We start from the raw sequence: 57,671 nt of genomic DNA on the forward strand, positions 1-57,671 counted from the left end.
GGAGGCGATCTAATTGGCGCAATTGACTCTATTTGCAGAGTGGGAAGAGAAGGAGAAGGTTCCCAATCTTACCCCGCGAACCATCGTCCAGGCTGAGCTAAAGCCTGTCTGTGACGAGGTTCGAGAGGTGATTGAACGGATCAAAGAGGCTTACCTCGATCCTACGATAAATCGGCCATGGGTCATCGCTTCGTCGATGGGAAAAGATTCGACGTTGCTTTGCTTGTGTATTTGGATTGCATTATCAGAGATACCTTCGGTACAACGGACGCGGCAGGTGTATATTATCAGCAGTGACACGGGCCTCGAAAATCCAGGATTAAAGGCGTTTGTTCATGAATCTATTGAAAAGATGAAATTGAGCGCCGTTGAACAGGGGCTCGATTGTTTGCATGCTCAAATTGTCATGCCAGATCAGAAGAACAGATTCGCTGCGAAAGCAATTGCACATGGTGTACCACTTTCAACACCAGCTTCGCCTTTTAGATGGTGTACGGATTCCTTTAAGATATCTCCTACCGAAGTTTTTATTAAGAGTCTGCTGGCCGAGTATGGGGAAGTCGTAATTTTTACCGGTGTTCGTAATGATGAATCCATAAATAGAGCAGCTTCCATCAAGCGAAATGGTGCGGACAAGTTCATTTTCCAAAAGTATAAACCGACCAAAGGAAAGGATGGAACCCATGAGCGTAAGCCCATGAAGGGAAGATTTGAGTGCCATCCTATCAAGGAGATTTCTGACGATGTATTGTGGGATACCTTGATGAAATGGTCTAAATTCCCTTGGAAAACCCGGTTTCTCCAACTTTACGCATTGTACCGAGATACGGGAGAGTGTCCGATGCAGGTGCGCTTTGTTCTCAGACAATCTGCGTAGAAATACGCAATAAAACTGGGGGAATTGACGGAAAAAGGGAGCAATCCATATTGAATCACTCCCTGCGAAGTCGGCGTATAAGGTCATCATTCAACAGTGAACTATACGTGATTAGATCTTCTTCTGATATTGAATTGAAGAGCACTACCTTATCAGGGTGAGTTCTTCTTGCTTTCAAAACAGATAATACATCATCCAAAAGAATGTTTAAATGAAGGTCACTAAATCCGTTAAGTTCCGTCCGGGGTTCTGATTTATGGCTGTCAGTAAAGCCGAGAACGATAGTCTTGAGATAGTCCACAAAATCAGAAAAACGTTGCTCTATGGTGTCTGGCGCAGACAAGTTATCTTGGATCTGATTAATCGACATGACCATACCTCTTTCCTAGTGGGGTTTCGCACTCATTATAGCATATCAGTTCCAAGACCGTTGATTCTAACTCAACATTCGAATAGGTAGGGGCAGTTCCTACTATGGTTATAAGATCGGATAACTTTCCCTGATACTCCGACATGCATCATATCTTCCAATATGGTGTATGAAGCTCGGTGAAGACGGCGAAAAGCTGACCTGCGAAGTGGTAAGCGAAGTAGTCGGGGGGCCAAAAGGTTGCTATGTCGAGAATGTACCCACGCGGTACTGACGAACCTCCGAAAGTAAACCTCGAAAGGGCAGAAAGAGTTAAACAAGAAGCTCTTCCCCTCCACAGTGAGGATTAGTCGCGGCCGGCGTAGAACTGCATTGCGTGCGGCTGTAGGTATCTCGCAGAAGATACTTGCCTTACGTCCACCGATCACGGACAAAAAGGTGGCTAACGGGGCTAGGAGGCGGCTAAGGCAGTTGTTAAAGGCTAGAATGTTGGGAACAAAGGAAGTTCAGCTGGGAATGCGAACGGTGGAAGGCCGAATGTTCCACTCAGGTAGGAAATGACCTGAAAAGCTGAATGGCAGCAGCCCGTAGTAGTGTTGAAGCAGAGTAATGTCTGTGGAGCGAAGGGGCATAGCCGACATCTGCAAAATTTTTTCTATCATATAGGGAAAACTAGCAGTGCAATTTTGAATGATGTCGGTGGAACGCGGAATGACGGGAAACTGTCACGTTCCGTGTGAAGTGGGGGAAAAGTGGTTCCTAACGGGTAAAGTCGAGGAATGCCCTTACCTATCACTATGTTGGTGAAATGAAACAATCTTGCGGCACATCGAGGAACGGCTGTGTAATTTGCCTCTTTGTCGTGTGCCTTGTTACCGTACAATCCGGGAAAGTTGGTATTAAAGTTGTGTCCTGAACAATAAAGTTTTGTTCTGGATGCAATAAAGTTGTATTCTGAGCAATAAAGTTGTGTTCTGAATGCAATAAAGTTATGTACCCAACAATTAAGTTGTGTACTAGGCATCTAATACCAATGTCCATTCGTAGAAATACACGGTAAAAACGGTGTACCCGACCAAACGGGTATAACTCTACAGTCGAAATGGAAGGGGAAGTACCTTCCCGAGTAGAATGTTGGCTACTCCGCTCTGATACTCCGACATGCAATCATCATTACCGTTGATTGTATGAAGCTCGGTGAAGACGGCGAAAAACAGACCTGCGAAGTGGTTAGTGAAGTAGTCGGGAGGCTATAAAGTCGCTATGCTTATGGGATTGCGAAAAGCAATAGCAAGAACCATCGGAGGTACGGTTCGTAAAGGCAGGAATACTGAAAATGAAGGTATCCACTCCTTAAATGGAGTTCAGCCGCGACTTGGGTAATTACAAATGCTCATGTTGTATCGTTTCACAGAAACGGTGTCCTGCGCCCCCCCAACTACGGGTAAAAGGATGACTGACGGGTCATAGATGGAAGCTAAGGCGACTATGTAAAGCTAGACTGTAGGGAACAAGGGAAGCTCGGAAGGGGATGCCAAGTGCGGTAATGCACGATGACCCGAAGAGGTAGGAAATGACCTCTGAGTCCGAGCGGCAGCTGCCCGTAGTAGCGTTGAAGCAAAGTAATGTTTGTGGAGCGAAGGGGCATAGTCATAAACCAAAATGGGGAAATGATCTAACCTGTCAAGGAAGCCGTTGTGCATACCTGACTAAAGCCAAGCACGGTAATTCCTCGAAAGGAGGGATGCCATTGGTACAAAAATTTGACTATCCAAACTCTGAAACAGAATTCAGAGCCTTACAAGACGAGATGTATCGCGTCTCACATGAGGCTGTCACACGAGGCACAAATGCTTCGTTTAAGGGACTCCTCGAAATCGTCTCGTCGGAGGCCGTCATTATGACTGCTATCCATAAGGTTAAAGCGAACAGCGGAAGTAAGACACCTGGACCGAACGGTAGGAACATCGACGATATCCTCCAGCAACCTTATAAAAAGGTCTGCGAGTGGTTCCGCTCGTACATCCAACACTATTGCCCAGGTCTCATACGCAGACAATTCATCCCCAAAAACGGAAACCCATTAGAGGTTCGCCCTCTTGGTATCCCAGATATTGAGGATAGAATCGTCCAAGATTGCTTGAGATCCGTTCTGGAACCCATTCTCGAACCCCAGTTTTTCCGCCACTCATATGGGTTCCGTCCAATGCGGGACACCAAGATGGCATTAACCAGGGTTAACGGCACGATCCACAGAACCGGCTACCATTGGGTAATCGAGGGGGACATCAGCAAATTCTTCGACCGGGTTAACCATACCACTCTTCTCAAGAAGCTATGGGGCATGGGCATACGTGATCGGAGAGTTCTGATGATGGTCAAATCGATGCTTAAAGCCGGGGTCATGGGAGAATCCACCTCTAATGAAATGGGCACCCCGCAAGGCGGTATCATCTCGCCCCTCCTTGCCAACGTTTATCTAAATGTATTTGATAAATGGGTGGTAAGAGAGTGGGAGGACAAGAAGCTCAAGCAACAACACTCAAGGGACGATTCGCGCTTCCGAGCAATGCGAAAATCCACTAACCTCAAACCAGCCTATCTGGTGCGTTACGCAGACGATTGGGTACTCATTACCGATTCAAAGGCTAACGCAGAGAAGTGGAAACGCAGAATCGCTAAATTCTTGTCGGTGAAGTTAAAGCTGCAGCTCTCTGAGGAGAAGACGAAGATCACCAACGTCACTAACTCTCCAGTAAAGTTTGTCGGCTTCAACATCAAAATGGTAAAAGGGCAGGCAAGGCACGGATACATCACAAGAACCAGACCACCAAAGGAACGGCTTTCCACGAAAGTGGAGGAGGTTCGAAAAGCCATCAGGAGACTGAAATCAATCCCAATATTCGGGAAGGATCGGTTGGTTCACGAGATCAACGTGGTAAACTCCAAAATCCGAGGAATTATCGAATACTACAAAGCCGCCACCTGGGTCAACATTGACCTCAATAAGTACGCTGAGAGCCTACTTTACCTCGGACACCACGTTTTAAGGAAGTTCGGGGGAGAATGGACAAAAGCAAACGAGGTCAATAATCTGGTGAGTGTCCATTCCAAGTACGAGACGAAGATTCCTGCTGTGTCACATGAGGGAATGAAATTTGGCCTAACCAGTTTAGCCTTCGTTAAATACGAAGACCCTCTAACAAAAGACCCGCTGGAATCACCCTACACCCCAGAAGGAAGTAACCGGTACTTCAAACGTACCGAGAAAAAATCCGTCCTCGCGCGTGCGGATGAACTGCTCAGTTTACACCTATCAAGTAAAATTGGGCACGATCAGACGTACGGCAAGAAGTTATATAACTTCGAATACTTCCTGAACAGGGCATACGCCTTTAACAGGGATAGAGGGAAATGTAGGGTGTGTGGAGAACTCGTCTTCGCTTTCAACGTGGATATCCACCATGTCAGCCCGTGGCTGCCTGTTTATCTTGTGAACAAGGTTAAAAACCTTGCCACTTTACATGATACATGCCATGACCTAATTCATTCCGATAAGGATGTCTCATACCTACCTCAAAAAGAACAGGTCAAAATTCAGAGTTTTAGAGAAAAGTTAATCGCTACCCCATGGCGGATATGATGGAACGCCGTATGAAGGGAAACTTTCACGTACGGTGTGAAGCGGGGGAAAAGGGCTCCTAGCGTTTAACCAAAACGTTGCCGCGAGTTGGATTGTTGAACCATAAGCTTGCCGCGAGTTCATTTGTTAAACCATATCATTGCCAAAAATTCAAATCGGCAAAGTTATGCTTTAATACCCGGCAAAGTTATGCTTCAACTCGATGAAAGCTGGTTAGGCGTGGATGACTCTTACCTATCGCTATAAGGAAGACAGCATGTTGAAGTACTTTGTTGAAAAAGGAGAAGAATGGGCCCATCCAATTCTCATTCTTCGATCGATCATGCGAAATATGCTTTACGATGCCAATTTCCGTGAACCGATTAGAAAAAAACGTTTGAAGAAACTGGATTCTACCGATCCACTCACTAAAAAGGATCAATCGGAAGGACAAATCACACTGATGGACTTGGAAACCCGGACATGTGGGCGAGATGGCGACTTACCATACGAGCCTCTTTGTCTTGACGGTAAACCGGCAAACCCTGATCTTGCATGCGCAAGTTTTACTTTGCAGGGGCGGATTTTCCTGCTGAAAACAGTGCTATACTTCCAGAAGCAAGCTGGAATGGAGCTTGTGACCCCGGAGGACATCGAGTACATTAAAAAGGTTTGGAAGCAGGAGATGGGATGGGTTGAAAATGAAAAGGACCTCACACCAGAAGCTGTACCATACTATGGAGCACTTGTCCTCGATAAGGAATACCAGTTAAATGAAGCTGAAACAACCATACCCAATTTAGTTGTTGATCCTAAATACTATGCTCTTGAAGAGACGTTGCAGCTTAAAAACCGGTATAAGGAAGTCAAGGACTTGGTAAAACATGAAAGACTGAGAGTCCTCAATTCAACAAAGGATGCGACTCCGGAAACCTTGAATTTTATTTTCTATGTAACGACCGATTTTGGCGGTGGTGAGGAAGAAATTTACGATGTTTTGAATCGAGCCAAAGTCAAGACCGGGCACAACATACCATTTTATTGGGTGCCAGTTGTGGCAAGAGAGAAAAACAGGAACGTGTTTTGGAATAACGTAACCTTTATAGTCTCAAGGCCAGACATTAAAACATCATCAGATGCAAGATCGTTTGTTAACTCCTTCATTGAAGCGGGGTGCAATCATCAGGAGGAAGTTTACAACTGCGAGAAGCACTTCTGGCAAATGCTCAAGGGGAAATCTACATTTGAAGCCAGAAAGAAGCTATTCATGCTCGGTATGCATCCAAATCAACTTTCGGAGGAACTGAAATTATTTGTAGGCGTAAATGATGAAGAACTCATGGTGGCTTATGCCATTAAGAGTTCCATTGGCGATGGTCTTTCCAGGATGGAAGCTGAAAAGGCGAAGAAATTATGTTGCTCTAGCCAATACTGGGACGAAGTATTCTGGACTCTGCTTTATGAGTTCAAAACTTCTGAATCTGTTAAGCAGTACTTGATCGAGAAAGGATATGTACCTCAAGTGGTTCCGGAGGCAGTTAAGTTTTATGCTGATATCAATAATTTGGAATTGTTCTTCGGGAACAAGGTAAGGGTACACGGAATGAGAGATTGTCTTAATTCTCTATTGTTCTTGCCCGATCAGCATCATAAATTGCCCGATTTCATGAAGAAGGCTTTGGAAAGGTACGTTCATGAACTCCAGGCATCTAGACAGAAAACGCCGCTGTAGGCACTTAATGTATTAACAAAGGAATGGTGCAACCACCTGATAAGGATTGCACCATTTCTTTTGTTTATCCCTACAATTTAATTAGGTAATACTTGTATCCAGACAAGGCGTGATTCTAGCACTTTCAGGAAACCTTGTTTTTTAAGGTATAACTGCCGAAGACGCTTCTATTCACGCCCTCCTTAGCACTCATGTCTATTCCGCAGTTAGGCCCAAATCGTATCTAAAGATCGTTACTCGGCTGCAGTAAACAATAATCAAACCAAAGTGTCTGTTTAACCGAGCCGAATTACAACTTGCGTATCTGAAACAATTTCATTAAAATTAACGTATACCCTTATCCACCTCTTATTTCTAACCTCTGAGCACGCGCTGAAAGAGGAATTCTAAGAAGTTATACAATGCTATTCTTTGGATAGGGAAAATATGTCTTAATACGCCCCTGTGGGTGACAAAAAGCTTTTTAGCTAATTGTCGCTTGCAGGGGTTTTTTGCGCTCCAAAAATACGGAGGTGAAAAGCTAGGGGCGCATTTTTTTCCAACAACCCAATTATCTTTAAGGAGGAGAAAGTTTATGTTCATAATCAAGAGTGATGCCCTTAAGAGTGTCGTTTCAATGCTGGTTAAGTCAGCCCGAAAGGCAGGTATCGGAGACAAAACAATTTACATTCGCACGTTGGATGACGGGTTGGTTTCTTTCTATTATCACGCGATAGAAATATCGGTTGAAAAGAAAGTTTCGGCTGAGATCCATGGGAATTTGGAAGTAGCAACGAGCATCGGAGAACTCGATGTTAAGGTTACTGCTCTTCCGGATGAAATAGAAGTAACAGTTGAAAAAACTTCAGGTGGACCTGTTCAATTCACTTGGGGCGGGAGTGGCAAACGGAGATCATGTCTGAAACTCGATGTTCTCCCAGAAACCTCCCCTATGGTCGAAGTTCCCCCGTTTGAAGAAATTGTGAATTGGAAGCCTGGTGAATTACATAACCTAGTTCGTCATATACCACCGTTTACTCTGGACTCCAAAAGCCCAAAGGCGGATCAATTGTCGAATACTCTAGGCCCGAACTTTTCAAAAGATGATACCGGTCGAGTAATTATTAGAGCAACTGATGGAGTTAAAGGGGTTATTATGTATCCTAAGCAAATGGAATGGTTTGATGATACTATGAGTATTCACATTTCAGCGCTGCAAGGTGTTGCTGATGTTATCCCAAGTGATGCTAGGATCCAGGTCGGACTTAGCGGTGGGACAGTAGTGATTTTTAAAGCGGGTTATACAACAGCAGTCTGCCGAACGTTGGTTGGTAAGTTCCCCCCAATTGCCCAATTATTCAAAACCAAAACTAAAGGGAAAATGAACATCGATCGTCTTGAACTAATCAAATTGTGTGAGCGTGTAAGACGGCTTGCACCGACTTATCCAGTGGTTCAATTTTATGTGGAGGGTAATAAAGTTTCCGCCGTAATCTCTGGTGTTTTGGAACAGGCGCTCCCTGCGTCGGTTGATGGTGAAGTTCCAAGCTTTGCGGTTATGGCCAATCATTTGGAAAAGGCAGCTCAGCTGTTCGAAATGTCGAGATCTGCTGACGAGCTGACTCTTTACGTAAATGCATTCAATGAGGCGGTTTCTATTGCCCACGACGGCAACGAAGATATTCGTTTGTGGGTCTTGCCGTACACCTCGCAATTTATTAAAGGGATAAACAATACATCTTCGAAGCGAATTCCAACGACTGTATAAATACAAGAAGAGAGAGGAGGAACAGCCCCCACATGGGTTTAGGTGTGGGGGCATTTTTATGGCAAAGTTAAAATACTCGAAATTAGGTGTCGTCTTAAATCCAGAATCTATCGCTGAGGCGATGAGTATCAGTGAATGCTTTATTGGAGTAAGGAGCAACCCGAAGAAGTTTTCATGGCATTCGCTGGTCACTCGTAGCGAAAAGCCCTTATCCGAAGTTCCTCCGATTGCCGAAATGGGCTTGTGGGGCATTTCCTTGGACCAAGAGACTCTTGAAAAAACAGAAAGTATCCTCCGTAGCAAGAGGAAAGTATACCGACGCGGGATGTTGCCTCTCTCAGCATGGAAGGATACTCCGGCATATAAGAAGGCACGAGAACGGGTGGAGGCCTTGTTTGGTAAGCCGATGAAGGATGGCCGCGTATTGTTTCCGTATCAATTGGATCTCGCTGCCTATATTGTTTGTGTAAAGCGAATTCTCAATGCTTGGGAGATGGGTCTAGGAAGTGCGCAACGTTAGCCTATAAGCGGAAATTTTGGCACTGGAAAGAAAGTCTGGAACCAGTAAAGAAAGTCCGGAACTAGTTAAAAATCTATGGAACCAGTAAATAATGTCTGGAACCATTTGAAAAGAAATTGTGGAACCGGTACGCGAAGTGGCTGAAGCGTAATACACGCTTTAACTGTAATTCCGATATGTTGAGTGAAACCCTCAACCCGGACAATAACCTCCATTGGGTCCGGACCATGATACTCCTGTGTGCGGCGACGATCTAATGCGTCGACGGTACGAGAGCCAGGCAAAGTCGTATTTGCGAGGAGACCGAAATCCCCCACATAATGCGGTGGTCCTTAAAAGCAACCTATGCTGAACGAAGATGAATCCTCGTCATGCACGCTCCGTCACCCATCCCCGCCTTACTTCGGTTCAAAGGGCGGACTAAGGGGAATCTCAAACCAGGTGCCTATCGGCTTGAGGCGAAATACACCACTTTCCGAATGGTGTATCTTCGAACTGCTCAGTTCGGGTTAATCTCGGGCAGCCAGTACCCTCGGAGTATAGAGGACAGCTAAGGGTTTGCAAATGAAGGGATAGGAATTATGGAACGTTGGATACCTATTTGGCGGAGGGATTAGACCCGTCGATGCCTCATAGGAGTCAGCAGCGTCATACTAGTGATGACGGCAGGCCTGTTGACCGCACCTATAAAACAGCAGAGGTGTTGTGGAAGTGGGCGAGAGGGGAAAAACCGGCCCGAGCGAAGGACGCTAGTCAACTGATGACAATCTGGTAATTTCATCCACATGGACAGTGTGGGAGTAAAACAGTCAATTCACAACGTTACCCTGGTATCCAAGGGGGAATGCGACGTGAAGGTTAAAAGACGTGAAATAGCAAATGAAAGCAGTCTACGAGCAACCTTGGACGAGATGAAATCGACTCTCCAAGGAAAGAAACTAACCATTTTACGACTTGTTGAACTCATGTGGAACAATGAAGAAACCAGCAGTGTAGCGGTTTAGTGGGTAACCGCTAATTTAGCAGCGCGTAATAGCGCCATCAGTTGATGGAACGCCGTGTGCAGGGAAACTTGCATGCACGGTGTGGGGTGGGGGAAAGTCTGGAGATTACTTTCAAAGGATTACCTATCACCATAGACAATTGGTACGCTTGTCGGTCTTGCTTCTGATCCAACAAACAAACTGAGTTTAATTGTTACGATGAGCAGAAACATGAACGACTGGGTTAAGGAACTGAACCTATTAGGGTTTGAAGAGAACAAAGATTTTATCATTTTAAAAAAACCAGGGGATCTCAAAAAAACCGCTGGGGTTCGCTTTCACCTCGTCTCTTACGAAAAATGGAGCACGGATCGTGTGACCTTCCGTAAGAAGAAACATACAACATGTCCGGATTGCCATTCTGGAGCTGGGTTCTTTAACCGGCATCGGCAATATTGTATAGCCTGTAAAAGGAAAGCTGTTCCCATCATGTTGGATGATGATGGCAAACTGCTCGAGGCTCGTTGGTCCGAGAATGATCTCCCAAAACACTGCCCTGCATGTGGCGGTGAGTGGAAAAAGGGTGCGTTGTCCTGCGATCACGAGTGTACTGTTTTGCATAATGGCATTGAGGAAGTAAGAAAATGCACTTATTCATTGATAGAAAAGCGCATCCCCTCTCTTTCGCACTATTACCACAAAGGCTACGACGCGGTGGCCGTTGATGAGGCTCACTACATTAAAAATGCCGAGAGCCAACGTGCAAAGTCGATACTAAGGATTAAGGCGCGGACAAGGGTATTGCTGACAGGCACACCGGCAGAAAATGAAGTAACCGATCTGTATTGGTTGCTCGGCTGGCTGACTGGTTTCTCATCCCGGTATGACGATCCCATTGAGGGATTTGGGGGTAATCCGAAGCCATTTGCTGGGTATGGGAAAGTCGGTCTCGAACATTTCCGAGCTCATTATGGCGGTGGCTCTAAACGGCGCGTCCTTGATGTGGATTCCGTTGAAGCTCGGGTAGGTCATCATGAACAACTTTGGCAGATTCTCGATACTGTTATGGTTCGGAAAAAGAAAACGGATGACGATGTTAAAGATTACATCGCTGTACCAGAGCCAAAGCATATTCGGTACCATCTTGAATTGCTTCCGGCAGAACGCGAACTCTATGATTTACTTGTGGAACGGTTTCGTGAGTGGTATGAGGGCGAAGTCACCAAAAAAGAGGCTGCTGAAATGCGTGGCGAAAAATATCGGATCAATACTATCGAAATCTGCACTTGGATGGATAAGCTTCGAAAAGCAGCGAGCTGCCCATGGACCTTCCCGGAATACGATGTTCTTAAAGGGAGCACGACGGCGAAGCTACAATATATTGAAAGTAAAGTTAAAGACTTTATGCGTCGGGGAAAGAAAGTATTGCTGTTCTCTGGCCATAAGGAAACGATCGAGCAATTGAAACTTGCCTTAGACGAAATTATCCCAGGACGATTTGCTGAATACATTCATGGGGATGTTGCGATGCAATATCGCTGGGATGTCATGAAAAAATTTCAGGACCCTGACGATCCTCTTAGTATTCTTATAATGAGCCACCGTACGGGGGCCGAGAGCTATACATTGACCGAAGCCAAGGGAGTATTCATCGTTGATTTAGATTTCAATGGAAAGGTGCGACCAGAAGTTGCCTAGTGTTAGTGTGAAAGCATGCTCGGAACAAAAAAAGAAGTGTCGAGAGGCACTCCTTTTCAGCCCTGGGATACTAGCAAATAGGTGCCAGTGGCTACGAAAGATAATACTCCGATAACACCAATGTATAACAGAGAGAACTCTTCTTTAAGTACCTTGGTGATTAACCAGAAAAAAAGGATAGAGATCACGAACAACGTAATAAAAATCCAAAGGTAAATCATACATTACACCTCACACATATTTTCTTATCTTTGTTGTACCATCGTTCATGATTCATGTCCATTACTGGAGCATGTCAGTAGCTAGTCCAGTCGTCCGGACTATCCCTATCCGAAACTGCTGTGGAAGTAATTCCGCTGTTGGGTTGCATGAGGAAATGCGTAAGGTGTAGGTGAGCACACACTGAAACCGCGCTAGGGGAAGACGATCATGGTGAACATTTATGTGAATCTACGCAAACGTCGTTATGAAGAACCAACAAAAAGGAAACGTGCTGTGTTGGAAAAGTGATTGGGAAGTCAGGGAGTCTTTCCGCCCTGGCTGTGACGACCCATACGATCACCGGCGTATAGTAGGCACCTAAAATCGTCGTATCTATCCTATGTGGAACTGGGTAAGCCCCATATCGTCCGTCTTCGCACCTGCGAAGCGGTAGGGAGGCCGTAAGGTCGAACGAAAAGGTAGGGGGTAGAGGAGGTTAGAGGAAGCGAAAGCCACTGGAACGAAAGTTCAGAGGAAAAGGGCAAGTCCCTATAACTCGGTGGATAGTGCTCGTTGGCACGACCCGAAAGGGTGCTGACTTCTAACTGGTCTTCATACGGAATGAGAAATTTGTTGAATCTTTTTACGAGAGGAAGGGCTATGTTATGAATACCAACTTCAAATCCGTTGCGTCGGCTAGTCCTTCGCTTACGGATTGGAATATGATCCAATGGATCAAAGCCGAAAAGTATGTTAAGAAGTTGCGGCAAAGAATCTTCCGTGCCAATAAGCTAGGTCAAACTCGAAAGGTACGCAAACTTCAACGATTAATGCTTAAAAGCAAAGCTAATCTGCTACTCTCGATTAGAAGGGTTACCCAACACAATAAGGGTAAGCGTTCTGCTGGGGTCGACGGCTACAAGGTGGTCAAGCCGCAACAACGGGTTGAATTGTACAACACGATGATGCAAAAGAACATTATGCTCCACAGACCCAAACCAGCCAAACGTACCTACATTGAAAAGAAGAACGGAAAACTCCGTCCTCTAGGTATACCTACTATCGTTGATCGGGTTTATCAATCGATGGTCAAGAACGCACTCGAACCGGAGTGGGAAGCCTCTTTCGAAGCTATCTCATACGGATTCAGACCTAAGCGGAGCATCCTTGATGCAGCTGAGGATATCTGGAACAAGATCAATTCTAAAAGTAAGAAGAGATGGGTCTTCGAGGGCGACTTCAAAGGATGCTTTGACAACCTGAACCATGGCTACATCCTGGAACAGGTCAGCAAATTCCCGGCCAAAACAATTATTAGCAGATGGCTTAAAGCTGGTTACGTCGACAATAACGTATTCAACGTTACCGATGCTGGCACACCACAGGGAGGCAGCATCTCGCCCCTTCTCGCTAACATCGCTCTTCACGGAATGGAAGATGCCCTCGGTATCAAATACCGTAGTGGGGTTCTCCATGATAAGGTCGATGGCAGATGCGGTCGTTCAATGGTTAGATACGCAGACGACTTCGTTGTCTTCTGCGAGACCAAGGAAGATGCAGAGAAGGTTTACGCGGATCTTAAACCATACCTGGCCAGTAGAGGACTGGAATTGAGCATGGATAAAACGAAGATCACTCACATTGACGAAGGTTTTGACTTCTTAGGCTTTAACGTCAGAATGTACAAATCTTCGACTACCAGAAATGGAGGAAAACTCTTAATCAAACCGAGCAAGAACTCAGTCATTAAGGCTCGTGTTAGGATCAAAGAGGTCTTCCAAGAGTGCTTCGGACAGCGTGTACTGATTCTTATTGAGCGGTTGAACGAGGTAATTAGGGGATACGGTAATCTTTGGAGATACTCAGTAGCTTCCAAGGAACTGAAATCACTTGATTACTATGTGCGGAAGCTTATCACAAACCACTTAAAGGTTCTTCATCCTAAAAAGTCATCCAAATGGCGAAGCGAGAGATATTTCCGCAAAGCTAAGCACGGTGGCAACGATAGATGGATACTGACATGTCCGGTTACTGAAAAGCAGGTCATCAAGTTCGCCTGGTTCAAAATTAAACGGTTCACGAAAGTCTATTTCAAGAACAGTGTTGACGACTCCACGTTGAATAAGTACTGGATGGAGCGGGACATTAAGGAATTCGATTCCACTAATGTTATGCATCGAATTAAGCTGGCTAAAGTACAGAAATATCTGTGCCCACTCTGTAAGAGAAGCCTACGAGCAGAAGATGAAGCTCTGGAAGTGGACCATAAGCTCGAGAGGAGCAGTGGTGGCAAAGACCAATACAAGAACTTTCAGTTAGTTCATGTATCTTGCCATATCGAACGACACTCGAAGTGATAAATTGGCGTGTGAAGGCTTGAGCCGTATGTTCCGAAAGGGACACGTGCGGTTCTTAGGGGGGAAGGAGTGGTAACACTCCCGACCTACCCGACAAGCTCGAACAATGCTTTAGCCGAGCTGTACGTCTTGGTCAAAAGGATGAAGTTGAGGTTCATTGGACTTTGGGTATCAATACAATCGATGTGAACATGCATGGGGTTGTACTATCCAAGACAAGCGGTGTTAACCTTGCCGTTGACCGTGAACTTTTGGATTTTGCTGCATTGGCAAATGAATTTGAAGGGGATACCAAAGCTCCATCGTCTACCATTGATATGGAGCAGTTCGCAAAGGACATGCTCAAAGGTGGTACGAACCGGAATGCTGTTACCCCTAAATCAACTGCAGTATAGAAGGGAGTTAAAGAATGTACCCCAGATATGACGAATCAACGCGGCATTTTGTCATCGAATGGTATGAGCGAAAGGACAAGAAGGCAACCCCCATTCGCCATTACTTTGAGCAGGAACCTATGAAATTGCAACTTCATCCTAAAGACCCTAAGAAAATTGTTAGGGCCCACTTTTTGGGGAAGATGCCGAGATGGATAAAAGCTTATTGCGAACAGAAAGAACATCGCTTTAAGTGTGAAGAAGTATGTATTGGAGATGAAACGGGTTGGATTCTGCTTGGTTGGTATAATTTTACTAGCGAATTTCAGCCTTTAGTTTCCCCGAGTTTGAAAGGTGCAATCCTAAAGTTAACTGAGATGGTTCCGGAATTCTTTCCAGAACTTAAACAGCAACTCCTCGATCATTCCGAAGTCGCTTGTCGTAACTTGGCTAATTATAACAACATTTTTGAAAACATAGGGGTTTATTATCGACCGGAAGAGTTATTCGGTCAAGAGGGATGCTTGGTGATTGACCGTTGCATTTTTCTTCAACGTGAGAAAGATGAGTCCGATGATGATCTTAAAGCCCGTTATGAGGTTGAAGGAAGGCTAGACCAGGTCATCCGTGAACTAACCACCCCGTTGCCGGTGCCAATTCTCGATAAGAACACAAACGACACTGAAGATTTCGAAGATGCATCGGGTATGAATCCAGATTCCGCCAGCAAGAGTGCCATAGGAGAACTATCCGCGGTTGATGATGATGATGAGCCTCTTGGAAATCTGTCTTCGTGCGATGAGGAAGAGGGGATTATTGCAAAAGTATCACCTGAGATTGAGGATGAAGAAGTTCTTGGCAAGCTAGTTCCTGAAGAGGATGTCTTGGGGGAACTCAAATCCATTGAGGATGAGAAAGATGACAGTAACATCGGAACATTAAAAACTGAAGTTGCAATCGATAATGATCATCCTAAAACTGATGATGAAGCTGACTTAGAGACTACTCCTGCAAGCGTCGGGAATACTTGTACTCAGTCACTGGTTACAACAGGTATGGAGGAAGTTGCGCCTGCCGACGATTCCAAAAAGGATGAATCGGACCTTAAACTTGTTATCCTAGATTATTCTGACAAACGAAGAGGAATAATAGAGGGGCAAATGTCAATCTTCTAGAAAATTGCAGATTTAATGGAGGAGCCGTCGAAATATTCGACGGCTTCATTTCCTTATTGTCGAACGAAATAAAATTTGGTATTATAAAAACATACCATTGTTTATTTATTCTTTCACTTGCCTGAGCCATGAGGCATGCAGGTCATTCTAAGTTTTTAATTTTCGTTACCTTCAACGCTATTTCTATGTCAAAATTCACCCTTATGGATATCATTGTATCTTTGATACTAATGTGTGCTCATGGGGTTTATGTATATTATCCCTAATTCAAAACACCTTTGGTGGAGTATAATCTCTTCGGAGTATACCTACCAAAGGTGTTTTTTATATAGAAAAAATGGATTATCTTGACTTACGGGAACGCATGTTCCTATAATCTTGATATATCCTCAAAAATTATGGAGGTGTCTCTATTGAGAAAATCAACTGCAGTGAAACGTCAACCTATAGGAGTTCTGGGGGAATACAGAAGTGTTTGGGATGGTGCTGGAGACGAACTGGAACAATTTCTCATTGGTCAAGAACTCCGTAAGAACCACCGTCGATCCATCGCGCAAATTCGCCGCGCTGTCACTGTTCGCTATTGGATACAAGTCCTTCGGTGGACCCTTGAGGACATGCGGGTTTACTTTCCGCTTTTTGGAGGCATTTTATTGGCCTTGATTCTCTTATTTATCGCTTTGTATTGAGGTGATAGATTTGAGTCTCGAAACAGTCCTTATTATTATTTTTTTATCGCCTATTGTTCTGGGCCTTCTTGCAGCTCTTTTTGATGGGTCCTCACCAACTCCGATAATAATTGACTATCGGCCCGCTGTACCAGCGACAACTATTTCTCAAGAAAATAGTGATAGCGAGGAAGAGTTTATAAATCATGATCCTAAATTGGACCCAAAACTGGAAGAATCCCCTGAAGCCTTAGAAATCTTACAAGAGATCGTGCAAGAAGGGGATAAGCCGGCGTCCAAGCCACTTGAGTATGAGGCTTATGAGGCTTCCGAATTACCTGATGCCGTAAATAAGTCTCTTGATGAGTTATTTAGGGCAATAGATGGTCCAACAACTCCACCAGAGAGAGAACATAGTCCGGTTGTTGAAAACCTGAATGTTTACAAAGCGCTTCAGTCCCAACCGGAAGTTACACCGATTGTGCAAGTTGGGATTCCTGATGAGACGGCTCAAGTAATATCAAGTGCTGAAGAATTTGAAGCTACCGTTCCGTCGATTGACGACATGCTCGACCAAATAAGTTCCGATTTTGAAGATTCAGGAGCGAAAATATATAATTTTCCTTTTGGAGAAAACCTTCCACTGCCACCAAGAGAATACTGGGCTCTGCAACAGAAATATGGAGCGGAAGTTGTCAGCAAAGTGACGACAACCCCTGGTATTGGTGGAACAGGAGATTATGATTGCATGATTGGGAGAGTGCAACAGAAGGAAGATATGACACTTCTCCAATATGGAAGTCATTTTATCCCGTTAAAAGGGATGGAAAATCTCGAAGGTGTCTTCCTGGTCGAAGGTATGTTTATAAAGCCGGATCTGTTCTTTGTAAGTAATTATACAGATCTAGCTGAAAGTACAAATTACATCGTTCAGGCAGCGGAGAAATAAGGGTTTCTCCGCTTTCTCAGGCAACTAATAGGTCCGATAGGCCTATCGGTTCCTTGAGAAAGCGGAGAACCGTTTCTCTATAAGACAAAATTCCTAAATTGTCAAAAAGGGCTGTCGACATTTTTCCAACTGAGGTGTAAAATGGGGACATTATGATGAAATTTCACGGTATTTGGAGTGTGAAAGTGTGAAAAATAGCCTAATTTCAATTTTTTTCATCTTTTTTTTTCTTCCTTACTTATATAACTTAGTTCGATTGTCACATATATATTCATACTTTATTCAGTGGAGGCGTTGTGAACATGTCAAAACAATATACCAAAGGAAACGGCAGCGGAGACGATCAATCCAAGCCATTAAATAATATCGTGTTAGTAGAACAGATGAAGGCAGCGATTATCCAGCAATGTTTTCCTAAGGAGATGTCTAAGAAAAGAGAAGGACGCCTTGAATTTGCTGTGCGCGGTGGGGAACTTGGCATCAACTATATCTCCGATGACAGGGATTTAAGCCCTGATACTAATGAACTAGTACGGAACGTGGAGATCAAACCTTTGGTCGGTTTGTCGAGATCTGGATTGAAAACGATGCTGATGATTTTGGAGTCCGCATTGATAGAATCCGATTATATTGATCACGCCACTGTCTTTGTTTACTATTCCGCTGGGGATAATGGAGAATTTATCTCAGGTAAGCTCTCGATAAGAAGAGGCATTCACCATCCACGCTACTAAAACTAGCCTTGACAATTCCCCCCCCAATAAGGATAATCATAGTATGTTTACTAATTGAATACTCTTATGAGCGGAAGCACCGCCTACCTTGGGTACAGCCCAACGGTTTGGCGGTGCTTTTTTTTTTGTTTCCCAAAAAAAGGGGGGGTGCCATGTAACCAAATAAAGAGGCTGTTTTCAATCGTTCGGACAAAACTTTAAAAAACCACATATCGAAAGGAGAATTACCTTGCTTAAGAAGCTCTTCTTGACCTTATCTCTTATGTTCTGCTTGGTTTCTGCCACGGGCATTATTGCAACTCCAGCCGCACACGCAGCGAGCAGTTCTTCTGTTATCGATAGCGATATTTCAGGCGGCTCCATTTATGACCCGAACAAAGCAGGGGATCAGGCTGAAAACATTGCGAAAGTGAACAAACCGCTAAAGCTGATCGTTCAGATTCTTGGGGGGGTAGGTGGAACGTGCTTCGTTCTGGCAGTAATGTATTATGCCGTTATGATCATCTTCGGCTCCCTTAACCCACAAAAGGCCGCAAGCTACTGGAAAGCTCTTTTGGGATGCGCCGCTGGTGCGTTTGTATTCTTTGGGGCGGCTACCTTCGCTGACGTAATTGCAAAACTTGCGATTGCAAACTAAGTAAAGCAGCAAGGTGACCACACTGCCAAGAGATGAGGACATTTAACATCTAGGATCATATAGGCAGTGTGGTTATTTTTGTTCAGACTGGAGGATTGCTCATGAACAATGAAATTGTAGTGCCAATCGATATCACACAGGAAGAAAAGTCGATCCTCGCCATCTTATCGATCAGACAATTTCTGATTATCTTCCCTACGTTGGTATTCTGCGGGGTATTCTTCATTTTTGGAAAGATCCCGTTTTTAAGTGAATTGGCTGATTGGATTGGAAAATTGGTCCTCTTTGTTGTTCTGGGTGCCATTGCAAGCTTTTTCGCTTTTTTTAAGTTTGAAAAATATGAACAATTTGCGAGCGAGTTTGTAGTAAGTAAGATCAAATTCATGCGCTCCCAGAAGGCATTCTCTCACAACTAAATACGGAAGGCGGTTCACTAATGCAAATATTTATTTTTTGCATGATGGGGTTCCTTGCACTTATGCTTGGCTTCCTCATGATTGCAAAGAAGAGAATGGATCGAAATGAGCCGGTAATTGGTTGGCAGCGTAAACAACATCTTCAGGAAGTCAACCAGTCTGCAGGTACAAATCTTCCGGTAAACAAACCCAAGAACAAGTACGCTGAAAAGCAACTGAAAAAAGAGCGGCAGAACATGAAAGACCTAATCGGCATCGATGATATTCACCACGGTATTTTTGTGAAGAAAAACAATGAATATTGCGTGGTTGTGGCTACTGATTCTGTAAACTATGACCTCTTAAGCGCTCAGGCTAGGCAAGCTACAATTCTTGGATACAGTTCGTTGTTCCGGGTGATTCGCTTTCCGATTCAAATTCTTGGCCAAGCGGTTCGGCAGGATTTGAGAAAGGAAGAAGCGCGTTGGAACACAAACTTGGATAAATGCAATCCACAGACGAAGGATTACAACTCAAAAGTTATCAAACACATCAAAGACAAGTCGGAGAAGGAGTTCCGGATTTCTCGTAAAGTTTATTACGTAATTACGTACATTCCGATTCCGAGCAAAATGGGAGCCTTGAAACCTGAACAGCGAGAAGAAATGATCCGGAACGAGCTTTACCAACGTGCTGCAACCGTTGTCGGAATGCTGCGTCAGTGTGAAATCTTCTCGTATATGCTGGATAGTCTGTCCGCGATGGAAGTTATGAAAAGAGCGCTTAATCGAGATCGGATGGTTATCAACCCTGTTGATGACTTGATTACGCAGGGGAAGGAAAAGCTCTCGGTTTACATTACGGCGGACGTGACTTCGCTGCCTGGTTTTGATGATCTTGTTTATGACCCGGAGGAGGTGCGAAAGTATGTTCAAGCTTTCGAAGAAGAAGACGCAAACGCAAGAGATCTCCAAAGAGCAGCAAATCAATGATGTGAAGGGAAGCGCGAAGAACGACGCCCCTCTTTCTTTTCCGAATATCGTCGAGAACATGCTAAATGATGGTGCCCATTTTGAAAGTGACTACTTCATTCTAAAAACAGGTCTGGGGACAACCAAATACGGGCGTTCGTTTTTTGTTAAGCCAAGTGGTTATCCACGCTCCGTACGGATCGGGTGGCTTGAAGCCTTGTTCACTGGAGACGATTTGGATTGTTCCGTTCATATTGAGCCCATTGACCGAAATATCGCGATAAAGAGACTACAGGATAAGATTGATGAGTTCGATACGGTCATCTATTCTGCGTCAAATCGTGGAGACCAAGCTAAAATCGATGATGCTCTTCAAAAGAGGGAGGATACAAAGTTCCTCCAAAGACAAATAAAGAACAATACGAACGGGCTATATTACGTTTCTGTGCAAGCCACGGTTTATGCTAATTCACTTGACGAATTGAATGCTAAGTGCGTGGAAGTGGAAAATGAAGTTGCTGGAGAGTCGATAGAGATTTTAAGTGCTTTTAATCGTCAAAAGGAAGCATTTCTCTCTACTCTACCTTTGGGGAAAAATTACCTTCCAAAGTCGGATCGTAATCTCGATCAACTTAGTCTCACGGCGATTTTCCCGCATGCCTCCTCCAAACTTAATCACCAAGGGGGATTTCCAATCGGCCGATTTGGTCGGGATTATGTTTATTACAACAACTTCGACTCCAGTCTTAACAACTATTCGCTTGGTATTTTCGGTGTTTCGGGTTCCGGGAAATCGGTACTGGTGAAGCAGATTATTGCTCGCGGGTACATGGACGGAATCATGAAAAACGTCATTATAGACGTTGAGCCCGAATATCGTGAACTCACTTATGCATTAGGCGGGGTCGTCGTTCCAATACATCCGTCCAAGAATGACGATGTAAGTAGAATTAATCCTCTCGACATTTTCCCGGAAAAAGAAGTCAAGAACAAGGGAACCGAAGATGAGTATATTGAGGAAAAAATCAACCTTAATGAAAAAGTAAAGGAAGCTCTTGAGTTTTTCAAGGTCATGAAGGAGTCGCTGACACCGGATAATCGCGGTCTTAGCCCTGTTGAGATTGGGGTCCTTAACGACATCCTTGAGGAGCTCTATATCTCCCGCGGTATCACCGAAGATCCGGCATCAATTTACGAGCAAATCGAACATATCGATGATTTCGGTACTATTACTTATCGGAAGCAACTCATCCCGATGCCAACCATCTCGGAAGTATACGAAGCACTTTGTAAAGAGATGAAGAATGATTACGGCGAAGAACTCCGCGAAATTTGTAACATCGTCAAGCTTTTCACTCGAAACAAAGCCTTCGGAATGTTTGATGGGCAAACGAAAATAATTTCTGAAAATAATGTTTCGCTCGACGAGGCCCCGGTGGTCACATTCGATATTAGTAAATTGTCAAGCAATGGTATCGAAAGGCCACTCGCTCAGCACGTTCTCATGACATGGGTTTGGAATCGTTTCATTGTTTCTAATCCGAAAGTGAAAAAACGTGTCATCTGTGACGAGGCGTGGATGATGATAAAGTATGCTTCCATGATGGAGTGGTTGAAGCTTCTGAGTGCTCGCGGCCGGAAATGGAACGTATCTCTTACCCTTGTTTCCCAACGTTATGAAATGTTTGAACGTACAGAGGCAGCAAGGGATGTCGTAGCCCAATTCGATACAGTTTGCTTCTTACGTCAAAGTGATCAAGATATTTCACCGATCCTAAACACCTTCCGTTTGAGTGAAGATGTTGGAAACCTCATTAGAACGGCTTCAACGGGGCAGGTGCTGATGAAGGCAGGTAAGCAGATCGTTACCTTCCAATCGGAGCCTACTCCAGAGGAATGGGTGTATCTCAACACCAACCAAAACGTAGAGATGACACCAAAGAAGAAAAAGACAAGATCGAGAGAAGAAATGATCACCTGGTTGGAGGATAAATCCCATATACCGGATGGTGATGTTGCATGATAAAGCGTTCGGGTCTGACTCTGGTCGCCCTTTTGATACTGGTTCTTTTACTGGCAGGGTGCGGTTCGAATGTATCAGGTTATGAAGACCCAAGTAAAAAGACAACAGCTGGCAGTTCTTGGAGCAGCTCGGCTATTGAGACGAGGTACACCTCCAGGACCAGTACCTCTGCAGGGGGCGAAGTCAATTTTTCTTCCGGTGATTTGTCCAGTGCTGGGGACGATTCGGGAGCACTCGTTGGACAGAAAACGCAAGATATGCTGGATAAAGCTGAAAATGATGCGAATCTAATGAACGGGTTTATTATTGGGCAAGCCAATAATCTCTTCAAAATCCCAGGAATAAACAGCATTCAAAATCTCGTATTCGGTAACCCGTATAGTACGTGGGGCTTCGGTAGCAATACGGGCGACAATTTGGTTGACGGCATTTTCTATCAGTCCGAATTGAAGCAGGTAATCAATCCCTTGATCGCCACGTTCTCAGGGGTGTATGCAACGATTTTGATGCTGGCGATTATGCTGTCTAGCCTGAAGGCTGGAATGAAAGCTCACAGCCCTCAGTCCAAAGAAGATTTCTGGAAGGACGTTCACATGTATGTTGCATCAGCCTTTTTTATGGGGCTTTTCTGGATGCTCTTCCACACACTAATGGCAATCAACTGGGGGATCGTTCAAGGTGTAGGATCGACCTTGAAGAGTCTCGGGAAGCCCCTCGATGGAGTTTCCATAATTGCAACTGCTACGAATGATGATACCTATCAGTTTAAAATGGGCGACCTATTTGTTTTCCTTGCGGAATGGGGACTGGCTGCCTATCTCAACTTTATCTACATTGCGAGAAAAATCATTATTGTTCTTCTTTGTGTTATGTCTCCTTTTGCGGCTTACAGCTTGCTGTTTGCAAAAACTAGAGCTTTTTTTGGAACATATATGAAGGAGCTAATCGGTAATATTTTTCTTCCAGCTATCCATTCCACGATTTTGTTCGTATTCGTCCAGATGGCCGGCAACTTGGGGCAAGGTATGGGGCCAACTATCTTTAAACTTGGCATGATTATCATGTTTGTTCCGGTTACAGGCATGGTCAGCAAATGGCTAAACCTCGGGGATTCCAGTACCGCGATGGGACGAACGGCAACTGCCCTTGGACTTGCAGGTATCGGGGGAGCGATGATGCTTTCCAAAGGTGTCATGAACATGTCTGGAAAAGGAAGAGGTTCAGCTAATGGGGTAAACCCAGCTGGTGGTGGCGGTGTCGGAACGGAAACTCCCGGAGGTACTGGTGTGTCGATGGGGAATGACTCCGGAGCATCAGTTTTGAGTAAGGCAGCTGAAGGCGGATCTGTTTGGAATAAAGTGAAGAAGGCTGGTGCAACAGCAGGTGCTGTTGTTGGCGGAACTGTGGGTTCACCATTTGGTGCAGGAGGAGTGGTAGCAGGAGCGGCTATTGGCTCTAAAGCTTTTAATGGGCTTTTGCAAGCAACAAGGAATAGCTTTTCTGGTTTAAAAGGCACTTACTCTACCATTAAGAATGCCGGAAAAGGAATTGGTGAAAATGAAAAACCCAATTGGAGTTTCGGTAATATCGGAAAAAAATGGGGGGATCTTGCAGAACGTCGTGCAATGATGGGTGAACTTGGTGAATCAGTAGGTATGTTCGGAGGAGGAGTTGGAGCAGCTATCGGTACAGCGATGGGTGGACCAATCGGTGCAGCAATCGGTGGAGCGATCGGCGGCAAGCTTGGTACTGGAGGAAAAGCACTGGGTCAAATGTTATCCGGTGTAAGTCGTCAAAGAGCCTTCGAAGCAGGAAGAGGCGAAATACGTCCGGATGGAACAATGAGTGCAAAAGGTTTGACTCCTGAACAAATCGTGGGTGATAACAACAATAATTTCACAAGATTTATGGGTGGGCCTAACGGAATGGGAGAAGTTCGCTGGTCACAAACCGACACTCGCTCTTGGTACGAAGCGAAAAATAAGGATGGTAGCTGGGAACGAATTGGCGCTTATGGTGCTGGTGATGCATCACTTAAAGGTGGGGCACGCCGATTAATTGATTACAATCTTCGTGGTCCTGGGGATCAGTGGACTCGGCAAGAAAATGGCTCCTACACACGTTCCATTCAGCACCCAGAAAGAATAGACGCCAATGGACGAGTCACGGAAAAGGCTAGAACTGAGAGGGAATTGGTCGGTATGTCTGGCTCTACTGCTACTCTGGGAAGAAAGAGTGAGGCGTACATCGCAGATGCGACAGGGAAGAAGCTTCATTCTGACAATAGCTTTGACGTTAGAAGAGTCAATCCTGATGATTATTTCAACCATACCCAAATTGGTAAGGTGAATGCCAAAGGGAAACCGACGGCCCCAGATGACAGAGCTGCAAATATCGTGGCCGGAACTTACAAGGCTACCGGTGCTGCAACAAAAGCCGGCATCAAAACTGTAGCATATGGCCCCAAAAAAGCAACTGGATGGGTTCAGCAAGGATATCAGAACTATAGAGATCGGAAATCGTCTGGGGTTATCTGATGAACTGAACAAGTAAAGATCGTAGGGGGATATCTTGAAAAATAAGGTGTCCTCCTTCGATTGGAGGTGAGTTCTTGAGCGCAACTGAGGTAGGGCAACAAGCAGCGGGACAAGCAGGTGGAGCGGCAAAAAAAGCCGGCTCAAAGGCAATAACAAAGGCAGTAGGTAAAGCAGGCAAATATTTAAAAAAACTCTTAGTGAAATTTCTGAAACAACTCATTATGTCGCTAGGTAAGATGATCGTTGCAGCCATAGGTCCTTGGGGGATACTTATCATTATTGCAGTACTACTGATTCTAGCGCTCCTTTCTGCCATTCCATTTTCGGATTGGTTTCTCGGTGGGAATGCCAGAAGTGCCGAACAAAAGAATGCCGATTTGCAGTATGAACAGGAGTTTAAGGAGACTGCTAATGCAACTGTAGCAGAATTGTGGAAAATTGAAGCAGACAAATCATGGGTTGAAGAAGTAGCAAAAACAGTTAAACCAAGCTGGGGGATTCCTTCTGGACTTGTTCGCTACGAAATTCTCGTTAATGAGAAAAAGGTTGAGTTATCTGATTATAAACCATCAAAACTCATTAAACCATTTACACCGTATTATACTTATACAACTATAAAGGATGACAAGGAACGAATTAAGACTGTCATAAAGTGTCAATCGGGTACAACAACGGACATTTCTGAAACGAAGTTACCCAAACATGATGTTCTTTCAAAAATCACGCTAGATTATGCCTTTATGGATATTCAACCTCTAAAAAGATATTATCCTGGGGGTACTGTTAATAAAACAGACGAATGGGAATACATTGATTCCAGTAGGTTCGCAGGCTGTACTACTACCAGATACAAGCAGTGGGAGCACACGACGGTTGATGATCGTTTTGTCCCAACTTTTAATGTAGATGCTCAGCAATTCCAGAGCATTTTAATCGGACTTGGAATAAATCAGGATGACATGAAATTATTCTACGAATTTATTGCAACAGCTGATCCTGATTGGGATTCTACTCTATATGGTATAAATACTGCCAATAATGGCATATCGGTTGGATGGCTCCCTGGGACCGCGAAAGTTTCTGACTTTGTTCTACGTTATGAACCTCTTGTCAGGAAGTATCTTGAATTATATGGTATGGAAGAACATACACAACTTGTACTGGCAATCATTATGCAAGAATCTGGGGGAAAGCTCTTGGATGTTATGCAATCATCAGAGTCTGCCGGAAAGCCTCGAAACTATTTTACTGATCCTGAAACTTCCATAGCACAAGGTGTTAAGCACTTTTCGCAAGTTTTCAAAGCAGCAAATGGAGATATCAAAATCACACTCCAAGCCTATAACTATGGGATCGGTTATGTGTCATATGCTTTAGAAAGAGGTGGATACTCGAAAGAAAACGCCCTTGAATTCAGCCTTATGATGAGGAAAAAACAGGGATCAGACGGCTATGGTGACCCGGAATATGTAGACCATGTGTTGCGTTATTATAACATTTCAAATAATACTATTGAATATACTCCTGGAGATCAAATCTTTGACGTACAAGAGGTACTAAATATAATGATGCAATTTGATGGAACTAAGTATTTCTTTAGCGGTAAATCTCCAAAAACGGGATTTGACTGTTCAGGTCTCATATCCTATGCCTTTGCTAAAGTCGGGATTGATTTATCCGGAAATGCTGCTTCTCAATACAAAAAAACAGTACCCGTATCAGCGGATGAAGCCAAACCGGGAGATCTCGTTTTCTGGGAAACGTACAGGCCTGGACCTTCACACGTAGGTATGTATTTAGGAAATGGAGAATTTTATAACTCTGGTTCAACTTTAGGGGTAAGTAAGGATACCCTGAACCGATGGAAAAATTATCCCTTTCTTGGGTTCAGACGTATTGTTAAGTAAGTTATGAGAGGGTGGGAGAATGAAGCATTTTAAATTTTATTTGTCTTGTGTGCTAATATTGATTCTCGGTGTGGTGAGCATTGGTTTTTATTCTTACAATAGTGATATCCAAAAGTCAAAAAGAGACGAGCAAGCAGCGCTTTTAGTAAATAACGATTTTGTCAATAAGTTTTTTACGTATAACACAACCGCGGAACGTTACAGAAATGTTGAGCCGCTTATGACTGAGCAGGGATTTAGAGCAACTCACCCATCCGGCGAAGGAATTCCAATGGATAGTGAAATCAAATCCGTTGCAACTGATATTAAAACTTATGTGCAGAAGGACCCGGCATTAAAAGAGGATAACGTAGTAATGCTTAATGAATTCACGGTTTCTACCGAATACAATCAAGTTCAAAGTTCACAAATGGTAATAATGAGGACTATTCTTAAAAAAGATGCGTCGAGTCATTGGAAAATCGACGACATTGAAATGATTATACAAAACATGGAGTAGTTCCTGCTAAAGGAGGTAGAACAATGGTAGACAATTTACTAGACGCAGTTCATCAACTCATTAGGCTTGCCCAAATTGTTGGGATTCCTGTGCTGTCCTGTTTGTTTGCTTTGGGGTTCATCCTCTTGTTGACAGCTGGGAAGAACCCAATACGTAAACGTAGAGGGATGATCTTTATTATCGTATTTGGTATCGGGACCTTTCTTATTGCTTATGTTCCAGCAATTATACATTCATTCGCAGGAGAGGCTCCGGGCCAAACATCAAGCGGCCATTCAGTTGAGCAGCTTGTCGACTCTGCAATGCCGGTAGGCTCCATTATCTTTAGTGCCTTAAAATATATTGCCATTCCAATTACCGGAACAATGTTTTATATTGGCATCTTTGTTCGTCTTATGGCCGGAAAGAATCCAGGTAGAAAGCGCCTAGGGATCGGTCTAACTATGTTCTCCCCACTTACGATGGGGGTAGTATTGCTCATTCCATTATTGCTTCCAAAACTGTAATACCGAAAAAAATACGAGTTGAACTGTAAGAGAAAGCGATGAAGCGAGGGCCTGTACCCTCGCTTTTTTCATATATATCGTATCCTAGTTGCATGGATGGCACTATATACAGGGTTTAAACTTATTTTTCTTATTGTGTTTTTTTGATACATCAACTATTATGAAGTTGAAGAGATGTCACTCTACATATAGGAATGATTTGAATGATTGAAAACTTCTCAAAAGAAGAACTCGAAACCTTATACGACGAGATTATGTTCAAACTCACTGCTCCATTCCCTCCCAATACGGTGGAGTTTAAAAATCCAAGAAAACCGGCGAGCGCATATATTCCATCTCATGCATTTCAACACAGGATTCGTACTGATGCAGGCCCTTACTGGTCTTGGAGAATTACGACAGACAAACCAATTTATCATGAGGAAACGGATGAAATCGAGGTGCGTGGAGTCCTTACTATTCTTCATGCGAGTGCAGAAGGGCAAGGATTTGCTACCTTAGACCGATACTCGGATACAAAAAAGATAAAGTTTTATAAAGAATCAGTTAGGGCCGCAACCAGCGATGCGCTTCGAGATGCAGCTGATTTTTTCGGGATCGGTTGGAGTGATTTGGCGCCGTATAGAGAATGGGCTAAAAATCCAGGAGCGGGCCTCGAAAAATCTGGTGGATCTGACGACCTGAAGGCACTTCACCTGCCAAAACAAAAGGTTGAGGTGAAGCGCTGTAAAAAATGCGGTGCTGTATTGACGCAGGAAGACTTGGACTATCTGATATTAGTTCGGTGGACAAATCAAGTCTGCATGAAGGACGTACCAGACCACCAAAAGAAGAAGTTTGATCCTCATTATGGGAAGGTGAAATAAAATGGCGAAAAACCTTGTCTTAACCTGTTCGCTCTGTGCAAATTACTGTCCGAATACCTCGAAATGCAGGCTCAATGATGAACCTCGGAAAGCTTATGATTCTTCCTTTGCGGAAACATGTAAGGAAAACGGGGGATTCATTCGATATATTCATGTCATTCCGGATGTATATAATTATTATTCCATGAGCGAAGATACTCCTCCGAATTGGACACCTCCAGATCTCAAACGAATCCCGACTGACAGAAATGGCCTTCCGCTTGTTGTGAAAACAAAACGGGGGCTAGAACGTGCGATCCCGGCAGATTCTTCCGTCATCCTTGAAGTGGAGACTACGATTGAAGGAAAAGTCTCTCCGATCACTACATATCAAGGTCAACGTGAAATAATATATGAGATAGGGGTCAAACTTGCTGCTGAAGAGGCTTCTAAAGCTGGAGTACCTCTCACTGTCCTCCCTGATGAAAGAGATTGGGAAGGCATTCCGGAGCACGTTTATGCCTATCTGGGGGCAACAAAAAAATACAATCGAGGTGGTAAGGCATGGTTAACGGACAAACCGGTTCAATGGAATTATTAAGTGACTTGGCGAATGACAAACGCTCAAATATAATCAGCAGATTATCAATCCTTTACAAAAAGTTGAATTCTGGAGCAGGGGAACAGGACTATAAATTTGAGAATTATCACATTGTCTTTCGTAATGGAATTCTTGAAGTACACGGATGCATCGATGATGTGAGGGTAACCGGTCCAAAATATTCGGAAGTTCATTTGGGGCGTATGATTTCAAACTATGGGCAACTACCTTACTATTGGATTGAAGGTATCATTAGTTAAAGCCGTGAAAAGAGACACCTCAATTACGGTGGATGTATTTTACCTTCTCTTGGATGCGGTCAAGACAAATCTCATCCATGAGTATTATCAAAGCATCGCGGACCTAGTTGATAAGGAAACTGAATCTTTTTTATTGTCACCATATCCATTGCCCTACAATCCACAACGAATGTTCATTTCAAAGAAGCAGCAGAAGCTTTGCAATGAACTTTTCCCTCGACACCGAACTGTCATTTGGGTAAATAGCAAAAGGTTTTCTGAGTATAAAACCAACGTTCATAGGCTGTCTATCGAGCAGTATGATTTAAACTCCAATGAAATTAAAGGAGTGACGAATCGTTTTGCAATTGAAGTGTCTATCTGGTCAGCTTTAAAGAAACATAACATCGAACTAGAAAGTCCGTACTTTTCGGATAAGGAATTACTTGAGCTCGTGAATATAGAGAGTTTCATTCTCAAGGCAATAATGGATGTTTACGTGTCTCTTGGTCGGTCCCCAAGCGCTAGAGAATACGAAATGATCCAGAAGAATAATGGGGGCCCGTCACTCAGTTTCATTAAAAGCGAGTATGGTACTTTTAATAATGCGAAGGCAAAATTAAAACTTGAGTTGTGGAAATGGAAAGGGGAAAAGTATATTTAAACAATTGGTTCTGCTATTCACCTCTAATAAGTAATCTGTTATAATTAACCTAATAAATTGAATAAATACAACAGCAGGAAGCACCGCTGATTAGGGTAAAGCCTAATTCGTGGATGCTTCTTTTTTTAATATTATCCATCGGGGGGATATTCAAATGTTGCAGGCACGAATTCCAAGTCGATTTGTGGGCATGGTACCAGGGGCGTATATGGTTGTGGGGTTATCATTCAAACCCGAGGTAACATCTAGTGTCAATACAGGATTTGGTATGTTCGATTTTAAGTTCAAGATTGGGGACGTAGATAGACCGCTTGATATCCTGTCGGCTCTTCAGGTGAGCGAGCAAAAGATTCTTAACTAATTTACTAGGACAGAATTCCCGCTCCAAGAAAGACATCTTCCGGCAGAAGGTAATGTTTGCACAAGTAGTGATCCAGCGCTGGGTCGCCCCTCGTTTTGGAACGCTGTTTCCTTTGCCAAGAGAGATAGTAGATGAGAGCTCATTCATATTATGGAACCCCTGATCTTTAATCAGGTCAGAATCCTGAGAAAGGCCTAGTGGAACAAAGTGATTAAGAATTCCCTTGGTATGCATAGAGTAATTCAAATACAGGCTCACCCAAACGGTGATTGGTGATGTTTTTGTTAGGCATTAAACAAGAAAAGGTGTGGTCATGCTGAAGAATCGTCTGGAATATGAAAAATTGAAAATTTCAACTTCATTTGTTAAAGGTCGGGAATTCTTGGACATAACAGGCAGTGTAATCTTAACCGATGAAAGAACGGGGTTCAGCAAGGAAGGAGGCTATATTCGTGCAATAGTTATTTCTTCGAAGTGGACCCGTCAATCCTTTATTGAGCTCACTGCTGGAATAGACGAGAAGTTATTTAACTGTGCATGTTGTTTGGATGCGCATAATCTTAGTGCCGGAACAGTCGCATTTCTTATGGAAAGTGAATTTGTCGGATCAGAAAGATCGCATGAGGACCGGGCTTTCGTTGACCTTTTCTCATTTTTACAGGAGGTTCTGAGTAGCGACATCATCGTGACGTTCCTACCTTTTAGTCTTGAAGTGAAAAAACAGCAGGGCTTTATTCGAGTTTGGGGGCCGGATAAAAGATCGTATTCGATCAGTTACAATGCCGTTAGTAATGAAATGTTAACATTAGATTCCGTTGAAGGACAGATCGGTGCTGACGAAGCGGCAGCAACTCCCAACTGGTCTGTTGCTCCAGTTCTTAATCGGTTGCGCTCAGTATCTTTGGCAGAAGGAGTATCCTGGCATAGTGAAGGGGCAAAAAAGGTCGTCGAACTCTTTAAAGAAAATGAGAATGCCCCCTTAACCAAACAACAAATTCTGAACGCTGTTGTGTTAAATGAGGACGACTTGAGTATGGCCATGATGGAATTGTTGGACCTCGATTTACTAGAGGAATGGGAGTTAAAGGAGGAAGAAGAGAAGGAGACTCAGGATGAAATAAAGCCGATATTCGAAAGAAAGGATTTCCTGCAGGCAGTTTATGATAGGGAACATAGCAAGGTACAAGAACTTCTGCGGCAACCGGGTGTACAGGTAAATGATATCGACGCTGACGGACGAAATGCTATGTTTATTGCCCTTGAGAATAAGGACCTCGATATGGTTAGACTTCTTCTTGAAGCCGGGATAGATCCCAACTATGAAAATGAGGATGGGATGACGGCAATTAAAATATGCTGGTTAACTCGAAACCACTCAGCGGAATCTCTATTAAGGGAATACGGTGCAGAATTGGATATCTGACACTCCACCCGGCTAAAGCCGTGGGATTCTTGGATAGTTAGCGCACTCACTTCATTTCTGCTTCATGCAACCCCCAAGTATAGGGCTGTGCCATCAGCCCATCCTAAGACAGTGCAAATAGCATCTTAGCCTGACAGACTGTTACCATATGCCACAGATGGGTGTTTAGATGTTTTTACGTCTTGTGTTTTACGGACTCATAGATTTTACGCTCGGAAAGTCTTCTTTAAGTCCGAGCAACCTCATTCCATACCTAAAGACAAGGGCTTTCTCGGCTAAATATCTGTAACGAGAAGGTCCTATATTGCATAGGAAAAGACGGGTGTTATGAAGCCCCGTCTTTTTTGTTTCTCATTTGCGAATACAATTTGTAAGGCAACGCAATACCGGCTAAGAATAAGGATGCGGACATCATATAGTAAAGTACGGGACTTGTCGTTATAAGCTTTGGCAAACTTGTTGATATCCAGATGAGTGCGATCAAGTAAAAGGATGAAGCTCCGGCTATTATGTTGTAGCGTACCAAGTAATTGAGAACCCCACCTGTATCATCCGCTTTCTTTTTTGCGATCACGAAGCCAATACACTGAAGTACTAACACAATGGCGACAATCCAAGGAATAATCACATTCTACCTCTTCTCCCCCTGTTTGTCTTCAAGGATTTGCTCCATAATGAAGATATCGAGAGCACTTTCGATCCCTTGAGCAAATAAGGCGGCCTTTTCCGGACTGTCAAAGGTGAATTTCATGCGGGATGAATACTCTTGTGTGTACTTGCTTGGAGAATTGGTTCTGAAGACTCGCGCCGATTTAATTCTGTCTTTTAACCAATATTTCTTAAACTCGAAGGCAAAGTACACATTTGTTGTTTTTTTCATTTTTTCACGGAGTTTGTTGTCTTGGAAACTTACCTTTACCTCCACGATGTGTTGATTAGGAGTCAGGGTTGATTCGCTGACCTTTACGTTCCAAGGATGGACGGCTTTATTTTTATATCTCACGATCATTCACCTTCGCTAGTATATTTATACTTATTTTACACCATCATATTGACTCCTGCACTTCCGGAACACCGATCCTAATTTACATTGCCGGCTCATCATAATATAATAAGAACATACCTTTTATTTATCTCTCTTAGTGGAGGCACGCGCCAGGCCACTTATTCTAAGCTTGTTAATTCGTTCTTGGAGAACTTCTTTGTCTATTGGACATAAATTGCTCACTGGCATTAATTATATTGGAATAACGCTTGATCAAAGCGGCTAATTGATGAATTAGACGTTTTGGTCAGGCGTTTTTTCTTTGCCTGAAAACTAAAAAAACGTAGAAAAGGAGCTTAAAGAGTATGGGGAAATACTGGAAGATACCGGTCATACACTCGATGCTGGAAGTATCGACTGCTCACCTGTCCAAAGAAACACTGAAATGGCTGGGGGAACACGCGGATTCTATAGAGCCCAGTGGCTTCATCGTCTATGCTAAATCAGAGTACGGATACTTTATTCCGATTATCGACTCTGATGATTCCTTGTCTGAAGACAGAAGCATACCCGACGACTTAAGGAAAGTCATCGAATTTGCGGAAAGTCAGCAATGTACTTGGATCATGATTGAACGTGACGGATTCGTAATCGACCAGCTTCCATTGCTTGAATAGCAATGGTATGCGAAGCGGTCCTTGTTTTTCTGGGATTCTTTTGCGAATCTCTTTTTTAATTCCAATTTTGAGGAGAGGTGGACATGGTGAAACGAATAGCATTGATCACTGAATCACAAGCAAGACAAGAAGTACCTACCGTTGCCTATGAATTTTACAAAAGCCCCAAAAGCCGCTGGGTCAACGCAATTATGGAGTATATGGAGACCAGGGAGTTCCCAAGGAGTGACATGTTTTTCGTCAGCCTTGTTAACAAACGGATTTACGGATATGACGAAATGATTAGTCCTTATCCCAAGAGGGTTTATCATCCAAGAAAACAGGATAGCGCCATGTTTGCTCAGGACATTTTGAAATTCATCCAATCTTATGGAGAACCGGTATTTGTTGAACTCCATATGAGCCAGACGCTGGCCAATGAATTGAAGTCTTTGTTCCATACCCATGGAATTGACTACAAGTTTTACGGGGAGGGCCAATCGCTTGCAGCGAAACCGATATATTATCAGCGGCTGATCCTTGAAGAGATGGATGTCCGTAAGGTAAGGGACATACACCGAGAGAAATGGGGGTTAGCAGCCGGCATTATTAAGAGGTCTCCGACTGAAGCTCAACGAATCTTGGACGAGTACGGACACAAACAGTATTTGTTTAAACCCGAGGTGGAAACTATCCTTGAGAGCCTGAAGCAGGTAATGAAAAAGCATTATGAACGGCGTAAGGATGAAAGGGAAGCCTTCGATGAATTTCTCCAGGAACTCGCGGCGGAAGAAGGTTCTCAGGACTTCGAGGCATTTTTCCAAAACGTCAATTGTATTTATGAGCTTTGTGCGCAGTCACAGAAGTACGAGCAACTGAAGACACGGTTCGGTCGCCCAATGTCCAAGTTTGAGCGGTATCTCATCAAGCGGGAATACGCTCTTGAAATTGAAAACAAGATCAGTGCGACCTTACTGAAGTTACAAATCAATCTGTTATAAAAATAAATGACATGGTGGTGAATATGAAGCGTAACCGAGAAAAAATTCCGATTGTTACTCGTTAGTTTAGGCGTGATGAAGGAGCAAGAAAGCAGGAGAGGAAGGGGATGATCCTGAGTTCCTTTCTTGTTTAGAGCCCATTGTGGCCACCTTCGGCTCATATCCCTACCGGGAAAAGTAGCGGCCGCGCAGCCCCTTACTGTACGCGCGGTAGGAAAACTGTTAGATTCCTGCCTTCTCCGAACCTTTCAAAAGTTTCGGAAAAGGAGAGTAACAATTCATGAATCAATTGTCAAATAAAAAATCTACCCTTCGTTATTTTGGTGGCAAAGGGTGGCTTGCAAAGCATCTTATTTCCCTATTCCCAGAAGATCATACCTATTCAACGTTTGTCGATCTTTTCGGGGGTGGCGGTCACGTCATCACGCAGAAGGCTCGAACGTCGCAGGTGGAGGTCTTTAACGACAAGGATGCTGATTTGGTAAACTTCCTTCTTGTATTGGCTGGTCCGCAGCGACAAGAGCTCAAACGCAAATTGCATTCCCTGCCTACCAGCCGGTATCTCTTTGAGAAATGGCAAGATGAATGGTTTCAAGGGATACGGCCGGATAGTGAACTAGAACGTGCAATTCGGTATTATTACATTCAACGAATGAAGATTGTTCCCAGTCCGAATGAAAAGAGTGGTTTTCGGTCGAGTAAGACGAAGAACACTGCTACTGACTTTCAGCATTCAATTGAAAATCTTGATGATTTTGCTGAACGATTCAGAAACGTTATGATCGAACAAAGAGATTTTCGTGATATCATCGAAATTTACGATTCCCCAAACACCTTCTTTTTCTGTGACGCACCCTATGTGAATAGGGAGCGTCGATACAAAGGAGGCTTCAGTAAGGGAGATCATATTGATCTGGCAAATCTTTTGTCAAAGATACAGGGGAAAGCGATGGTCACCTATTACGGACACCCGTTGATTCTGGAACTTTACTCCTCCTGGCGTTTAGAGACTGTTGATGCTGCAGTAGGAGGGGTAACGAAAGGAGAGTTAGGCGAGTCAAGAAATCGGAAAACTGAGCATATTTTTATGAATTATCAATATGAGCGGCAAATGACGCTCTGGGACTAAAAATCATCATCAGCAGGAGCGTAACCCGCTCCTGTTTTGCTTTTGAAAGCGAGGTATAGAATATGAAAGTCGCATTTATTATTGAATCCTCCAACCGGATTCTCTCCGGCCCTGCCAAGGAGTTTTATTACGGGAAGGGTAGCCGGTGGATATCCGCCGTTTTAGATTATTTAAAGGAATGTCAGTTCCCTCAGGAAGACATTTACTTTCTAAGCTTCTACAACAACCGAATTATTGGATTTGATGAAGTTGTTGAACACTACCCGCTTCAGCCTTCTCCATCAAAGGCACAACAAAAGGAGTTCGCTGGAAAGATTTTTAATTTTTTAGAGGATAAATACCCAGGGGCCGAAGTTGATCTACACGTAAGTAAAAATATATCCGACCATCTGATCCCTTTATTGAAACAGGCTGGGATACGTTTTCATCTGTTTGCCGATGGTGTGCAGCTTGGAATGAAGCCGAATGTCTATAAGGATTTAATCCTCCAGGCAAGGTCAATGAAGAAGATGAAAGAATTGCAGAAGGAAAAAGAGCGATTGATCGCAGTTCCTGAGCATTTTACCCCTCATGAGGCAGAGAGGATTCTAGAACAATTTGGTCATCTTGGGTCTCAGAACGGCTTTAAAACATTGTTTTCGGAGTTAAAGCAACATCTAAAAGCTTATAAGCAGCAGGTACGCCAATCATTAGCTGCCAAGGACGAGTTCTATCGTACATTTTTTAAACAGGAAGCAGGGGAGGAACTGCAATCCTTTTTTGAACAGATTGGCAGTATTACGGAGATGTTTAGGCGACATGAACAATTGGATACTCTTAAAGCCAAACATGGAAAACTAGTTGCAAAGTTTACTAAATGCCTGATCAAACAGGGATACGTTAAAAACACCGAGAACCAAATCAGCGAATTACTATTTCTCTTACAAATTGCTCTATTAAAAGGGTGATGAATATGGTAAAAGTTCAAGGTTTATGGGGCTTTCTCCACTAAAGGTGCAAGAGGGTAACTGATTTGTTCAGTTTGTAAGTCCAATGTGGCTCGCTCTCACGCTGGTAACCCGATCGGGGAAGAGTAGCATCTGCGCCCCTTGTGGAGCAGATGGGGCAACAATAGAGTCCCGCCTTATCCAAATCTGAATTTCTGATTTGGAAGGGGAACTCCCTATGAATACCATCGAACTAATGGATTGTTTAATTGGCATGCAGCACTTGCAAGAAGAAAGTGTAGATCTGATCATTACTTCTCCACCGTATAACGTAGGGAAATCTTACGAAACCAAGACGGATTTGGACTGCTACTTATCCTGGCAGAGGGAAGTTATCTATGCATGCGAAAGAGTGCTTCGTGTAGGAGGCAGTATCGTTTACCAAGTTGGTAATTATATCAACAAGGGGGCCGTATATCCCCTTGATTGTATGATGTTCCATTACTTTTTGGAATGCGGATTGATTCCAAGGAATCGGATCGTTTGGCATTTTGAACATGGTCTGCACTGCAGAAATCGCTTTTCGGGCCGCCACGAGACTGCCCTATGGTTTTCCAAGGGGGAGGAGTATACCTTCAATTTGGATTCTGTACGTGTTCCTCAGAAGTATCCAGGCAAAAAACACTATAAAGGACCGAAGAAAGGGCAGTTATCGGGAAATCCTCTTGGCAAGAATCCTGGTGATGTTTGGATTATTCCAAACGTGAAGCATAATCATCCAGAGAAAACGGAACACGAATGCCAATTTCCGCTCGATTTGATTCGCCCCTTGATAAAGGCCTTAAGTAATCCGCACGAGCTCGTATTAGACCCTTTTATGGGATCGGGAACGGTTGCGGTTGCCGCTTCGGAATTATCAAGGTGTTACATTGGTTTCGAGTTATTGGGCAAAAATATTCAGATTGCACAGCAACGATTGACAGCCTTAAATGTTGAGTGAATAGAGACAAGGGGCCTTATAGATCGGCCCCTTGTTTTTTTACTAATTTTCTTCAAAAACAACCTGGTGCTCGTTCATAATGAAGTATCGGAAAGATGCTAATTTAACAAAGATGCAGGAAGATATGAAAAATGGGTTTCCGTGAAGTCTTCGATCAATGAGAAACTTGAAATTCATTTGAATCATGGTATGATTAAGTGCATACCTTGTATTATTTTTTCTAACTCTCAGCCTGGGCATAGAGAGTATTCTATCGTAACCGAAGCACCTGAGAAAGGTGATTAAGTTTAATTCACACTATTCGTGTGTCTTTTTGCTTAATCCCTTTAATTCAGGTGCTTTTTTGCGTTTAGCCAAAAGTTCAATCAACCAACTTCAAAAATCACCTGACAAGGGAGCAAGAGACACACTTTGTTTTATTGTCAGGTGATTTTTGCGCACCTACAACCCAATCATAATTCTTTAGGAGGAGATTCAAATGGAAAAAGTTCGTGTAGACTATTTGCTTAAGGGTTCATTAGAGCTGGAGGCAGCGGATATTTCGACTCATAAGGTTCTCGAAAACCTTAAGTATGATGTACCGATTAAAGAGTTGGTGAACGGCGTTCTTACCGAACATCAAGGTATTGATCCAGAGCACATCTTCCTCGCCTCGATTTATCGGGCAGGCGGCAGCCGCGACGGTGAAGCTATTTTTGATGGGATCACCAGTCAAGATGTTGAAAAGCTTGCCACAATTGCTGCCACAAACAACCATCGGGCCTTTCGGGTTTGGACAAAGCTAACGATGGCGCTTAAGGATGTTATTCTTGGTCAGCGGGACATCGAGATGGCGTTTAATCAGATTGACATCCGAGACTGCCTGAAGCAACATACGGTCCTTGCTACGACATGGCACATTGACGATATTCGTGATCGATATCCTTTCGGAACCACCGATGAGGAGCTATTTGATAAACTGAAAAGTCTTGAAAGTGCCCTGAGCAATGTCGCAAACATTTCCGGGAATGAAGTAATCGCAGACAACTGCCCAAAAAGGGAGACCGACCACGAGGTGATCGTCCGGACTGCTTGGGCAACCCGCAATGGCGAAACGAGCTACGGTGACATTTATACCGATGAAGGCGTTGCCCTCACTGATCACCCTGCAGATGATATCGTGAAGGGATACATTATTACGGGAGGCTCTTCCATAGAACAATTCATCAAAAAGAATTTCTTAGAGTTCTACGAGGACAAACGGGAATTGATGGCGACGATTCTACGTTTTCCTGATATGGTGGATCTTATCAAAGATCTATCGTTTCACGACGATCATACTTTACTAATCAATCCAGAGTCGACTTCCAACCAGCAGGTTGTAGAAGTCAAATATGTAGTGGCGATGGATGACTGCGGTTTTTTCAACTATCGTGTCGATCTTGGGGACTCCAAAAAAACCTACACCAGTGACCTTGATCGAGCTACAAAGTATGATTGTGAAGCAGACTACCTTGGCTATCTTGGAGCAAATGAACTGATTTGGCCCGTTATTTTCCTAAAAGGACAGTGGGCCTGTAAGTAGTAAGTAAATCATCAGTGTAAGGAGTGGGTTTCTTTAACGGACCCGCTCCTTTGCTTTTAGTGATTATGTTCTGGAGGGATAAATATATGAACTCATTGTCTTTGCCTGAAGACTCGGTATTGGAGTATCGATTTGAAGATGGGCCCAACAAAATTAACCCACAAGGGGATTTGAAACGGCATAATTCTATAACCAAAGTGGTATGGGCGATGTTGCAGAAATACGAATACTCTTTCTGGGGTGTGCTCCGAAATTGGAGTGCTGTATTTCAGTTTGAAAAATTACATATGGTGGTTCACCACTTTATTAATGACATTCCGGATGAGCGTTTGATCGAGCGGAGTTGCGGCCTTCGATGGGATCTTTTCTTAGTCAAAGAAGGAATCATAGAGGAACTCTTTGATTATTTTGAAAAAAAAGGGTTCACGGTTGAAGTCCCAAATCAGGATTTTGTGGATGCCTACCTCACGGAAGCTTTTGGGATGGACGATTGGCACCTTCATTCTCCCAAGCATAAATTCATGATTTGGGTTAGGCGTTCAGATATGGCTTTCCTGATCGAATTATTCTTCGACAAGCCTTATGCCCCTTACGGCGTAAAGAAGAGGCTTGAATGGCCTGATTTTCAGTCTGGTCAACTTTCGCTCTGGGATGACCTGCCGGACGTTCAAAAACGTCGTAAGCAGTCAACTGCATCGATTACCATCAAAGGGGAAGATCTTACGATTGAAGAGAAGGTTCCGGAAGAAGTTGACTCGATCACGGATATGGCCATTGAGAGAATCTTTAATGAGAACTCTACAGTGATCGCTAACTATTCCGGGGGGAAGGACTCGACGGTCATTGTTCAGAAATGCATTAAATTTAAGCTGGAGCATCCTGAAAATAAGACCCGGTTGGTCATCCTCAGTGCGGATACCGGTGGTGCTGACAATCCCCTGATTCGACAGCATATCCGAAAAACCAAGCAAGCTGTCGAAGATTTGAACCTCAACATCGAATTCATTATCGTTGAGCCGGACGTCGAAAACTCCTATTTTACGTGCGTATTTGGTAAGGGCTATCAACCGCCTTCATCTCAATTTAAGTGGTGTGTTGATCGGCTCAAAATCACTCCTGGACGCATCGCTTTGTGGGATTATGTCCAAACTGGGGAGAAAGTTTGCCAGATCTTGGGGTCAAGGAGTTCCGAATCGACGACACGGGCATTAAGCGTAGAAAAGGAATACGGCGATGAGTTCTATGGTTCTCACATTGCCTTTGATGGGAAACTGAGAACGGCAGCTCCGATTCGCCACTGGACAGCCCGAAATGTAGTAACGTATCTTGTTCGGAACGCAGCTCCCTACGACTACTCCAACTACGTCCTACTGAATCTGTATGGTTCAGCAGCGGGGGGAATGGACGAGTGTCCCATTGGAGCAGCAATTCAGTCAGAATCGCAAGCGGTGTCGGCATGTACAGGGAAAAGCAGCCGGTTCGGGTGTGCCTTTTGCACGGTTATCAACGAAGATTCATCGCTTTACAATCTGTCGCTTGATTACCCTGAAGAACTAGAGAACTTCTATCTGTTTCGAACTGCACTCAAAAGAACTCAGGACATCCGGTATGGAGGATTTACTGCATTCCAGCGCAAAGGTAAGTATCGGTTTGAACCTGGCTTCGGAGATATGACGATTGGGATACGTACAATCCTTCTTCGACTGATGAGGGAATATGAAATTCCGATCTTGGAAGAAGAGGTCTACACGATTTATCGAATGGTTGAAGAACGAGAGTGCAGGGAAGGGTTTGCGGTATCTGAACGCTTCCGAAAAGCCCTCTTTGGATTGCTCGATACTTCACCGATTTTCTATCCGCATGCGGACCCGATCATGAATCCAACCGGTATGATTGATGTTTGTACGAGCAATGACAAAGATGCCATCGAACGAGTTATCGCGATGATTGAAGCGGGAGAAATTGAAGTGGCGGAATAGAACTACCTTTGGTCTGCCGTGGAGGGGAAAATCATGGGAAAATGGTATCACGGTACTTCGGAGAGAAATATGAAGTTGATTCTGCAATCATGGTTTAGGCCCAAAAAAGGGGTATGGGGGAAAGGAGTTTATTTTTCATCTTCGAAGGATGGAGCCTCCATATTCGGTTCATGTATATTGGCCACACAGATTGTGGACGAAAGAATCATTCCAGTTGATTATGAAGAATGGGTAAGCAGGCATCCGGATCGGTCGACATGGCCGAAGGAAATTCAAAAATTGGGGGGCAAGGGTATATCAGTGCATTATCACCATTCCAATGAAACGGAACTGTGTGTGTTTGATCCTAGTATTATCAATCAGATCTTTTACTGATCAAAGAGAGGATTGAGAATGGCAAGTTAAAGAGAAGAGGATATATACCCGTGTTGGGCTGTATCCTCTTTTTTTACTCACTTGTGCGCAAAAAGAAATGGTCAAAGAAACGTCGGCTGCTTGCGTCCTTATCGAATTGAAAGGGGATTCCTTCATTACTTCGGACCAGAACATTGTGATCACTTTCGGAAACAGCAGCATATTCTTGATCACGATCATAGGTTGCGCCGCTAATTACAATGGATTTCGTACAGGTGACAAAAGGACGCTTATCGACGATACCCTTTCCCCAAGCTGCGAGGCGGGCTCGAGTAATATTACCCTCTTTTTTGATACGATTTCGCGAGCCAGTCACGATGAGGTAACGTGCATTGTCTGACTCCATTTGTCCGGGGTACAACACATATTGGGGACCGAGATCCAAAACTTCTCGCTCCTCGTAAAAACGCCCTTCCTTGCCGTTATGAATGATAACTCCTTTTTGGATTTCCTCTTTTTTCATGCCATAGCACCAACCTTTAATTTATGCCGAGTACATCTGCTTTATCAACACTTATTTAGTCTCCTATTTAATCTTCAAATTTAATCACCAACTATACGAAGACCGTTTTTCTAGCCCCTCAATAATCTCTTCTCTACTCATTTCTTTTCGCCCATTAATTCCTGACATACATCTTTCCCAAGTAGTGACTTAGCATAAGACAAGCTCTCCTCAACATTCCCAGCTTTTTCTCCTGCCAGCACTTTCTCAAATTGATCCACAACCCATCCTAGAGCATCCTTATACTCTCCAGCACTTACAACACGCTTTTCTTTTCCCTGGATGGCATCGTACTCATCTTGAGTTAAATAATCTTCTGGTTTTGCCGTCCCTTCTCCCCACCAGAAAACTGTATGTAAACGACCAGCATATTTTCCAGTAAGCACCTTAAACTTAATAAGATCGACATCACAGCCCAATACCTCCAATGAAGTATATTGAGTTAATTGACCATCTGGATTGGGCGAGTCAGATTCATCATCCCAAAAGTTTTCTCCCTTTGCCGTGTATAGAATCAATCCTTTTTTAATCTCTTCATAATCTTTCAACGATCAACCCTCATCTTTCTAATTTTAAGTGTATAGTGTCTTGCAGGTCGTCCAATGTGTTTAATATATCCTTTTTTAAATAAATCGCTTTTGTCCAGTGCCGATAAAACCCGATTATTAATTTTTAAAGGATGGTGATCACCTGGTTTATCATACATACCAGCACGCTTGGCACATTCATGGATTTCATCTAAATCTCCGTACCAAACTGAATCGCGACCATTTTCGATTAGTATGTCATACATGTGTTCTGCGATAGTTTTCTTCATGCTTCCTCCATATCAGCATAAAAGAAAGATTTATGTACTAGTTTTAAGTATTGCTGCAACCTTTTTACCGAGAGATGTAATTACCCATCTTGTTGAGTAATTGTACATTTCTCCAGTATCTTTAACCAGTCCCTTATTAGCGAGAAATCTTCCTGTTCGTAGGCCTCTTCCGATATTTAAAGACTTGCTCCAATCGTCCATAGCAAGCAAGTCCCTGCGTTGTGGCTCTGATAATTTATTTATAATGGATTCAATGCCGACATCCACAAAGCTTCCTCCATTTCTTAATTAAAAGGAAATTTCATTCAAGCATTCCTAAATGTCTTTTGACAAGCGAACGCAGTATATTCCTTATTTCCCCATAGGTCTCTTTATTAAAAGGATTCTCAAAGTACTCTCGTTCTAAATCAAGAGCATTCTTCTCGTTCAAATCAGCAATCTTTCTGAATTCTTCAAGTGAATATCCTCCGTGCTTTATACCTAGCATATATTCTCTACTAGCACCCTCATATGTAATTGCACTCTTAAAATCCTTAAATCCTAGACTATAAAATTTTATTAGGAATGATAAGAAATGAAGCGACATCATAGCCTTCTTTGTATTATATCCATGCTTAGCAATTAAATTTCTCTGTATTTCAGAGTTCGGCTTCGTGAGATCTTTCATCTGCCCTCTGTACATACCAAAGCAACTATTAAATAAACTTCTAAGATTGATTGTTGCAATATCATCTCTCATTTCGAGCAACCGTTCAGTTTCAGGGTAACCGAATGTTTCAATTTCTATTGAATATAACAGCTCCAGAAAAGTAAGATTTGAGTTAGACAGTAATTTTTCTAGCTTCCTTACATCATGGATTTCAATATCTTCTGCATCTGATGTTTGAAAGTTTTTATATAATATTCCTGAATACAAATCATTAAATGTTGGTAGAACAAAATACTTAATATCTCTATCAGAAGTTCCTTCATTTAAATTTCTATTAATGCTACCAGACAATGCTTTGAATACTACTTCTCTACTATGTATTTTCAATTTTATTGCCCTCCTTCCTTCTGGATAAAAGGAAAATTTGATCAGCTAAAACCCGCCGCTTTCAGTTTTTTCCCAATCCTCATATGAGGTCTCAATTTTGATCATATTATTTTCCATTCCTCCCCAGGAAATCAACACATGTTTTCTGACTTTAATCGATTCACATCGGTCTCTTTATAGTACCAAGTGGTTGTCCCATCCATCGAGAGGAGCTTTGCATCAATTTCGTTCCTTTTGGCGAGGTTTCGAAGTTTGACGATATTCACTCCCCGCCGTGTATAGTAATGGGCAGAGAGCCATCCCTCCTTTTTCAGCCGCTTTTTTAGCGTTTCGGACTCGCTACGATTAACGGTTATTTCTTCGATCATAACACCGACTCCTCTTAATTAGGATTTAGTTCCCTGATTCAAAGGTTCTTCGACTTCGACAATATGGTCTAAGAGAAATTTTCTAAAACGAGTCAACGATTTTCTCTTGATTGTATAGTAAATATGTAGTTCGAGGTACCCTAGATCGGGTAACTTCGTGCCATCAGGTTGATAGGTTGTAGCTTCATTGAAAAATAGACCTAGAACACCAACGGTTTTTTTACTTAGGCTATCAATATCTTTCTGCAAACGATCATTAAAGATTTCGAGTCGGTTAGCTCTGACATAGCCAATATCCTTAATGAAGGGGGAGCATGACAGACCGGCCGCTTCACAAGCTTTAGTGAACTCTTCAACAAAAGCTTCAAGGTTTTCCCTTTTGATAACCCCAAGGACATTGCGACGACTATCACGATTCCAAGCCATTGCAGACAAATGACGTGGCTCGATGCCTATCAATTTGGCTTTGTTCACGCTGATTCCTCCCGTGTCAGTTTGGTGATTTCATTATAGCATGCTGTGCATTGGCCGGCATTTTTATGAAGTTTACACAAGGAACGAAATTTCATATAATTAATACATACCTTATTTTTTCTTTTTCTGCGGGGTCACGAGACAAACCGTCATTCTAACGTAAGTGCGCTCTGTCATGAGTGATTAAAGACTGCCTATTTCAGGCTGATTTCTTTGATCTCATGACAAAGCGCATTTTTTTGTTCTTAAAAAAAATCAAATCCTTTAAAAAGGTGGTGTCCATTGAATGAACGAGGACGGGGAAATTTTGATTCCAAAAGAGTGGGTTTATGTTGGTCAACGTGTCGTTGACGGGAAGAGGGTTTATGCGTGGAAGGTTCTCGGGGAGAACGATAGTATCGGATATTACAAAAAACCCCTTGCTGCAGCTAGTGTGGGTGGTGTTTATCGGTTTTTCGAGAGTGATGATGGGAAGACAATCAAAGTCAGCGGGACCTATTCTCCGGTCTATTTGCGGAAACATGACAACATTGAAGAAGTCCGGATTTGGGCTTTCAAAGATGAGGCAGCTAAGCAGGAATTATCGGTAAAGTCCATGAATACGAAGGCTTCGAAAGTTGATCCACTGGAAGACCTACTTAGTTCATTGAGGAGAATCAGCAAAAAACTTAGCAGCACGGAACGAAGAGCTCTTCTTTCAAGGATAGCCGATGAAATATTCACTGAGAACTGAGTGCTCTTTGGTAATATAATTTTCCAAAGGTGACGACTCTAACCCCGAGCTATTGATGGTCGAAGGAAATCCCTCTCACAGGATTTCCTTCTGTCCCTATTAGTTTTCCCCTCTCAGGCACCAATTCCATGAATGATAAGGAGAAATCAACAAGTATTATCATGTAGTATCCAAAAAAATCATCGATATAAAAAAAGGACACGGGTTCTAAGAACTTTGTGTCCTCATAATTCTTAAAAGATAGAGAGTTGAAGCTCTTCGATTAAGACTTTAAACCATGATTGGTTTTTGAACCATCTGTCTTCATAAAGGAGGCGTGATACTTCACCCATCTCAAATTCGATCGTAATAAGAGGGGTATCATCATTTTTGATGCTTCTTCCATTCACACTCACAGGCTGAGTTACGAAAAAAGAAATGCAATCGCCATTTATTATTGCTTTGTCAAACTGCCCATGGTAATGATAGTTTTTATTCCCGGAGCGAGGTTTTGCATTCCATGAATACGTACCAGCAAGACCAGGCATCATTTCTACCTTTCCAATGTCGATAAGCATTCCTTTCGCTTCATCAGATTCTCTCCAAATTGAATGTTTTAAGACTTTCCCTTTATATGAGCGTTTTTTTATCATAAGAAGGCTCCTTTACAACGGTTTTCCTATTAACATTTTAGCAGCCAAGGGGGCGTTTCACATTTTTTAAAAGGAGAAGTTCTCAGGCTACTTCTTTACATGGTTACCAAATATACTCGCGGTTTGATTTGCGGGAGAAAGGAAGATTAGATCATCTTCAAAGTGAGGAAACTATGCAGGAACTACATCAATGAAGCAAGGGTTTAAATTATTGCAACAGGTACCCCTTTGAATTATAATTTAGGTATACCTTAAAGATTCCATTTTTTTATTATCGATCGGAAGGTCGTGCGACGAATCCGCATTCTAAAACCCCTTTGGGTTCATTGACATCTGGAACTTTTGTTTCAGTGTGTATAATGTTGAATCGGAGTCGAATGCATGACTTTTTTAATTTTATGGGATCTTAATTTCCCTCCCCAAATAGCACTCGGATTTGAGTGATGTAAAAGGACTTGTTCCTGCAGCATCATTCAGACCGGGTGCTTTTTTTATTTCAAATTCTCGAAAAGGTGGGTAGCTATAGTTCCAAGTTCAAGGACAACATCACATTTTAATTTGGAGGTAGAGAGTAAATGGCAATTAAATTTATTATCGGACGAGCCGGCAGTGGAAAGACGGAGAAATGTTTGAATGAATTCCGTCAAAAATTACTTGAAAGCCCCAGTGGTGACCCACTCATTCTGTTGGTTCCTGAACAGGCAACATTCCAAGCAGAACATGCTTTAGTTACCACTCCAGGATTACGTGGGTTACTTAGGGGGCAGGTCTTGTCCTTTCGTCGTTTGGCCTGGCGTGTGATGCAGGAAACAGGGAATACCATAGGAAACCCCATTGATGACACCGGCAAAAAGATGCTCCTAATGTGGATTCTCCAACAGAAACAAGAAGAGCTTCGGCTGTTTCATGCATCTGCAGAAAAAATGGGGTTCATCGACAACTTGAATTCTCTTATGAGTGAGCTTGGACGGTACTGTCTTACGCCTGACATGCTCAAAACACAGTTGGAGAATATGGTTTCTGATACCGCCGATGAGGTTGTTTTGGAACATAAGCTTCATGATCTCCATCTTGTCTATCGGGAGTTCGAGACACAACTAGCCACAAAGTATCTTGATGCAGAGGCATATCTTTCTCATCTAGCCAATCAGCTTCAATTTTCATCCTTAGCGAAAGGTGCGGAGCTATGGATCGACGGTTTTTATGGGTTCACACCGCAAGAGCTTGAAGTTGTTCTTCAAGCAATGCTTCATTTCAAGAACGTAACCATTACACTTTGCCTGAATCGTCCGTACGAATCCGATGAAGAGCCAAACGAGCTTGATTTGTTTTATCCTACAGCGATGACAATGATTCGGATTCAGAAAAAAATTGAACAACTGGGGTTATCCCCCGCCATCTACGAGCTGCTTACAGATCACCCACGGTTTACTGACCGTCCAATGCTTGCTCACCTTGAACAGATGTATGAACAACGGTTGAGTGGACGCAGGGTGGCATATGACCAACCAGGTGACGAAATCACGATCTACTCTGCTGCAAATCGAAGAGCAGAAGTAGAAGGAGCGGCACGGGAAATCATTAAGATGGTAAGACTCGACGGGCTTCGGTATCGCGATATCGCGGTTCGGGTTCGGAATATCGAGGAATATGGTGACTTGATCGCCACGACCTTCAAGGATTATGACATTCCATTTTTCCTTGACCAAAAGCGGACAGTCCTACATCATCCATTGGTCGAATTTATTCGGTCGGCCCTTGAAGTAATATTGAACAATTGGCGCTTTGACTCGGTTTTCCGGTGTATCAAAACCGATCTTCTCTTGCCGCTCGTCGATGGGAAACTTCCTCGGAAGAACAGCCGGAGAATAGCTAGGAATGAAATGGATGAGCTGGAGAATCTGGTGCTTGCCTACGGGATTCAAGGTACCCGATGGAACGATACAAAAAACTGGAGCTTTACTAGGTATCGATCCATTGACGATGCGGTACCGGATGAGGCAGACCCGGTATTTTCAAAACGTATGGATCACTGCAGAAGAACCGTTGCACGTCCCTTGAAGGCTCTTCAGAAGCGAATGAAAGATGCCGTATGTGTCCGCGACATGATAGAGGCTCTATATCTCTTACTGGAAGAAGCCCAAGTTGCTGAACGGCTTCAACGGTGGAGTGAAGTGGCACTTCTTAACGGTAGGCCGGAAAAGTCAAAGGAGCACGCTCAAATCTTCGATAACATCATCGATATGTTTGATCAGATGGTGGATATCTTAGGAGACGAGAATGCTACTCCAGAACTTTTCCGCAAGTTAGTTGAGACGGGTCTCGAAAGTATCAGACAAGGGCTTGTTCCTCCTGCTCTTGATCAAGTACTTATCGGCAGCATAGACAGAACCCGCTCCGCCCAAGTTGCGGTTGCGATGGTTCTTGGTGTTAATGATGGGGTCCTACCACAAGCAATGAGCGAATCCGGCATCATTACTGAAGCTGAAAGAGAAGCGTTAACCAACCGCGGCCTACAGCTTGCTGATGGGGCACGTCGAAAGCTTATGGACGAACAATTCCTCATTTACACGGTGCTTTGCTCACCATCGAAGCGACTTTGGTTGAGTTACCCGCTGGCGGATGAAGAAGGCATGACGTTGCTCTCATCAGAGGTGATCAAGCATACGAAAATGCTTTTTCCGTACGCTAAATCCAGTCAGCTTCATTCCGAACCCGAGTCGACGATGAGTGAAAGCGAGCAAGCCAGTTACATCTCCACACCTTCTAAGACAATCTCCTATCTTCTTGTTCAACTGAAGCAATGGATGCGAGGCGAGTCTTTGTCGGATATATGGTTCGATGTTTACAACTGGTACCTAAAGCATCCCGAGTGGAATAAAAAGCTGGCAATCCTGACAGGGGCGCTTGCGTACACGAACGAAGAAAAGCCTCTCCCGGCTTTCACAAGCCGACTTCTCTACGGAGATCAGCTTGTTTCAAGCGTCTCGCGCATGGAACTCTTTGTTGCATGTCCTTTCAGTCATTTTGCGCTTAACGGATTGAAGTTGAAAGAAAGAAAGGTATTCCGTCTGGAGGCACCCGACATAGGAGAACTCTATCACGCGGCATTGAGTAATCTCTTCAAGGAACTCCAGGAGAAGAAAATAACCTTGGGTAGCCTAAATCGAGAAGAATTGCTAAGTAAGACATCTGAGATTGTGGAGCGATTAACACCACGTCTTCAGAACGAAATTCTTACAAGCTCACATCGTCATCGCCACATTGCAAGGAAACTTACGAATGTGCTCCAATCATCTGCTCTTGCGCTGCATGAGCATGACAAGAGAGGGGTTTTCCATCCGGTTGGCCTTGAACTTGCATTCGGCCCGAACGAACAACTTCCTGCACTTCAAATCGACCTGCAAGACGGACGTATCATGGAGGTTATCGGACGTATTGATCGAATTGATGTCGCGCAACTGGAGAACGACTCGCTCCTTCGGATTATCGATTATAAATCGAGTGCAAAAAGCTTGGAGCTCGACGAAGTTTTCCATGGCTTGTCCCTTCAAACGCTAACCTACCTTGATGTAGCCATTAGCAATTCGGAGAAATGGCTGGGTATGAAAACTTCGCCGGCCGGTGTACTGTACTTTCATGTACATAATCCGATGATTTCAAACTCGAACCCTTTGACTGAGGATTCCGTGGTGAAAGAGAAGCGTAAAAGCTTCAAAATGAGCGGACTTGTCCTTGCAGACCATGAGGTGGTTCGCATGATGGACAGTGAGGTACAAACTGGTCATTCCGAGCTTATTCCTGTGGGATTGAAGAAAGACGGTGGATTCTATAGCAATTCGTCCATCGCATCGGCTCCACAATGGGACAAGCTTTCGCAACACGTCCGGGAGACCATTGGAAAAATCGGAATGGAAATTGTGAACGGTAAAGTGGATATTTCTCCGTGTCGGACCAGCAAGAAGACAGCTTGCGACTATTGCCCCATTAAACCAGTCTGCAAGTTTGATTCGCAATTCGAAGGGAATAACCACAATGTCCTGAAGGGTATGTCGAACGATGAAGTTTGGCAGGCGCTTTACTCTAAGAGAACGGAAGAAACGGATTGACGAAATTTAATCGGGAAGGGAAGAGACAAATGTCTATAACGGCTCCTACACCAAGCAAGTGGACCGAGGACCAATTGAAAGCGATCAATGAGAAGGGGAAAGATATTCTTGTCGCTGCAGCTGCCGGCTCCGGGAAAACAGCGGTGCTTGTGGAACGGATCATCAAAAAAATCAGCAACCCGATCAGTCCAGTGAATGTTGATGAGCTTTTGGTTGCCACTTTTACCAAAGCTGCAGCTGCCGAAATGAGGGAACGGATTAGGGAAGCTCTTGAAAAAGAGATTTTCCAAGATCCTGACAATGCACATGTTCGCCGACAATTGGCATTGATCAACCGTGCTTCGATTACGACCTTGCATTCATTTTGCAAAGACGTAATCAAGCGCTACTACCAAACCATCGAACTTGACCCAGGCTTCAGGGTTGCAAATGAGATCGAGTCATCTATGATCCGCCAAGACGTTCTGGACTCCTTGATGGAAGAAAAGTATGAAATGATGGCAACTGGAGATTCGTTCTGGTCCCTAGTGGAATGGTTTGGTGGTGAGCGAGATGATACTGCATTGTTCCGACTGGTTCAGCAACTATATGATGCTTCTCGTAGCCATCTGAAACCTGATGAATGGCTTCGTCAAATGGCGTTTCAATTTGATGGACCAGAAGCGGGTGAGAGCTGGTTTGCCAGTCTGATGCTTGATGTTCGTCTTGAACTTCAAAGCATTCTCGCAACGCTTAACGAAGCGCTTCATGTTGCGACCTCTCCCAGTGGTCCGCTTCCGTATGTCGACAATCTTCAAAGTGAACTGACTTCGGTTAATTCCTTAATAGCTGCATCAGAAACGACTTGGGAGAGACTTTATCAAAGTCTTCAGTTGAACGTCTTTGATCGACTGAAGCCTTGCAAGAAGGATGCCTTTGATGAAGGGATGATCCAACAGGTCAAGGATTATCGTGATGCTGCCAAGAAAGGCCTAGAAAAGATTAAAGAGGACCTGTTTAAGCGTTCTCTCGAACAGTACCGTTTCGAATTTGTTTCGATGGCTCCTATCATGCGCGAATTGGTTGAGCTTGTTATTTTGTTCGCTGCTCGCTACCAATTGGCCAAGAATGAGAAGAACCTCGTGGATTTCTCAGACCTTGAACATTTTTGCTTAAAGGTTTTGAGTGAGGAGAAAGAAGAAGGCGTTTTGACTCCTTCAGCTGCGGCCTTATCCTACAAGAAGCAATTTCAAGAAGTGCTTTTGGATGAGTATCAGGACACAAACCGGGTGCAAGAGGCAATCGTTACTCTAATCAGCCGACAAGAGCCCGGGAATCGGTTCATGGTAGGCGATGTTAAACAGTCGGTGTATCGTTTCCGCCTTGCAGAACCTGGCTTGTTTTTAGAAAAATATAATCGGTTCCGTAAGGATGGGAGTGGTGATGGACTAAGGATTGATCTTGCTCAAAACTTCCGAAGCCGCCGCGAGGTAATCCACGCTGCCAACTTCATCTTCCGCCAGATAATGAGTGAGCGAGTCGGTGAAGTTCCTTATGACAAGGATGCAGAACTCATATATGGTGCTAATTATCCTGAAGATCTGTCGCCGGAAATGAGTTATAATACGGAGCTCTTGCTCATTAATCGAAATAAAGGGGGCGGTTCTGAACCATCTATCTTTGATCAACCTGGTTCAGAGGATGCCGGTGAGTTCCTACAGGATGAGGCTGAAGACCTTGAGCCCGCCCGCATGGAAGCAAAAGTGGTTGCCCAAGAAATCAAAAAGCTGATGGGGCTTTACGATGGGGAAAGGTTCCGTGTATTTGATAAGAAGCTCGGTGATCTTCGGCCGATAACTTACCGTGACATCGTGGTTTTAATGCGGTCACCCCAAGCTTCCTCGCCCTTGTTTATTGACGAGCTGAAGCTTCAAGGAATACCCGCATATGCAGAGATAAACACAGGATACTTTACGGCTAGCGAGGTTGAAACAATGCTCTCGCTCCTGCAGGTCATCGACAACCCATATCAGGACATACCTCTTGCTGCAGTGCTGCGTTCTCCCTTGGCCGGCTTAACCGCAGACGATTTGGCTAAGGTTCGATCGACACATCGCAGAGGTGATTTCTACGAGGCCGTCGTAAAGTATGTGGGAGAAGAGCTTCCATCCGACCAGTTCCCAGAAGACATGCAACTGTCCATTTTGGAAGCCGCGGCGGAAGGCGAAGTACCTTCGGTATCCACTGCCCCAACCGTTAGCGACGAGCTTGCATCAAAGCTTTCTTCCTTCCTAAGACAGCTGGAGGCGTGGAGAACTGAAGCAAGAGAGGGCTCCCTTGCCGATCTCATTTGGCGGATTTATCGGGATACCAATTTCTACGATTTCGTTGGAGGACTTCCTGGTGGTGTACAGCGGCAGGCAAATTTAAAAGGCCTTTACGATCGAGCCCGGCAGTACGAAGCGACCTCCTTCCGTGGACTCTTTCGTTTCTTGCGTTTTATTTCACGGATGAAAGAAGCAGGAAACGATCTCGGTACTGCTAAGTCAATAGGTGAGCAGGAAGATGTCGTACGCCTCATGTCGATCCACAAAAGTAAGGGCTTGGAGTTTCCAGTAGTGTTTGTGGCTGGCATGGCGAAGCAATTCAACCAACAGGACCTGAACGGCCATTTCCTCATTCATAAGGAACTTGGATTTGGTCCTAAATTCGTAGATACGGATCTTCGAGTAAGTTATCCGTCACTTTCTTCCTTGGCAATTAAGAGGAAAATGAGAATGGAGATGCTGGCCGAAGAAATGCGAGTTCTATATGTTGCACTTACGCGACCACGCGAGAAAATGTACCTTGTCGGAGCAGTTCGTAATCTGGAAAAGCAGATTCAAGCATGGTCGAAACATATTCTCCATAAAGGAATACTTCTACCGGACCATGACCTTGCCAGAGCGACCTGTTACCTCGATTGGATTGGGCCTGCACTCGTGCGTCATCCAGATGCATCCATCTTCCGAAATATGACGGGATTTGGTTACGCCGAAGCTCTCGAAGATGAAGAGTCAAAATGGACCATCCGGATTATCGAACCATCTTCATTAGTAAACGCTGATGTATCTTCGCTCATTTCGGAAGTTGACGAAGTTGTCAGAAATCAACTAATCGACGAGGTGATGAACCATCGACCAATTGTTGGGGTAACGACAGCTTTCAAAGCGGATATTGAATCTCGCCTAAATTGGGATTATCCGCTTGCTGTTGGATCTACCGTCTTTTCCAAGACTTCTGTCACTGAACTCAAGCGGATTGGTGAGATAAATCCGATGATGAGGGACTCTTTGACTGAAGATGGATGGAATGCATCAACGTTTACAGCGGGTAAAAAGGAATCGAACATTGCATCTGTTGCTTCTCGCCGGCCGCGCTTTATGGAAGAAAGAAAGATGACGCCTGTAGAACGGGGAACAGTTTATCACACCGTCATGCAAAATCTTCCTCTAAATAAAGGGAGCATGACCGTAGAAGATATCCGTGGAGCACTGGATACGATGGTCAATAAGAGACTGTTTACAGCAGACCAGGCAAACGCCGTTGAGATCGAACAAATCGAACAATTCTTCAAACAGGATATTGGATCGCGCATCCTTCAAGCAAAAAATGTCATGAGGGAGATCCCATTCAGCTACGGGTTGTCTGCAGCGGATATTTACCCTGATGTGGACGGACAAGTTGCTGACGAGATTATCCTCACTCAAGGGGTTATTGACTGCTTGTTCGAAGAGGAAGAGGGCTTAATCCTCCTAGATTATAAGACCGACTCCACAAGGGGGAAGACGTTGAACCAACTCATTGATAAATACCGCCTGCAGATCAATCTGTACGAAAGAGCAATCGAAGACACCTGGAAGCGTCCAGTCATTGAGAAGTACTTGTACTTCTTTGACGGAGGACAGTTAATTGAATTGAAATAAAAAGAAAGAGGCTTTCCTTTTTGGAGGCCTCTTGAGTCTGTAAAATAGTTTGTGTAAACTCCAAAACCTATTAAAATGGAACTAATAGAAAGGTTGGGAGAATACATGGGACTTTGGACGAAACAACAGTTGCGCGACTTCATTAAAGAGAATAATCTGGTAACGGCACAGGATGCTCAAAACGCATTAAAGAACCTGTTTGCAGAAACAATCCAGGAGATGCTCGAAGCGGAGATGGAAACACATCTGGGCTATGCCAAGCACGACATCACGGCGAAAGCGACGTCAAACAGCCGTAATGGCAAAAGCAAGAAAACTGTCGTCAGTGAGTATGGTGAGCAAGAAATAATCGTACCCCGTGATCGCTTGGGCGAGTTTGAACCGCTTGTGGTGAAGAAGCATCAGTCCAATGTCACAGGCATTGAGGAACAGATCATTGCGCTTTACGCGAAGGGCGTCAGCACGCGTGAAATTCAAGATCATCTACAGCAGTTGTATGGCATCGAAGTCTCCCCGACACTGATCTCGAACGTGACGAACAAGGTTATCCCTATGGTTAAGGAATGGCAAAATCGGCCGCTACAGAGCGTATATGCCGTTGTTTTTCTCGACGCCATTCATTTCAAAGTGAAGCAAGACGGAGCTATTGTCAACAAGGCGGCTTACATGGTCATCGGCATCGATCTGGACGGGAATAAAGACGTCCTAGGCATGTGGATTGGCGAAAACGAGTCGGCCAAGTTCTGGCTCAATGTCTTGAACGAGTTAAAAAACCGCGGCGTACAAGACATTCTCATTACGTGTGTCGATAATCTAACCGGTTTCTCGCAAGCGATAAGCGCTTGTTATCCCGCTACAGAGATTCAGAAGTGCATCATCCATCAAATCCGTAATTCAACGCGCTACGTGTCCTACAAGGACTTGAAGAAGGTGACGGCCGATCTGAAGCCGATCTACAAAGCAGCAACCGAAGAAGCGGCGCTTGTGGAGCTAGATCGCTTTGAGGAGGAGTGGGGCAAAAAGTATCCACTGATCGTCCGTTCTTGGCGCAACAACTGGAGCGAGCTCGCTACATTCTTCAAGTACCCGCCGGAAATTCGCAAGTTGATCTACACCACGAACATGATCGAGAGTTATCACCGTCAACTGCGCAAAGTGACGAAAGGCAAAAGCATCTTTCCGAGCGACGAGGCTCTCCTTAAAATGCTGTATTTATCCACAATGGACGTTGTACGGAAATGGACGGGCCGTGTTCAGAACTGGGGACAAATGCTGCTACAGTTTTCGGTTTTCTTCCCTGATCGCGTGGGTCAGCACTTGAGGTAGGGGGGCGGAGTCCCCCTCTAAGCATCACCCTCTACATTCGTTTACACAAAATTCTTGACAGACCCGGCCTCTTTTTGATTTGGTGTCAGCTTAGATTTTGTGCAATTGATGCTTAGTCACAATCGACAAGTTATTCCATGTCTTTATATAGATAGATCACATTGGAGCTTTCCTTGTTTATTTCTCTCACGAGTTCTGTGAATTTCTCAATAGTAACATTCATTTCATTGATTTCTTTCTCAGTGTACTTTCCTAACAATTCAATTATTGGGATTTTATTTTCTGGAATAGGTATATCTTCATGATATTCTAACTTAATCGAGACCCACCCTTGTTTTGCTTCCAATACATTCTTTAATGCTTCCTGAATTGTTATACCATCGCTCTTGCAACCTTTTAGCATCGGTATATTTGCAATGTAGTATCTTTCAACCCCATCATCAAACACTTTTAAAGTAATAGGGTGCGGCATTGCTACATAAGTTTGTTCTTCTCTCATGGTTTGATATTCCTTATCCTTTCCTCTGTTTCTCGTTGTATGTTATCGTTACGTTTTGCTCGCTCAGCGTCCTGATGTAGCTAATCTTTTTTTCGAAGAAAAGCAAGGCGCTTCTGCACGCCGCGCGTGGGTCGATTAAGGGCTTTGCCAATATCCTTTTGAAAGATTCCCTTAGCGGTTAATCTAAGCAGCTCACGGTCCTCCTCGGGGGTCCATATCTGCTGATGCCGAGTAGGAATTATTTCGCGATCTTTTTTTCTTTCAACATCGACCCATTCGGGTTCGGGTGGTAAGGCGTGCTTAGGTATTTTGGAAAAGTTTATACGATGTTTATTTCTTTCTGCCCACATCCAAAATCGTTCTGGCTTGATAAATAAATTTTGTTTTTTAAATTTGGTGATACGTCTTTTATAAGGTAGCCCATATTTATCTATCCACAACAATACGGTGTGCGAATCGACATTTAACAAGGAAGCCAGAGAATATGCTGTGACATCATCCGTGGAATTTCTTGTACTGATTCCAAGCTTTTCAAGCTTTCTTTCAATTCCCCCTTCATTGCGACCAAGCTTGGTGGCGATAACCGGTATGGTATAAAATCCTACCATCTCTTTTAATCGGTTTTCTTCGGGAGTCTTCCATTTTTGAAATTTGTTTTGCATTTAATCCTCCGCCTGGTATGTTCTTACTATTTCTATATTATATCGAGTAAAGGGGAGGTTGCCCTTTTCGGTTAGAGTAAAGTAAAGAAATAATACAGCCTCTCATAATGGGAGAGGCTGTTCTTAGTTTGATGAAATAAAAAGTTTTGTTGAAGCTTACCGCGCAAGAATATGTACTTATACTTAACTTAAAGTAATCGCATTCTTAGGAAGGAGCTGCTAACCTTTCTTATTCACGGTTTGCTGCACATATGATGTTAAATTGGATATAAATTTGGGATCTAGATAATCGAAGGATAAAATCGTTTTCGAAACTGCTTCATAGACAATACTTTTACATTCTGTGAAATAGGGACACTTTCTTGTTCCGAGTTTGTCAGCATAAAGGTTTCACCGTCATATTTAATATAGTTTCCGTTGTTATCCTTAAGATCTCCCTCAAAAATATATTTTAACATCCATTTAAAATCATCTTTCTGCATAGGAGTTAAATACGACATTGTTTTTGAATAATCTGGAGAGGAATAAACATCGCTTGCTTCATAAAGCATATCACGAACAGCTTCTGGCACACTTAAGTATATACAAAAAATATTATCTGAAAAGTCTTTATCAGAAATAGTCAACCCTAACTTCATTTTTATAAAAAGTATCTTTGATTTTAGTACGATACTATCAACTTTAATGTGCTTCTTACAAAACTCTCTGAATTCTTCCACATCTTTCGGAAAAGGATCTGGACTCCTTAATGCTTTAAGTCTTGCTTCACGCTTCCGTTCCTCAGAAATTTGATCTATTACTTCAAGATGTGACTTCATTATAGAACTTTTGTTATTGATATATATGGTGAATTTCAATAAGAAGACATTGAATACAGATAGGGCCACAAAAATAACTTTTAATATATCCGATTCTACATGTATAGCTGAGAAAATACACAGAACAGCAGCCAATAGTTGAATACAAATTCTTCCTACAAAACTAAACATTGTTCTACTCCTTTAGTGTGTTAATCTGAGCACTTATTATCATATCAAATTAACTAGTAGAATTGCACCGAATTAAACAGATTACTTTTGCCCCTCACTCATTTATCGGCTGAATCTATTTATAATATAATACGAAGATTCCTGAAAAAGTTATCAATAAACTGAATACAAAAGTATTGAATAAAATGAATACTTTTCTTCCTATTAACCATAATACTTTTGTATTATCATAAATAATATATTTGTGCGTATAAAAGTATTTAGTTTTCTTAATCTGGAGATCACCATGTCCTTATTCCAAAATAAAGAGA

53 protein-coding genes (1 of these 53 cut by a window edge) are annotated in these 57,671 nt (G+C 43.5%); 40 read left to right on the forward strand and 13 right to left on the reverse strand.

The annotated features are described in order from the left end of the window. Together EHV15_RS34245 and EHV15_RS34250 are read left to right on the forward strand one after the other, a co-directional pair. Positions 1–13, forward strand: the end of a protein-coding gene (locus EHV15_RS34245) for a hypothetical protein (RefSeq protein WP_128635751.1). Its footprint begins 254 nt before the window's first position; the window shows 13 of its 267 coding nt (coding positions 255–267); its start codon lies off the left edge, out of view; its stop codon occupies positions 11–13. After that, positions 14–877 (forward strand): phosphoadenosine phosphosulfate reductase domain-containing protein, encoded by an 864-nt coding sequence (locus tag EHV15_RS34250; RefSeq protein WP_128635752.1) that lies wholly within the window; start codon positions 14–16, stop codon positions 875–877. Between the two features lie 55 nt (positions 878–932). Here EHV15_RS34250 and EHV15_RS34255 read toward each other — a convergent pair whose 3' ends face one another. After that, the gene (locus EHV15_RS34255; RefSeq protein ID WP_128635753.1) at positions 933–1,247 is read right to left on the reverse strand and encodes a hypothetical protein; all 315 of its coding nucleotides are present in this window, start codon (positions 1,245–1,247) and stop codon (positions 933–935) included. Positions 1,248–2,997: 1,750 nt separating this feature from the next. Here EHV15_RS34255 and ltrA (EHV15_RS34260) point away from each other — a divergent pair. The 26 genes from ltrA (EHV15_RS34260) (at position 2,998) to EHV15_RS34380 (ending at position 31,615) form a co-directional block, all read left to right on the forward strand. Next, on the forward strand, positions 2,998–4,890 hold the full coding sequence (gene ltrA, locus EHV15_RS34260; protein WP_128635754.1) for a group II intron reverse transcriptase/maturase: 1,893 nt from the start codon (positions 2,998–3,000) through the stop codon (positions 4,888–4,890). A gap of 256 nt (positions 4,891–5,146) precedes the next feature. Next, positions 5,147–6,601: a hypothetical protein gene (locus EHV15_RS34265; protein WP_128635755.1), complete on the forward strand. Its 1,455-nt coding sequence runs from the start codon at positions 5,147–5,149 to the stop codon at positions 6,599–6,601. A 574-nt stretch (positions 6,602–7,175) separates the two neighbouring features. Continuing rightward, entirely contained in the window at positions 7,176–8,348 is a 1,173-nt protein-coding gene (locus tag EHV15_RS36835; protein WP_178076106.1) for a hypothetical protein, read from the forward strand. A gap of 58 nt (positions 8,349–8,406) precedes the next feature. Then, positions 8,407–8,868: a hypothetical protein gene (locus EHV15_RS34275; protein WP_128635757.1), complete on the forward strand. Its 462-nt coding sequence runs from the start codon at positions 8,407–8,409 to the stop codon at positions 8,866–8,868. An 851-nt stretch (positions 8,869–9,719) separates the two neighbouring features. Further along, positions 9,720–9,872, forward strand: coding sequence for a hypothetical protein (locus EHV15_RS36840; protein WP_178076107.1), 153 nt, complete (start codon positions 9,720–9,722; stop codon positions 9,870–9,872). A 210-nt stretch (positions 9,873–10,082) separates the two neighbouring features. After that, positions 10,083–11,549, forward strand: coding sequence for an SNF2-related protein (locus tag EHV15_RS34280; RefSeq protein WP_178076108.1), 1,467 nt, complete (start codon positions 10,083–10,085; stop codon positions 11,547–11,549). An 866-nt stretch (positions 11,550–12,415) separates the two neighbouring features. Then, positions 12,416–14,107, forward strand: a complete 1,692-nt coding sequence (ltrA, locus tag EHV15_RS34285) for a group II intron reverse transcriptase/maturase (protein WP_128635759.1) — start codon at positions 12,416–12,418, stop codon at positions 14,105–14,107. Positions 14,108–14,271: 164 nt separating this feature from the next. Further along, positions 14,272–14,502 carry a hypothetical protein gene (locus EHV15_RS34290; RefSeq protein ID WP_128635760.1) on the forward strand — a complete coding sequence of 77 codons (231 nt, stop codon included), beginning with the start codon at positions 14,272–14,274 and terminating at the stop codon, positions 14,500–14,502. Between the two features lie 14 nt (positions 14,503–14,516). Beyond that, on the forward strand, positions 14,517–15,656 hold the full coding sequence (locus EHV15_RS34295) for a hypothetical protein (protein ID WP_128635761.1): 1,140 nt from the start codon (positions 14,517–14,519) through the stop codon (positions 15,654–15,656). 413 nt (positions 15,657–16,069) lie between these two features. Beyond that, entirely contained in the window at positions 16,070–16,345 is a 276-nt protein-coding gene (locus tag EHV15_RS34300) for a hypothetical protein (protein ID WP_128635762.1), read from the forward strand. Positions 16,346–16,355: 10 nt separating this feature from the next. Next, positions 16,356–17,273 carry a hypothetical protein gene (locus EHV15_RS34305; RefSeq protein WP_128635763.1) on the forward strand — a complete coding sequence of 306 codons (918 nt, stop codon included), beginning with the start codon at positions 16,356–16,358 and terminating at the stop codon, positions 17,271–17,273. Between the two features lie 302 nt (positions 17,274–17,575). Beyond that, on the forward strand, positions 17,576–18,007 hold the full coding sequence (locus EHV15_RS34310; RefSeq protein ID WP_128635764.1) for a hypothetical protein: 432 nt from the start codon (positions 17,576–17,578) through the stop codon (positions 18,005–18,007). A 229-nt stretch (positions 18,008–18,236) separates the two neighbouring features. Next, a complete protein-coding gene (locus tag EHV15_RS34315; protein ID WP_128635765.1) occupies positions 18,237–18,644 on the forward strand; it encodes a TrbC/VirB2 family protein in 408 nt (135 codons plus the stop codon). Positions 18,645–18,745: 101 nt separating this feature from the next. Beyond that, complete coding sequence (locus EHV15_RS34320) at positions 18,746–19,060, forward strand: PrgI family mobile element protein (protein ID WP_128635766.1); 315 nt, start codon at positions 18,746–18,748, stop codon at positions 19,058–19,060. A 20-nt stretch (positions 19,061–19,080) separates the two neighbouring features. Next, positions 19,081–20,031 carry a hypothetical protein gene (locus EHV15_RS34325; protein WP_128635767.1) on the forward strand — a complete coding sequence of 317 codons (951 nt, stop codon included), beginning with the start codon at positions 19,081–19,083 and terminating at the stop codon, positions 20,029–20,031. Continuing rightward, positions 19,967–22,033, forward strand: coding sequence for a VirB4 family type IV secretion system protein (locus EHV15_RS34330; protein WP_128635768.1), 2,067 nt, complete (start codon positions 19,967–19,969; stop codon positions 22,031–22,033). Before EHV15_RS34325 ends, EHV15_RS34330 begins: the two co-directional genes overlap by 65 nt. Then, complete coding sequence (locus EHV15_RS34335; RefSeq protein ID WP_128635769.1) at positions 22,030–24,570, forward strand: hypothetical protein; 2,541 nt, start codon at positions 22,030–22,032, stop codon at positions 24,568–24,570. The genes EHV15_RS34330 and EHV15_RS34335 overlap by 4 nt, the downstream gene beginning before the upstream one ends. A gap of 74 nt (positions 24,571–24,644) precedes the next feature. Continuing rightward, positions 24,645–26,477 carry a bifunctional lytic transglycosylase/C40 family peptidase gene (locus tag EHV15_RS34340; protein ID WP_128635770.1) on the forward strand — a complete coding sequence of 611 codons (1,833 nt, stop codon included), beginning with the start codon at positions 24,645–24,647 and terminating at the stop codon, positions 26,475–26,477. A 19-nt stretch (positions 26,478–26,496) separates the two neighbouring features. Continuing rightward, a complete protein-coding gene (locus EHV15_RS34345; RefSeq protein WP_128635771.1) occupies positions 26,497–26,976 on the forward strand; it encodes a hypothetical protein in 480 nt (159 codons plus the stop codon). A gap of 23 nt (positions 26,977–26,999) precedes the next feature. After that, entirely contained in the window at positions 27,000–27,482 is a 483-nt protein-coding gene (locus EHV15_RS34350; RefSeq protein ID WP_128635772.1) for a hypothetical protein, read from the forward strand. 203 nt (positions 27,483–27,685) lie between these two features. Continuing rightward, positions 27,686–28,348, forward strand: coding sequence for a hypothetical protein (locus EHV15_RS34355; RefSeq protein WP_128635773.1), 663 nt, complete (start codon positions 27,686–27,688; stop codon positions 28,346–28,348). A 1-nt stretch (position 28,349) separates the two neighbouring features. After that, entirely contained in the window at positions 28,350–28,928 is a 579-nt protein-coding gene (locus EHV15_RS34360) for a hypothetical protein (protein ID WP_128635774.1), read from the forward strand. Beyond that, positions 28,892–29,188, forward strand: a complete 297-nt coding sequence (locus tag EHV15_RS34365; protein ID WP_128635775.1) for a hypothetical protein — start codon at positions 28,892–28,894, stop codon at positions 29,186–29,188. Before EHV15_RS34360 ends, EHV15_RS34365 begins: the two co-directional genes overlap by 37 nt. 28 nt (positions 29,189–29,216) lie before the next feature. Continuing rightward, the gene (locus EHV15_RS34370) at positions 29,217–29,831 is read left to right on the forward strand and encodes a homing endonuclease associated repeat-containing protein (protein ID WP_128635776.1); all 615 of its coding nucleotides are present in this window, start codon (positions 29,217–29,219) and stop codon (positions 29,829–29,831) included. Between the two features lie 154 nt (positions 29,832–29,985). Continuing rightward, on the forward strand, positions 29,986–30,192 hold the full coding sequence (locus EHV15_RS34375) for a hypothetical protein (protein WP_128635777.1): 207 nt from the start codon (positions 29,986–29,988) through the stop codon (positions 30,190–30,192). A 313-nt stretch (positions 30,193–30,505) separates the two neighbouring features. Continuing rightward, positions 30,506–31,615 (forward strand): ankyrin repeat domain-containing protein, encoded by a 1,110-nt coding sequence (locus EHV15_RS34380; protein ID WP_128635778.1) that lies wholly within the window; start codon positions 30,506–30,508, stop codon positions 31,613–31,615. Between the two features lie 631 nt (positions 31,616–32,246). Here the strand turns inward: EHV15_RS34380 and EHV15_RS34385 are convergent. After that, positions 32,247–32,618 carry a hypothetical protein gene (locus EHV15_RS34385; RefSeq protein WP_128635779.1) on the reverse strand — a complete coding sequence of 124 codons (372 nt, stop codon included), beginning with the start codon at positions 32,616–32,618 and terminating at the stop codon, positions 32,247–32,249. A gap of 347 nt (positions 32,619–32,965) precedes the next feature. On the opposite strand from EHV15_RS34385, the gene EHV15_RS34390 reads away from it, so the two are divergent. From EHV15_RS34390 to EHV15_RS34425, 8 genes are all read left to right on the forward strand, one after another. Next, positions 32,966–33,277, forward strand: a complete 312-nt coding sequence (locus tag EHV15_RS34390) for a DUF5983 family protein (protein WP_128635780.1) — start codon at positions 32,966–32,968, stop codon at positions 33,275–33,277. Between the two features lie 83 nt (positions 33,278–33,360). Then, positions 33,361–34,257, forward strand: coding sequence for a hypothetical protein (locus tag EHV15_RS34395; RefSeq protein WP_128635781.1), 897 nt, complete (start codon positions 33,361–33,363; stop codon positions 34,255–34,257). Between the two features lie 280 nt (positions 34,258–34,537). Next, positions 34,538–35,386: a DNA adenine methylase gene (locus tag EHV15_RS34400; RefSeq protein ID WP_128635782.1), complete on the forward strand. Its 849-nt coding sequence runs from the start codon at positions 34,538–34,540 to the stop codon at positions 35,384–35,386. A 62-nt stretch (positions 35,387–35,448) separates the two neighbouring features. Next, a complete protein-coding gene (locus EHV15_RS34405) occupies positions 35,449–36,333 on the forward strand; it encodes a hypothetical protein (protein WP_128635783.1) in 885 nt (294 codons plus the stop codon). A gap of 217 nt (positions 36,334–36,550) precedes the next feature. Beyond that, positions 36,551–37,312, forward strand: coding sequence for a DNA-methyltransferase (locus EHV15_RS34410; RefSeq protein WP_128635784.1), 762 nt, complete (start codon positions 36,551–36,553; stop codon positions 37,310–37,312). A 478-nt stretch (positions 37,313–37,790) separates the two neighbouring features. Beyond that, positions 37,791–38,876 (forward strand): hypothetical protein, encoded by a 1,086-nt coding sequence (locus EHV15_RS34415; protein WP_128635785.1) that lies wholly within the window; start codon positions 37,791–37,793, stop codon positions 38,874–38,876. Positions 38,877–38,962: 86 nt separating this feature from the next. Then, on the forward strand, positions 38,963–40,855 hold the full coding sequence (locus EHV15_RS34420; RefSeq protein WP_178076109.1) for a phosphoadenosine phosphosulfate reductase domain-containing protein: 1,893 nt from the start codon (positions 38,963–38,965) through the stop codon (positions 40,853–40,855). A 33-nt stretch (positions 40,856–40,888) separates the two neighbouring features. Then, the gene (locus EHV15_RS34425; protein ID WP_128635787.1) at positions 40,889–41,230 is read left to right on the forward strand and encodes a poly(ADP-ribose) polymerase family protein; all 342 of its coding nucleotides are present in this window, start codon (positions 40,889–40,891) and stop codon (positions 41,228–41,230) included. A 73-nt stretch (positions 41,231–41,303) separates the two neighbouring features. Here EHV15_RS34425 and EHV15_RS34430 read toward each other — a convergent pair whose 3' ends face one another. From EHV15_RS34430 to EHV15_RS34460, 7 genes are all read right to left on the reverse strand, one after another. Further along, a complete protein-coding gene (locus EHV15_RS34430) occupies positions 41,304–41,732 on the reverse strand; it encodes a hypothetical protein (protein ID WP_128635788.1) in 429 nt (142 codons plus the stop codon). 137 nt (positions 41,733–41,869) lie between these two features. Then, positions 41,870–42,319, reverse strand: a complete 450-nt coding sequence (locus EHV15_RS37785; RefSeq protein ID WP_246062085.1) for a hypothetical protein — start codon at positions 42,317–42,319, stop codon at positions 41,870–41,872. Continuing rightward, on the reverse strand, positions 42,316–42,588 hold the full coding sequence (locus tag EHV15_RS34440) for a hypothetical protein (RefSeq protein WP_128635789.1): 273 nt from the start codon (positions 42,586–42,588) through the stop codon (positions 42,316–42,318). Before EHV15_RS34440 ends, EHV15_RS37785 begins: the two co-directional genes overlap by 4 nt. A 30-nt stretch (positions 42,589–42,618) precedes the next feature. Next, positions 42,619–42,855 carry a hypothetical protein gene (locus EHV15_RS34445; protein ID WP_128635790.1) on the reverse strand — a complete coding sequence of 79 codons (237 nt, stop codon included), beginning with the start codon at positions 42,853–42,855 and terminating at the stop codon, positions 42,619–42,621. Positions 42,856–42,889: 34 nt separating this feature from the next. Beyond that, positions 42,890–43,624, reverse strand: coding sequence for a DNA polymerase beta superfamily protein (locus EHV15_RS34450; RefSeq protein WP_178076110.1), 735 nt, complete (start codon positions 43,622–43,624; stop codon positions 42,890–42,892). Positions 43,625–43,755: 131 nt separating this feature from the next. Beyond that, entirely contained in the window at positions 43,756–43,992 is a 237-nt protein-coding gene (locus tag EHV15_RS34455; RefSeq protein WP_128635792.1) for a hypothetical protein, read from the reverse strand. Between the two features lie 18 nt (positions 43,993–44,010). Then, positions 44,011–44,466 carry a hypothetical protein gene (locus EHV15_RS34460; protein ID WP_128635793.1) on the reverse strand — a complete coding sequence of 152 codons (456 nt, stop codon included), beginning with the start codon at positions 44,464–44,466 and terminating at the stop codon, positions 44,011–44,013. Positions 44,467–44,752: 286 nt separating this feature from the next. Between EHV15_RS34460 and EHV15_RS34465 the strand changes: the two genes are divergently transcribed. After that, positions 44,753–45,199, forward strand: a complete 447-nt coding sequence (locus EHV15_RS34465) for a hypothetical protein (RefSeq protein WP_128635794.1) — start codon at positions 44,753–44,755, stop codon at positions 45,197–45,199. 233 nt (positions 45,200–45,432) lie between these two features. Here the strand turns inward: EHV15_RS34465 and EHV15_RS34470 are convergent, their stop codons facing one another. After that, the gene (locus EHV15_RS34470) at positions 45,433–45,831 is read right to left on the reverse strand and encodes a hypothetical protein (RefSeq protein WP_128635795.1); all 399 of its coding nucleotides are present in this window, start codon (positions 45,829–45,831) and stop codon (positions 45,433–45,435) included. A 575-nt stretch (positions 45,832–46,406) separates the two neighbouring features. Between EHV15_RS34470 and addB the strand changes: the two genes are divergently transcribed. The 3 genes from addB to EHV15_RS34485 all read left to right on the forward strand — a co-directional run bounded on the left by addB (position 46,407) and on the right by EHV15_RS34485 (position 55,210). Further along, the gene (addB, locus tag EHV15_RS34475; protein WP_128635796.1) at positions 46,407–49,940 is read left to right on the forward strand and encodes a helicase-exonuclease AddAB subunit AddB; all 3,534 of its coding nucleotides are present in this window, start codon (positions 46,407–46,409) and stop codon (positions 49,938–49,940) included. A 29-nt stretch (positions 49,941–49,969) separates the two neighbouring features. Beyond that, on the forward strand, positions 49,970–53,884 hold the full coding sequence (gene addA / locus EHV15_RS34480) for a helicase-exonuclease AddAB subunit AddA (RefSeq protein ID WP_128635797.1): 3,915 nt from the start codon (positions 49,970–49,972) through the stop codon (positions 53,882–53,884). A 105-nt stretch (positions 53,885–53,989) separates the two neighbouring features. Continuing rightward, the gene (locus EHV15_RS34485; RefSeq protein WP_125081887.1) at positions 53,990–55,210 is read left to right on the forward strand and encodes an IS256 family transposase; all 1,221 of its coding nucleotides are present in this window, start codon (positions 53,990–53,992) and stop codon (positions 55,208–55,210) included. A gap of 130 nt (positions 55,211–55,340) precedes the next feature. Here EHV15_RS34485 and EHV15_RS34490 read toward each other — a convergent pair whose 3' ends face one another. From EHV15_RS34490 to EHV15_RS34500, 3 genes are all read right to left on the reverse strand, one after another. Next, complete coding sequence (locus EHV15_RS34490; protein WP_128635798.1) at positions 55,341–55,709, reverse strand: type II toxin-antitoxin system HicB family antitoxin; 369 nt, start codon at positions 55,707–55,709, stop codon at positions 55,341–55,343. Between the two features lie 80 nt (positions 55,710–55,789). Then, positions 55,790–56,371 (reverse strand): DNA-binding protein, encoded by a 582-nt coding sequence (locus EHV15_RS34495; protein ID WP_128635799.1) that lies wholly within the window; start codon positions 56,369–56,371, stop codon positions 55,790–55,792. A gap of 281 nt (positions 56,372–56,652) precedes the next feature. After that, a complete protein-coding gene (locus tag EHV15_RS34500; protein WP_128635800.1) occupies positions 56,653–57,360 on the reverse strand; it encodes a hypothetical protein in 708 nt (235 codons plus the stop codon). Between the last annotated feature and the right edge of the window lie 311 nt (positions 57,361–57,671).

This window comes from Paenibacillus oralis (assembly GCF_003863965.1).
Taxonomy (GTDB): Bacteria; Bacillota; Bacilli; order Paenibacillales; family Paenibacillaceae; genus Fontibacillus; species Fontibacillus oralis.

What these genes read in the sequence shown, in the direction of transcription:
- EHV15_RS34255 (WP_128635753.1), bottom strand. Translation starts at nt 1,247, where the DNA reads ATGTCGATTAATCAGATCCAAGATAACTTGTCTGCGCCAGACACCATA.
- EHV15_RS34265 (WP_128635755.1), top strand. Translation starts at nt 5,147, where the DNA reads ATGTTGAAGTACTTTGTTGAAAAAGGAGAAGAATGGGCCCATCCAATT.
- EHV15_RS36835 (WP_178076106.1), top strand. Translation starts at nt 7,176, where the DNA reads ATGTTCATAATCAAGAGTGATGCCCTTAAGAGTGTCGTTTCAATGCTG.
- EHV15_RS34275 (WP_128635757.1), top strand. Translation starts at nt 8,407, where the DNA reads ATGGCAAAGTTAAAATACTCGAAATTAGGTGTCGTCTTAAATCCAGAA.
- EHV15_RS34280 (WP_178076108.1), top strand. Translation starts at nt 10,083, where the DNA reads ATGAACGACTGGGTTAAGGAACTGAACCTATTAGGGTTTGAAGAGAAC.
- ltrA (WP_128635759.1), top strand. Translation starts at nt 12,416, where the DNA reads ATGAATACCAACTTCAAATCCGTTGCGTCGGCTAGTCCTTCGCTTACG.
- EHV15_RS34295 (WP_128635761.1), top strand. Translation starts at nt 14,517, where the DNA reads ATGTACCCCAGATATGACGAATCAACGCGGCATTTTGTCATCGAATGG.
- EHV15_RS34310 (WP_128635764.1), top strand. Translation starts at nt 17,576, where the DNA reads ATGTCAAAACAATATACCAAAGGAAACGGCAGCGGAGACGATCAATCC.
- EHV15_RS34320 (WP_128635766.1), top strand. Translation starts at nt 18,746, where the DNA reads ATGAACAATGAAATTGTAGTGCCAATCGATATCACACAGGAAGAAAAG.
- EHV15_RS34325 (WP_128635767.1), top strand. Translation starts at nt 19,081, where the DNA reads ATGCAAATATTTATTTTTTGCATGATGGGGTTCCTTGCACTTATGCTT.
- EHV15_RS34330 (WP_128635768.1), top strand. Translation starts at nt 19,967, where the DNA reads ATGTTCAAGCTTTCGAAGAAGAAGACGCAAACGCAAGAGATCTCCAAA.
- EHV15_RS34335 (WP_128635769.1), top strand. Translation starts at nt 22,030, where the DNA reads ATGATAAAGCGTTCGGGTCTGACTCTGGTCGCCCTTTTGATACTGGTT.
- EHV15_RS34345 (WP_128635771.1), top strand. Translation starts at nt 26,497, where the DNA reads ATGAAGCATTTTAAATTTTATTTGTCTTGTGTGCTAATATTGATTCTC.
- EHV15_RS34350 (WP_128635772.1), top strand. Translation starts at nt 27,000, where the DNA reads ATGGTAGACAATTTACTAGACGCAGTTCATCAACTCATTAGGCTTGCC.
- EHV15_RS34355 (WP_128635773.1), top strand. Translation starts at nt 27,686, where the DNA reads ATGATTGAAAACTTCTCAAAAGAAGAACTCGAAACCTTATACGACGAG.
- EHV15_RS34360 (WP_128635774.1), top strand. Translation starts at nt 28,350, where the DNA reads ATGGCGAAAAACCTTGTCTTAACCTGTTCGCTCTGTGCAAATTACTGT.
- EHV15_RS34365 (WP_128635775.1), top strand. Translation starts at nt 28,892, where the DNA reads ATGGTTAACGGACAAACCGGTTCAATGGAATTATTAAGTGACTTGGCG.
- EHV15_RS34375 (WP_128635777.1), top strand. Translation starts at nt 29,986, where the DNA reads ATGTTGCAGGCACGAATTCCAAGTCGATTTGTGGGCATGGTACCAGGG.
- EHV15_RS34380 (WP_128635778.1), top strand. Translation starts at nt 30,506, where the DNA reads ATGCTGAAGAATCGTCTGGAATATGAAAAATTGAAAATTTCAACTTCA.
- EHV15_RS34390 (WP_128635780.1), top strand. Translation starts at nt 32,966, where the DNA reads ATGGGGAAATACTGGAAGATACCGGTCATACACTCGATGCTGGAAGTA.
- EHV15_RS34395 (WP_128635781.1), top strand. Translation starts at nt 33,361, where the DNA reads ATGGTGAAACGAATAGCATTGATCACTGAATCACAAGCAAGACAAGAA.
- EHV15_RS34400 (WP_128635782.1), top strand. Translation starts at nt 34,538, where the DNA reads ATGAATCAATTGTCAAATAAAAAATCTACCCTTCGTTATTTTGGTGGC.
- EHV15_RS34405 (WP_128635783.1), top strand. Translation starts at nt 35,449, where the DNA reads ATGAAAGTCGCATTTATTATTGAATCCTCCAACCGGATTCTCTCCGGC.
- EHV15_RS34410 (WP_128635784.1), top strand. Translation starts at nt 36,551, where the DNA reads ATGAATACCATCGAACTAATGGATTGTTTAATTGGCATGCAGCACTTG.
- EHV15_RS34415 (WP_128635785.1), top strand. Translation starts at nt 37,791, where the DNA reads ATGGAAAAAGTTCGTGTAGACTATTTGCTTAAGGGTTCATTAGAGCTG.
- EHV15_RS34420 (WP_178076109.1), top strand. Translation starts at nt 38,963, where the DNA reads ATGAACTCATTGTCTTTGCCTGAAGACTCGGTATTGGAGTATCGATTT.
- EHV15_RS34425 (WP_128635787.1), top strand. Translation starts at nt 40,889, where the DNA reads ATGGGAAAATGGTATCACGGTACTTCGGAGAGAAATATGAAGTTGATT.
- EHV15_RS34430 (WP_128635788.1), bottom strand. Translation starts at nt 41,732, where the DNA reads ATGAAAAAAGAGGAAATCCAAAAAGGAGTTATCATTCATAACGGCAAG.
- EHV15_RS34440 (WP_128635789.1), bottom strand. Translation starts at nt 42,588, where the DNA reads ATGAAGAAAACTATCGCAGAACACATGTATGACATACTAATCGAAAAT.
- EHV15_RS34455 (WP_128635792.1), bottom strand. Translation starts at nt 43,992, where the DNA reads ATGATCGAAGAAATAACCGTTAATCGTAGCGAGTCCGAAACGCTAAAA.
- EHV15_RS34465 (WP_128635794.1), top strand. Translation starts at nt 44,753, where the DNA reads ATGAACGAGGACGGGGAAATTTTGATTCCAAAAGAGTGGGTTTATGTT.
- EHV15_RS34470 (WP_128635795.1), bottom strand. Translation starts at nt 45,831, where the DNA reads ATGATAAAAAAACGCTCATATAAAGGGAAAGTCTTAAAACATTCAATT.
- addB (WP_128635796.1), top strand. Translation starts at nt 46,407, where the DNA reads ATGGCAATTAAATTTATTATCGGACGAGCCGGCAGTGGAAAGACGGAG.
- addA (WP_128635797.1), top strand. Translation starts at nt 49,970, where the DNA reads ATGTCTATAACGGCTCCTACACCAAGCAAGTGGACCGAGGACCAATTG.
- EHV15_RS34485 (WP_125081887.1), top strand. Translation starts at nt 53,990, where the DNA reads ATGGGACTTTGGACGAAACAACAGTTGCGCGACTTCATTAAAGAGAAT.
- EHV15_RS34490 (WP_128635798.1), bottom strand. Translation starts at nt 55,709, where the DNA reads ATGAGAGAAGAACAAACTTATGTAGCAATGCCGCACCCTATTACTTTA.
- EHV15_RS34495 (WP_128635799.1), bottom strand. Translation starts at nt 56,371, where the DNA reads ATGCAAAACAAATTTCAAAAATGGAAGACTCCCGAAGAAAACCGATTA.
- EHV15_RS34500 (WP_128635800.1), bottom strand. Translation starts at nt 57,360, where the DNA reads ATGTTTAGTTTTGTAGGAAGAATTTGTATTCAACTATTGGCTGCTGTT.